The organism is Thalassoglobus sp. JC818 (genome assembly GCF_040717535.1).
In the GTDB taxonomy this organism is placed as follows: domain Bacteria; phylum Planctomycetota; class Planctomycetia; order Planctomycetales; family Planctomycetaceae; genus Thalassoglobus.
Window position 1 is genome coordinate 127,672 of the sequence record NZ_JBFEFI010000003.1, and the last position, 57,671, is coordinate 185,342.

Below are 57,671 nucleotides of genomic sequence, written 5' to 3' on the forward strand. Positions count from 1 at the left end.
TGATGCCGCTTTTGCCGGGGAAGGGATCGTTCAGGAGACGCTGAACCTCAGCGAATTGGCTGGCTATCGCACCGGCGGAACGATTCACATCATCGTCAACAATCAGGTCGGGTTCACCACAACTCCGCGTGAGGGGCGGTCGACGACTTATGCGACGGACGTCGCGAAGATGCTGCAAATCCCGATCTTCCATGTGAACGGTGAAGATCCGGAAGCTGTCGCGCAGGTTGTGAATCTTGCTCTCGATTTCCGCAAGAAGTTCAAACGCGACGTTGTGATCGATATGTATTGCTATCGACGACGAGGTCACAACGAGGGCGACGAGCCGTCATTCACTCAGCCTGTGATGTACAAAGAGATTCGCAAGCACCCGACAGTCTTTGAAGGGTACATGAACAGCTTGCTGAATTTGCGAGGAGTGACCCGCGAGGAAGCAGAGAAAATTGAAAAGGATCGTCGTGAACGACTCGAAGCAGAGTTGACCGAAGCTCGCCGCGACGACTTCATTCGATGTGTCGATCACTGGGGAGGAATCTGGGCTGGCTATCATGGCGGACCAGCGAAAGAAGCGGATTCTCCGATTACCGGGATGAATCGAGACAAGATGAGCCAGCTGATTCGTCGGCTCGTCGAACTTCCTGAAGGGTTCCGACCGCATCCGAAAGCTCAGCGAATTCTTGAAGCACGTCTGGCAATGGCCAATGGTGAACAGCCCCTCGACTGGGGATGTGCCGAGGTTCTTGCGATTGCTTCGATTCTCGATGAACATCGCCCGTTGCGCATGAGCGGTCAAGACGTTCGCCGAGGAACGTTCAGTCATCGACATGCCGTGCTCTATGATCTTGAGTCCGGCGAGGCGTTTGTCACGTTCAACAACATTATCAATGAACGTGGGTACGTGAATCTCCACAACAGTCCTCTCTCAGAAGCTGGCGTGCTCGGGTTTGAGTACGGTTACAGCCTCGACTGTCCGGAAGGTCTTGTCGTCTGGGAAGCGCAGTTCGGAGATTTCGTCAACGCTGCTCAGGTGATCATCGACCAGTTTATCGCCAGTGCAGAGGATAAGTGGGACCGTTTGAGCGGCCTCGTCATGCTTCTACCTCACGGCTTCGAAGGTCAGGGACCGGAGCACTCCAGTGCTCGACTGGAAAGATTCCTCAACCTCGCTGCCGAAGACAATATCCAAGTCTGCCAGCCAACAACGCCTGCACAGTTCTTCCACCTGCTTCGTCGACAGGTTCTCCGCAAGTGGAAGAAGCCGCTGATTGTGATGACGCCGAAGAGTCTGCTACGTCACAAAGATTGTGTTTCGTCGCTGGATGATCTTTCAGAAGGTCGATTCCGAAGCGTGCTGCCGGATCCTGAAGCTCCCAAGCCTGAGGATGTTAAACAGATTCTTCTCTGTAGCGGAAAGATCTACTACGACCTGATCGAGCGTCGGGCGGAGATCGGTGACAAGCATTCGATGATCGTTCGGATCGAGCAACTCTATCCGTTCCCGACGAAATGGATTCGCGAACTTCTCGCCCCGATCGCTGACGGAACTCCAGTCGCTTGGGTTCAGGAAGAACCATCGAATATGGGAGCGTGGGGGTTCCTTAGAATTCGGTTCGGCGAACGCTTCCTGAAGCGGTTCCCGTTCGAGCGAATCAGCCGACCAGCTTCGGCGAGCCCAGCGACCGGATCGTCACGGACTCACAAGTTCGAACAAGACTTGCTTCTCAAGGCAGCGTTTCAGATCGAAGACTAGCACGATGCTTCGAGTATAGAACTCGCTTGGACTGTCCGACTGCGTTTCGTTTGCGTGTGATCGCAACGGAAAAAGGGATGGTCTAAGCGGCGTTTGATCGGGCTTCCCGTTTGGGGAGCCGGAGGGTGAAAGTGGACCCTTGTCCCGGACCATCGCTGGCGACTTCGAGAGTTCCGTAATGGTCGGCGACGATTCGGTGCGTGATCGACAGGCCAAGCCCGGTTCCTTTGCCGATCTCTTTCGTCGTGAAGAACGGCTCAAAGATTTTTTGCCGTTGTTCCGGAGACATTCCACAGCCGTTGTCAGCGATGGTGATTTGGACATCGTCAACCAGTTCTTCGATGGAAATATCGACTTGTCCGCCAGAGGTGCAGGCATCCAGGCCGTTGGCCACGAGATTCAGAACTACCTGCTTGATTTCCGGTCCGTTGACCCAAGCGTGGAGCGGTTCCGTGCGATTCACGGTGACAGTTCGATCCTGGAATTTACTCAGGTGGCCGACCATCGAGGCGACTTCCTGAGCCACTGCGACGACGTCGTAGAGATTCCGTTCGTCGCCGTTTCCGTAAGAGAAGTCGAGTAGCTTTTTGGTGATCCGTTCACATCGCTCGGTCTCGGACTGAATCAACTGAAGATAATCGTGAACGCGTTTTCGGTCTTTCTCCGACATCGACTCGAGAACGTCATCGGTTAATCGACGTTCGAGTCCACTCGCGGCCGTCATAATGACTGTGAGCGGGTTGTTAATTTCGTGAGCTACACCCGAAGCAAGGAACCCAGCACCGGCGAGTCGTTCGGACTGCACCAGTTGCTTGCTTCGCTCGGCGATTTCGCGTTCTTTGTCTCGCTGGTCCTGTTCAATTTTCGCCGCCATTTTATTGAACGTTTGTCCCATTTGAGACAGTTCGCACGTTGTGTCTACCTTCAGGCGGAATCCGTAGTCTCCGCTCGAAATTTTGTCGACTCCGACAGTCAGTCGATGGATTGGGGCGAAAATCCATTTCCAGGTCCAGTAGCTGAGTAGAGAAAAGAGCGCCAGCGAAATGAGCCCCGTGGCCATCACCATCCGAAAGTGAAACTTATAGTCTTCGCTGGCTTCCTTGAGGCGTTCTCCGAGCCGGTTGGATGGGTCGGGGAGTTTTTCTGCAATTGACGTGAGTTCAGCGACGCATCGAATCACGTCCTGATGAAATTCCTGACGGAGTCTCGGGTCAAAAACGAAATCCTGTTCGGATCGCAGTTGGGCGAGTCGGTTATGAACCGTCAGAAACATTGAGTTGTAGGAACTCTCCTCGGGATAGCTCGGACGCAGGCTCTCCGGCAGGTTGTGACACTGTTGCTGAAACGTCGCCACGCGTTTCTCAACGTCGCTGAAAACCTGGCCAAAGTGACGGTATTGCGCTTTCGCAGCATCGATTTGAGAGGAAACCGGAGCGGTCGGACCGGGGATGGGTGCCTGAAGCGGTTTGACGAGCGATGTCAGCGTGGCAACCAGCTCGTCGCGTCGTGGGATATTGGTGATGCTCAATGCGAGATCACTCACCATCCGCCTGTAGGAGACAATTCCCAGGAGGCTGCTGACCGAGAAGAGGAGGAGCATCAGCACCACCAAAGCCAGGTTGATGCCCAGCTTGCGGCGCATCGAATTCGTCAACAGCACGATGGGGTCCTTCCTGTGTGCAGTTCGTAGATATCTTCCGGTGATCTGCTCGAGAAATTGTATCACGTTATTTTCGGATTCAATACCCCTTTTCCATTCTCGAGGGGGCAACCTGAGCCCAAAAATTCGGAGAGCGAGTTTTCGAACGCTGAACTCGCCTTGCTCGAACAAACCCGTACAATGCGGATCGATTATTGATTTGCCGAGAGTCGATCGCGAACGAGCGACACTCCTCGGAGGTTTCAATCAACGTGTTTTGATATCAGTTTTGTTCCCAACCGAGCAGTTCCCCCGGTCGATATGACATTGTTTCGCGGATTCGCTGATTCCCATGCTGCCTGTGATGGCTTCGTCTCGATCGGAAACTTCGATGGCGTTCATCTCGGCCATCAACAACTGCTGAAAGCATTGATCGAACAGGCGCGCGAAGCATCCGTTCCGAGTGTCGTGATGACGTTCGAACCGCATCCGATCCGACTTCTCCGACCGGAGCAAGCACCGCCTCGATTATCGACTCTCGAAGAAAAGTCACGGCTGATTCACAACTTCGGCGTCGATCACGTGATCGCGTATCCGACGGACATGGAACTGTTGAGTCTCGGCCCGGACGAGTTCTTTCGACGCGTGATTATCGAACAGTTGAATGCTCGCGGAATGGTCGAGGGGCCCAACTTCTTTTACGGAAAGATGCGAACCGGCTCGATTGATACGCTTCGGGCAGAGTGTCAGCAGCATTCGATAGACCTTCGCGTCATTCAGCCTGAGCAGCTGGGCGAAAAGATGGTCTCTTCCAGCTTGATTCGGAAGTCGCTGGCCAATGGGGATGTTCTTGACGCCAACTCCCAACTCGGCCGCCCGTATCAACTTCAGGGGAGAGTGACTCACGGTGAGCATCGAGGACGGCAGATTGGGTTTCCGACAGCCAATCTGACGGAGATCGAGACGATCATCCCGGCCGAGGGGGTTTACGCCTGCGTGGCGACCACGGACGATGGAGATTTCCCGGCCGCGGTGAGCGTTGGCCGAAACCCGACTTTCTCAGGGGATGAGAAGAAGGTGGAAGCGCATTTGATCGGCTTCCAGAAGGACTTGTACTCCACGTTGCTGACGTTGAAGTTTCTTGATCGACTGCGGGGGCAGGTGGCTTTCGAAGGGCGCGAACAACTCGAACAGCAGATTCGCAAAGATGTCGCTGCCACGAGTGAAGCGGTTCTCAAGTTCCTCGAAAACTGATCGGTCGCGGCTGAGTCGAGCGTCTTTCCATCGCGGGCATCAATCTGAGTTTGAAAATCCCATCTAACTTTCACCAGTGCAGTCGGTGAATGTCTGGCTGAGTAGCAGGATCATTTCGAACCATTGAATGCGCCGAGCAGCGAGTTCAAGAGGAGTTCCCTGCAAGCGAGCAGTCTGTTCGCACAGGTCAACGAATCCGTTCGGATTCCAGCCGGAACTCGTCAGTTTCACATTCCATTGGTCGGATTGCGAGTCGTCTGTGTTGTCGAAGACGTCGCAAGCGATCTCTGCGAGTTGTGGAAAACATGGGTGCTCCCCGACACGCCGAAACCAATATTTGGAGTTGTGATAATCGGGCTCTCGACGATGCATAATCCCATGCCAGTAATCACCTGCGACATGAACGCCGTCGCCCTGACAATGCTGTGATTCGACGTGACTCGGTTCGAGTTGATCATGGATCTGAAGCAATCCAGCCCGAATCGCATGTTCGTCCGGGGCAGAGATTACGCGCTCTGGTCGGAACGTTGAAATGCGACTTCGAAGCCAGGAAGGAAGTCGTCGGTGCGAGGGAGCCAGGTCCGGAAGTTCCGGAGCCAAAAACTGATTGGAGAGAATTGTATCGCGAACGGCCAGCGATGAGTTGTCCGTCGCTAGATCTTCCCAGAGGTTCTGGCTTTCAATCAGCTGAGCCGATTCTTGCGGGACCAGAACGAATGCGGTGTTTGTGACTGGTCCGATGAGTGGTGCAAGTACGCGGGGAAGGCGGTGCCACGTCCACTCGCCTTCGGCTCCGATCGGGACGAGTGTGATTTCTTGTCGCTGGGTTGCTGATTCGAGGACCTCTGTCGGAATCGCTTCCGTGAGTTTCTGATGTTGTGAATGTCCCAGTATCCAGAACGAAACTGCTTCGGAGTCGGAAGGAGCCGATGCTGGGGCTCCGGTGATAGGATCGCAGGAGAGGAATTGGGGACGAGCAGTTGTCATCAGTCAATTTCCGATGGGGAGCAAACAGGTTCGTGGCATCAACTTCGAGGAGATGTCGGGTGATGAGTTGAGACGCTGGTCGAACGTGTTGAACGCTCAGGTTGCTCCCGGTGACTGTGAATCGAGCGGTCTTCGAAACACTTACGGTTCAGAGTAAACGAGAACGCCGATTAGACCATTTTCAGAGTTTGGCTGCACCCACATGATCGCATTCTGTGCGATGAAAGCTGCGAATGCTGAGGCAAATTCGCCATGACCGCCTTAATACCGTCACTAAAGAGTGACTGAACCGGTCGAGTTCGAGATGGCATCCTCAATGGATTTGATCAACTGATCAACGATAAACGGCTTATAGAGCGTTTTTCGCATTCCCATTTCTCGGCATTTGACGAGTGTGTGCTCGCCGTCGTAGCCGAATCCGGTCATCAGCATGATTGGAAGATGTTCGTGAATCTCGCGCAGCGAGCGGAACATCTCGGAGCCCTTCATATCAGGCGGGCTTTTGTCAGCGATGACGACGTGATACGCGAAAGTTCGGACCATTCGGAGAGCTTCATCAGCAGTCCGAACCGCATCGACGGTCATGTCGTACTGCTCCATGATTTCGTGAGCACTCTTGCGGACTTCGACGTCCATGTCGACCACAAGAACTCGCTTGCCAATCAGGTGCGGATGAGCGTTTCCGAGCTTCGGTGAGCGAACGCTCTCGGCATTGCAGTTCACGCTGTTGTCGCGGATGAGTTTGCGAATGTCTTGTGTGTGATTCAATATTCGCCGAATTCTGTCGCTGGTTTCGGAGTCGCCAGCGCTAAAGCGTTCGAACATCCAACATGTGTCGGAAAGGATTTCGTCGACAGGATCTGCGACTTCGCAAAGCATCCGCTTCGTGCTGGCTGCGATCGACGTTTCTTTCTCGACTTCCAGCAACTCGAGTGTATTCAAAGCAATCGCAACTTCCCGACAAAACAGCTCGACAAAACGAAGGTCCGTCGCTGTGAAGGCTCCCGGTTGTGGGCTTTCCACGTTAAATGTTCCGAGAATCAAATCGTGCCGAATCAGAGGCACCGTCAGCGAGCTCTTGGCTCCAGCTGCTCCGGGAAGATAGAGCGGATCGTTTGTTGTGTCTTCGCACAGATAACTCTTGCCGGTCGAGGCGACGAAACCGGTAACTCCGTTACCTTGCGGGGAGGCCAGAAGTTCGCGAGTTGCTGCGGTCGGGTCCATTCCGAAATCAAGCAGCGGTTTCAGGTGACCGGTTTCCTGGTCGACGATCCGAATCTCGACGGTGTCGAACTCGAGGAGTTCCTGGGTGTAGTAGAGCAGTTTGGATTTGAGCAGCTCGACGCGTTCATGAGTCGACAGGTCGAGGACGTCTTCCCGATCAAGATCGCCGAGATCGAGCCCTGCCTGATGAACGGCGTCCAGCTTCTGCTGCTGAAGAACTTCGTCTGACGTTTCACGAAGAGTTGCCAGAAGCAGTTTCCCGCCCGAAGGGGAATTTCCCGGGATGGGGGTGACTGTGAATTCAAAGAATGATTTCTCGTCGAGCCGGACGGTTGTTTTCGCTTGTTTCCCCGTCGCCATGACTGAATTGACCGGACAGAAATCCGGTCCGACGATCTGTGCCTGACTCCACAAGTCGAATAACTTGGGGAGCGAGACTTCTCCGTTGACGGGGATGTTCAAGAGTCGATGGGCAGCCCGATTGGCCCAGACAATTTGCTCGTATTGATCGATCTTCAGGACGGCGTCGGGTAGTTGGGCCAGAAGCGAGGCGCAATCGATCGTCTCTGTGATGGAGTTCGAATGGCCTGGGACCAGACAATACTCGGGTGGATTCGGACCCGTCAGCCGACTGATTGCTTCAGCCACACTGTTTACCTCGGTCAGGCGGTAGTGCGAGAACAATCCCGGCGCTACCGAAGACATGGGGGACTCGCCATCGGAGAGAATCAGAAGTTCAGGTTGCTCGGACACGGATGCCCCAACTTCCATCGAAACAGTCCACCCAAACGGTAATGCGATACGACAGGGAGCGTCGATCTCGAGAGATACGTCAATCACTCTCCTATCGGTTGTATCGGTCGATTCTGTTTGAGTCTAGACTGGTGACCACCGGAATCACTCCGAGTTTCAAAATATTCTAGAAATCAAATGAAGTTCATGAGAAATTTGGATCACGTTTTCCGTTCGGGAACGCACTCGAAAATCACGCACAACGCGACTGATCAATAATTCGGCGTCGAGTACGTGTTGACAAGTCCTCACTTGCTCGTTGATCCCATGAAACCAGCTTCGAAATCGACTTGAGCAGACTCATGATCTCGGCTTTTGGAGAGTGAATGTCGCATACGCGATTGGGGACAATCATCTGGCAGGCAGCTCTCTCCAGCACTTCGCGAAGTTTGACCGACTCGCTGCTTTCAGCTGGATTGCGATCCTTGAGAAACTGCTCATAACGAGACGCATCGTGAATGAAATGTTCCGACCAGAATGTGTTCCCTCGAGCAGCCAGAAGTTGATCAGTCCAGGCGCTCAATCGTCGCTGGAGTTTGAGGATTTGAAGGTGGTCTGACTCGCTGAGATTCGTCCGAGCAGCGAGCATTGATTCTTCGACGACCTTCTTGAAAGCACCGAGCCAAAGCGGGTGGTCTCCATGTTCGATTCCCGGAAGCTCCAGCGAGTCAGCCGAGAGCATTTCAGAGCATGTCAGTCGAAGACAAAATTCCAAGACGAGCAGGTCTTCGCAGAGTCTTCGAGCTGTCTCGCTGTCAATCGCGGGAGAGCCGAGAGTCGCGTGGACGTTTTGATTCAGCTGCGTTGTCAACGAGTCAATCAAACTCGCCAGTTCGAGGCGGTCGACGAGATCGCTGGTCGACGGAGTGTTTGAAAGCTGCCGACCTCGGTGAGCGAGTAGAACTGTAAAATCTGCAATCGTTCGGAGATTCATTGACGGAACTTCATATCGCTGGGGCAAATTGATGGATCGCCGCTTCGAAACGTGTTCGATGCAATTTGCGGAAACGCAATCTTGATTCCGCTCGATGGAAAATGAGTTTTTCCTCCTCTGAGGAGGCTGGGAAGCTGATCGGGAATCTACGCTATCTCCTTACGGGAAAACCCTTAGGGCAATTCGTGTAGATGTGAGCGATGACCGAATCGAAGAGGCTACCGCGTTGCAAAAAAGCATCGTGATGCTGTCACGCAACAGGTCTTTCGACAGCAATCCGGCTGAAGGATGCCGTTCGGCAAGCTTGGCGGAAACAGGGATGAACGTTTCGGCAAAATCGACAGATCGGCGGTCAAAGCGTTCGGCGGCCCTGTTTTGGGGTTTAGAAGCCGATGGCTGAATTGTTATCTTTCCGCTCCCCCGGATTTCCAATTGTCAGCAGCGAGGGCGACTCCTCCTGCGACATCAATTCCCGGATCACCCCCGGTCCTTGCGATCAAGACGATCGTGATTTCGAATGAATTCCTTTTCATCGCAACCGCAGGAAGTGGAGATGAACAGAATCAAAACGATTGCTGCCGCGATCCTTATTGTGCTTCCCATGATCTCTTCGGGATGTCAGGCATTGCAGTCTGTTTCTATTTGGCCCGGGTCCACTGAGCTCCCTGCTCAGTCCGAATAGGGATCAAGCACTTGTTGAAACGGTCTTCGCGAATTCGCTCAAGCAAGGTCGACCAGGACCAGATCGATCAATCCAATCGAGAACTCAGGCAAGTGCAACTTACGAGAGAAAGAGTCATGAAGAGGTCGCTTTCAATTTGCCTGATCGCATGGGGAGCGATGTTCCTGTCTGGCTGTACCGTTGGGAACACGTGGTTTCAGATGAACAGCAATTCCCCGATGCCATTCTTTGGGTTCGATTTGCTTCCTCGTCGGTCAACCAGTGCCAAGTTTGATCCGTCTCAAGCCCATCTGGTCAAAGACTCTCAAAGCGACCGGGCTGCGACATCAACCGTTTCTCCGGGACTCGCTTCGAGCTCTCCGAATAAGGCGACGGGAGAGCTCCGATTGCGACGCATTTCGGATTTTCTCACTGGCAATCGCGAAGAAGAAATCGATCTGACTGGCCCGCAGTATCCGTTTGCTCCGTAGAGCAAGTTGCTCTTTCCTGTGCACTCGCTTGCACTGTTTCAGAAGTTAGAAGGCGATGCTTGCTCGTGCGAGATCGTGCACACAAAGTCAGAAAATGCTCCAGGTTTAGCTTTCTTCTCCTCAATGTTCAGTCATCAGTTCGCAGAATCAGCTTCCATCCATGGATCAGCAGCAGGGATGAGTGTGTGATCCGCTGAGATTGTGTGCGGAAGCCAGATGACTGCGACCGGCTCTGCAGAAATGTCGCTTTTGCGAGGTTTGATCAAATACTCTTCGATTTGGATTTCTTCATCTGAATACTCTTCGCGAATCTCGTCGAGTTGCTCGTTGAGTTCCGCTTCCAGGTCGTGAACATCCTGAAGCAGCTTGTCGACTTCAGCTTCAGCTCTTCGGATGTCTCCGCGTTGATTCGCAGCTCGCGATGCGGAGCGCATGCTTGTTCCAGCACGGGAGACGTTCGTGCTGCTGAATGTCTTTCGCCCGAACAATGCTCCCAGAATTGACGTTCCGATGGAGACCGCTGCAGAAACCGTCGCAGAATTGGCTTGCTCTTTTTCTTCTTCAACGCGGTGCTCGGCCTTTCGGACACGCTCTTGCAGCGTTTGCATCTTTGACTCGTATTTCTTGCGAAGCTTGGCGATTTCGAGGTCGCGTTTTTCTCGTGCAAGTTGGCGAATTTGAGCCCGAAAGTCACCTTCTCGGTCTTCTGGCCGGGAATACTTATCGAGATCGTCGCAGAAGAGAAGATGGAGACGTTGTTCTCGATACAGATACGTTTTGAAGGAAGCACTCCAGCTTCTGTAAGACGTTTTGCGACCACATGATTTCGGAGTACCGGTGTAACGCACTCCGTCAGCGACACGCGCGTCCTTTTCGAAGTCGTGACCTGAACTCAACGTGCCGCTCGACCATGGATCACGTGGGACGGAAACGGTTTCGCTCAACGGAACAATACAACTGATGTCTCGCCAGCAATCGACGTTCGACTTCGAGTCGACGTAGTGGACTGTTCCCTGCGCGAGCAAAGCGGGGGTGTAGACGATTTGTGCATCCCGAGAAACATCTCTTCGAACCGCAATGTGAAACTCTTTGATGTCAGGCGGAAGAATCGGCTTCAGTGTTTCGTACTTTGAGTCAACGACCTGCTCCGGGGTGATCTCTGTCTTCGCTGGCTCGGATTGATCTTCGGCTTGCTGTTCTTTGAACGGAGTCATCAGGTCGGAGATCTGTTTCCGGGTCATCGGACCACTCAGGTACGAAAGCACCCATCGAGTCTGCATCAGAACGGGATGGTCTTCGTGAACGTTGTTCAGCAGAAAGACGCGACTGCCGACGCCTGAGAGTGTCTGCTCGATTTTCTTTCTGTCGAAGAGAACGCCCGCAGAAGCGGAGGCTCCCTCGAGCCCGTCTAGAACGCGCTGCTGATCTCGTTGTGTTTGAAGTCGACCCAAGAACCACGTTCCCGCGTTGGAGAGGGCTTTGTAATCGAGGTCGACAGGATTCTGCGTCGAGAGGATCAATCCCAGCCCGAATGCTCGAGCTTGTTTCAGAAGCGTCAGCATCGGAATTTTGGACGGCGGATTCGCTGTTGGAGGGAGGTATCCGAAGACTTCGTCCATGTAGAGAATGGCGCGCAGGCTCGATGTTCCCGGTTGGGCCCGCATCCAGGAAACGAGTTCGTTCAACAGCAACGTAACGAAGAACATCCTTTCTTGATCGTTAAGGTGAGCGATCGACAAAATCGCGAGCCGAGGTTTGCCTTCGTCGTTGTACAAGAGATTCTGAATGTTCATCGGTTCGCCGTGTGTCCAGGCAGCGAATGATGGAGAGGCCAGAATGTTGTTGATTGTCATCGCCAGTTGCAGACGATCTTTCGCAGGGAAAATAGTCTCGAGATCCATGACCCCGATTTTGTCGAACGGAGGTTTTTGAATCTCACCGATCAGAGCCGGCAGATTGAGGTTTCGTCCCTGTCGCCACGCAGAGTCGAGAATGTTCGACAGCAGAATGTGTTCTCGGCTTTGAATTGGATCGGCATCGACACCCAGCAGTGTCAGCAGTCCAGAAACCGCATTTGAGACGCGCTCCCGCATAACGTCCTTACTGTCTCGGACTTGTTCTGGCGGAGCGTCGAAGGACTTGAGAACCGAGATGGGAATTCCAGCATCACTTCCGGGAGTAAAGATCGCGACCTCGGCCGCATCGCGCAGCTTCTGAATTCGCTCGGGTTGTTGATCCCAATCCGCGAGTCCAGATTTCCATTGCTCCGCTTTGTCGGCAGCATATTCTTCAGGTGTTCTTCCAGCTCGGCTGGCCGCATCCTTATCGATCCAGGGAAGAAAGTCTTCGGCGGCGAGTTTCGGAAAGTTGAGCAACAGATTCCCCATGTCTCCTTTCGGATCGATGATCAACGCGGGGATTCCATCAATGGCTGCCTCTTCGAGCAGCGTTACTCCGAGTCCGGTTTTTCCGCTTCCGGTCATTCCGACGATGACAGCATGCGTCGTGAGATCTTTGGCGTCGTACATGACGAAGTCGGGCTGTAACGACGATGATTCGAGGTCGTATTCCCGACCGAGATAAAACGCTCCAAGCTTCTCGTAGTCAAACATGTCAAATGTCTTTCGTCGCTGCGGAAACTAATCGGCGATCTGGGTTTGTCGCTCTACACTTGCGAAGTGACGCAAGGATGCAGATGAGATAACGGCCGACGGATTGTCTGTTAGGATCGGAATGAGGTGCCTGACTTGCGAAACCGTAGCGAAGTGCGCCACTTCGAGACAAGATTGCGATCATTGAGAACTGTTCGAAAGTCTGTTTCCCGAATGGCTTTGCTTCAGTTGAGCGGTGGGAGAACGACTGTTCGAAGGAACCGATGTGTCAGTCAGAACGGAATCGAATCGTGAAATGCTTCTAATCGGCAATGCACGCATTGTCCGCGCGCAATTGTCCGCACTTTCGGCGCACGATGACTTGATGAAACCGAACCCCGGCCAACTTCGTTAAATCGATGGGACGACGCTTCGTAAACTCTCGATAGACAAGACCATCAGGACACGGAGAAGGACCAGGGAAATACTCTTAGTGGGTCTCGAAATCGGCACGGTTGGAAAATGTTGATCGCTATCACGCATGGCGACAGCGGCCTGAGTTTGGCAGGAGATCCTGGGTTGAGTCGTTCTTATTTGGCAGTTCGGCATCTGTTGAGACAGTTGGAACTAAAGAAAAACTCGGAAAAGCGAAAAGCCATCGTTCCGCATTGGTTTGGAGGATTTGTCGATCAGGTATCGGAACTCTTTGAACCGTTCAGTGGTGTTGCTCGTGTTGGATACGAGTGCACTCAAGCTGAATCGGGGTGGGAAGTCTCCATGTTCTTAGGTCAGAACGAAACAGTTGGAGGAGCTGACGATGGACAACTTCAAGCTGTCAACTTTCGCTTCAACCTGAAGTGTCTCTCCGATTGTTTTGATTCTGTGGAAAGCATCCATTGGAATGCTTTTCCTCGACAAGATTTAATGACGGCTGATTCCGTCGATCTTTCGTTTTTGACCGTGATCGGCGAGGTTCAATCTTCGGTGGTTAAGCTGCAATTGCACGCCTCTCCACCGATGGCTGTCGGTCCAGCGATGAGGCATTATCCCGACGGACGTGTGGAACTCGTTTAGAGCACTTTCAGATTCGGACAACACTTTCTCGCACAAGCAAACTCAGCCTTTTTAGTTAGCGATGCAGCACAAGAAAGAGCAACATGCTCTAGCCGGTTGATCGAACACAATTCGAAACAGAGCGCGACCTTGTCTGGGTCACTCTAGATCACAAAGACCTGCATTTAGGCGACTGCAGGTCTTTGTGATTTTCTACAGCGAGTTCCGGCCTGATTCGTTCTCTTTCAGGCAGCAATCAGAGCGAATTCGGCATTGAGACCGGCTATTGCTCGCATTCGGAGCATCTCACCGGCTATCGTGTTCTGATTGAAGTCCGGTCAGGCAGTTCGGGCCCAGGCTGTCTCGAATGTTCGCTGTGAAAGATGGAGTGCTGCGAAGTGGCCAAAACGAAGAAGAAACGACGCGAAGATCTTAAGAAAGGGGAAGTCCTCTGTTCTTACTGCACTGCAAAGTGTTGCCGGTATTTCGCGTTTCCCATCGATGCTCCAAAGAAGCGACAGGACTACGATTACCTGCGCTGGTTCCTTTTGCACGGTCGAGTCGCCATTTTCGTCGAGGATGATACGTGGTATCTGATGGTGTATGCCGACTGTAAACATCTGCAGGAGGACCATCGCTGCGGGATCTACGAAGATCGTCCACAGATTTGTCGCGACTACACGACCGACAACTGTGAATACGAAGATGATGCTCTCTACGACAAATTCTTCGAAACTCCCGAGCAGATTTGGGAATATGCACAGGCGATCCTGCCGGCCAGTCAGGGGCGAACATTCTCGTCCGAACCGATGTCTGCGAGGGAAGTTGTCCTTCCGGTTCTCGGGTGACTTCTCAGTGACTTTTTCGAAAGTGTGTTCCGATCGCTTCGTAGCGACTTGCTTTCTGTCGAACCGATCCGATTAAAATTCCTGCTGGGAATGCCCAGCTTTATTCCTCAGTTTCCAACTTTGTAGCAAGACCGTGTCCGACTCGCTTATCAAACCCCAAACGCTCAAAGGCTTTCGTGATTCTCTCCCCGACACCATGCTGGCTCGGGAGCAGTTAATGGGAATCGCCAGACGAGTTTATCGCAGCTTCGGCTTCAGCCCGATTGATACTCCCGCATTGGAGTACAGCGAGATTCTTCTGGGGAAAGGGAGCGACGAAACAGACAAACAGATGTTTCGTTTTCAGGATCAGGGCGAACGCGATGTCGCCATGCGGTTTGACCTGACAATTCCGTTTGCTCGCTTCGCTGCTCAGCACATCGGCCAACTCGGAACACCGTTCAAGCGATACCACATCGGAACAGTCTGGCGTGCCGAGAAGCCGCAAAAGGGGCGGTATCGGGAATTCATTCAATGTGATTTCGACACGATTGGAACCGATTCCAACGCCAGTGATATCGAAACGCTGTTCGTGATTCACGATCTGATGGAGGCGATCGGCTTCACCGGGTTCACGATTCGTGTCAATCACCGGCAGCTGCTTAACGGACTTCTCGATCGGCTTTCAGTTGTCGACAAGTCGGTCGGAATTCTTCGGGCTCTCGACAAGCTGGCCAAAATTGGTGCTGACAAAGTCATCGCTGAGATGGTGGATGGTGTCGGAATCGAGAAGTCGACAGCGGAGCAGATTCTGGAATTCGCCCAGCTGAGCGGAACCCCTCAGTCGATTCTCTCAGATGCTGAGGGTCTGATCGGTGACAACGAGCGAGGCCAAGTCGGGCTGACCAATCTGAAAGAACTCTTTGAGACCTGTCGAAAAGTTGGAATCGAAGACGATCGAATCGCTTTGGACGTCTCAATTGCTCGCGGGCTGGATTACTACACCGGAACAATTTACGAGACCTTTCTGACGGATCTTCCCGGAATCGGCAGCGTTTGTTCAGGAGGTCGATACGACAATCTGGCGGGGCTGTTCACAAAAGAAAAGCTCCCCGGAGTGGGTGCCAGTCTCGGGTTGGATCGTCTCCTGGCAGCGATGGAAGAACTCGGGCTGGTGCAGACTGCTTCCACTCCCGCTCAGGTTCTCGTGGCGATGTTCGACGGCGAAAAGATGGCGGAATACCTCGCACTAGGTCGTCGATTGCGAAGTGCTGGAATCTCGGCAGAGGTCTATCCTCAAGATAGAAAGATTCAGAAGCAGTTTCAGTACGCGAATCGCAAAGGGTTCCGAGTTGTTGTCATCGCTGGCTCCCGCGAATTCGAACAACAGGTCTGGAACGTGAAGGATCTTGAACTTGGAACTCAAACAGAAGTCGCCGATGCAGACTTGGCAGCTTCACTTCACCGGATCTTGAGTCGATAGCCTTTGAGGTCTGGCACCTGCAGCTAGCAAAGGTGTGGTTTCGTCAGACTGCCGAGGCAATCTGTGCGATTGACTCGAGAGTGTAGTCAATCTCTTCAGCCGTGTTGAACGGTCCGAAGCTGAATCGCACGGTTCCTCCTCGCTCAAGGGTTCCCAAAGCTTGGTGAGCCTTCGGAGCACAGTGCAGGCCCGCGCGAGTTTCGATCCCAAAGTGTTCATCGAGAAGAGAGCAGAAGGTCTGCGGGTCGATGGATGTTAGGTTGCAGCTGACCACGCCGACTCGATTCTGGGTTTCCGTTTCGAGAGCTTGCTCGATTTGAGGGATTCCGCGGAGGCCGGAACAAAACTGCTCGGTCAGATCTTGTTCGTGTTTTCGAAGCGAGTCGATTCCTTTTTCTTCGATCCACTCAATCGCCGCATCAAGTCCAAACAGGCCCGGAGCATTGTGATTTCCCGGTTCATATTTCTCCGGCAATGTCTCAGGTTGTTGCGCCTCATTGCTCTTAGTTCCCGTGCCTCCTTGACGCACGGAGTCGATGAGTTGTTCCATGCCGGATCGAAACGCAAGAACGCCCGTTCCGAGCGGACCGAGTAAGCCTTTGTGTCCGGGGCAGGCAAGGATGTCGACACCGAGTTTCTCGAGAGCGACCGGAAGATGTCCAACAGATTGAGCGGCGTCCAAAAGGACAAGAGTCTGCGTTTGTTCCGCGAGCTCAGCAACTTGTTCGATCGGTTGAAGCACTCCGGTGACGTTCGAAGCATGTGTCATGCAAATGACGCGCGGGCTTTCCTGCAGCAACGATTTGAGGTGTGACAGGTCGATGCGTCCGGACTCGTCGCAGTCGACGAACTGGACCGAAATCTCAGTCTGTTTCTGAAGAAAGTTCAGCGGGCGGAGGACGGAATTGTGCTCCCAGTGAGTCGTGAGGACATGATCCCCCGGTTTCAAGAGTCCGTGCAGAGCCAGGTTCAGTGAGTCCGTTCCATTCAGTGTGAAAACGACACGATCCGGCGATCCGACATCCAGAAGTTTTGAGATGCGAGACCGGCAGCGGTCAACGGTTCGTTGAACTTCCTGACCCTTGCCCGTTGCTGACCGACCAACGGCGCAGCCCAAGTTCCGGGAATAACGGTCGCTCGCGAGATAGACCGGTTCAGGTTTAGGAAAACTCGTCGCAGCATTGTCGAGATAGAGGCGTTTTTTCGGCTCCATCATGACTCAAGGTCCTCGACGAAGAAGACAGACAGCGTACGTGCTCCGTGAGCCCCTTTGACCAGTGACTGCTCAATATCCGCCGTTTTCGATGGTCCTGAGATAAAGGTTCCAAACGCGCGACTGGACGGGTCGACCTTCTCGTAGGCTTCGTGCATGTTGTTGACGAGCTGCGAACGAGGAACAATCAGAACGAGGTACTGGGACAGAAAATAAAGCACGCGATGTGGGACGTTATTGTCCGTGACCCAGATGGCGGCGTTCTCTGCGACAGCCACTTCCCCAGGTAAAATTGCCCAATCGACATCCTGCAGATCGTGTGGATCGGAAACCGTGCTGAGATCGAAGCGATCTTCAAAAACACCGGGGACACAAGAAACGACCGTCAATTCTTCTGAGTTCAACTCCGAGAGTCGACCTGGGATTTCATCAACTGAACGGACGGTTTCGCAGATTCCGCCGACCCCTTCCAGCACAGATTTGAACTGCTCGTACGGATCGGGGTATTGCGTCCACTCCCCGTCGTGTTCGGGAAGATCCGTTGATTGCGGCAGGTGTTTTCGAATCTGTGAGAGGATCTGCTCTCGCGAACTCATGATTGTCGAGACCTCAAGGTTGCAAGGTTTTGAGCAAGTTTCGAACTGGAAGAATGAATTCGCAATGGCAGAAGAGGGTCGCTGTCGGTTGATCAGGCGATCAGCATCGGTTCTTCGACCTTCCAGTCCGCTCCGTTCCGGATGACTCGACGGTAAAGAGTGTCGCGTTCAACCGGTTCGCATCCTGCTTCACGAATCAAGCTGTGAAGCTTTGTGACTGACAGACCTTCGGGAGTCTTTGCTCCAGCATCGTGGTAAATCAGTTCGTGAACCACAGTCCCATCGAGGTCATCTGCACCGAATCCGAGAGCAACTTGAGCGGTCTGTTCTCCCAGCATGATCCAATAGGCTTTGATGTGATCGAAGTTGTCGAGCATTAATCGGGAGATCGCGATCGTCTTCAGATCCTGGTTCCCGGTTGGCTTCGGAATATCATCCATCCCGGTGTTTTCCGGATGGAAAGCCAATGGAATGAAAGTCTGGAAACCGTGGGTGTCGTCCTGCAGATCCCGCAGCTTGCACAAGTGGTCGATACGGTGACGAGCTTCCTCGACATGACCGTACAACATGGTGGCATTGGATCGAAGTCCCAATTCATGGGCAGCTCGATGAATGTCGAGCCAGCTTTGAGCGTCCGCTTTGTGTTCGCAGATTTGTGAACGAACTTGCTCGTCGAAGATCTCGGCGCCGCCACCCGGGAGGCTTCCCAAGCCGGCATCGATCATCTGCTGAAGAATCCAATCGTATGGCTTTTTAGTCAGATGCGCGAACCAGCTGATTTCGACGCCGGTCCAGGCTTTGATGTGAATTTCCGGCCACGTCTCATGAATCACGCGGACGACATCAACGTACCAGTCAAATTTCTTGAGGTGATGAAGACCACCGACAACATGGATTTCGGTCGCGCCCTGAGACTTCGCTTCGAGTACGCGTTCACGAATCATGTCGTCGCTGAAGACGTAAGCTTTGTCTGCTTTCAAGTCCGAGCGAAACGCACAGAACTTGCATCGGTACACACAAACATTCGTCGGATTCAAATGAATGTTGGTGTTGTAGTACGCGATGTTGCCATGGCGGGCAGTTCGTACTTGATGAGCCAGAGAGCCCAGAGTGAGCAGATCGACTTCTTCTTCCAGGAAGAGTCCGTCTTCGAATGTGAGCCGCTCGCCAGAGTTGACCTTCTGGCGGATGGTGTCAATTGTGATCGAATTATTCATGGATCTCCGGCCACATTTCACGCGGTTGCAATTGGATATGAAGCAAGGCACTCACGATTCACAACACTCGACTTGTGAGCGTGCCTGTCTCGAACTCAACCGTCTGATTCCGCAGCGCCTAACGAATGATTCCAAAATTAACGAATCTGGACCGAAGAATCTTCGTGCAGCGAAAACAATCTGAAAATTGAAACGGGAAGCACCGGGACGAATCCGGACACTTCCCGAGGAAATTCATCGACAATTAGTCGTTGCGGAGTTTGAGATTCATTTCCGAAAGCTTGTTTCGGATCTCGTTGAGTGAGGTCACTCCGAAGTTCTTGGCAGACAGCAGTTCGTCCGGAGTTCGCATCAACAACTCGCCGATTGTTGTGATTCCGAGGCGAGTCATACACTTGCGGCTTCGAACGGAGAGATTCAAATCGCCGATTGGAGTTTGAACGGCTGCTTGTTCTTCAGGCGACAGATCGCGTTGATCGAAAGCAGGCTCCCGTTGTTTTTCGTGGAGGTACTGTCCAATCGACAGAGAATGCTGAGCCATCAGTTCGCGAACTTCCATCAGGGAGGTTTCCCCAAAGTTCTTTCCGGAGAGCAGTTCCTGTTCGCTGATTTCGGTCAGTTGTCCCAGTGTTTCGATGCCCATTGTCGCCAGGCAGTTCCGGCTGCGGACAGAGAGTTCGAAATCGGTGACCGGGCGACCGAGGAGTTGCTCCAGCTTTTGCTGTTCCTTGAGCGATTCTTCGTCGTAGTACATGTTGCTCGTTGCCTCAATGTCTTTGAGGTACAAGACAGCACGTTCATTACCGGGATCGTATTTCAGAACTCGCTCAAAGCAGTATTGAGCAGCTGCGTAGTTTTCTTTGTCTTCGTAAAGCAGCCCCAGGTTGAGCAGGGCACTGCGGAGGTACGGAGGACGCGACAGGCAGCGTTCGTAAAGCTGAATCGCTTCTTCGTCGTCGCCGTGTCGGCTGTTTTGGACAGCGAGTGCGAAAAGTGCACGCTGGTGGTGGTGGTCCATGTCGACCGCACGTTCGAAATACTCGATCGCGCCGAAAGTGTCTCCACGATCTGCGAGAATACATCCCATCTGGTAGGAGTATTCTGCGAGTCGAGCACCTTCTGCACCTGTGCTGCGGATCATCTCTTCCGCTGCTTCCATCTTGCCCATGCGGCGAAGTGCACCGGCTCGACGCAGAGTCGATTCGACAGGGTGATATCCGAGTTTCGCTGCTTGTTCGAATTCGCTGGATGCTTCTTCGTATCGCGCCTGAGAGAGCAGTGCCTGGGCCAGGAAGTACCGACCAATGCCCTCGTCTGTTCCCGCGAGAATTTGTTCAGATTCTTTGGGGCTGCCAAGAAGAAATTGCCCAATTCCGGCGCGGACGCGAAGAGCTGGATTGTTTTGTGCTTCTTCAGTAACTTGTTCGATCGCCTTCCGGAAATCAGCTGCTCCCGATCCGACTGCGGCCGAGAGCATTTGATTCAAATGTTCTCGCGACAGAGGGGACGAATCGCGAAGCGTTCCGAGAAAGTCATAATTTTGGATCGTCGCGGTCAATGTTCGAGTCTCTTCTTCAAGCAGGGTGGAAAACGCGAGGAAATCTTACCGAACCGCTCAGTTTAGCAACGATTCTGCACAGTTCAATCTCTCTCGAGTTTGGCATCGAAGGTTGCTGATGGGATCGCTCGTCCGATTGTGCCCGATCATGTTCTCAGAACACTCAAATCCTCTTGGATACGCAATCCGTCAGCTTTCTTATACATCAACTGTTGCTTAGACTTTGCTGTTCACGTTTCCAGGGAATCGAGAATTTGCGATCTTGTGAACCGAAGTGGCCTGTGGAAACTCTGGAGAATAGCGACTTGCATATCGATTTCGGCTGATGTGGCGATGGAAATAGCATCACCGACTGTTGACTTGTGTTCGAGGGCAAGAGGTTCGGGGCCGCTGTAAGTTGTGATCAGAGAGGCTGAAAGCTGAAAGAGTCGGCAGGACTGGAGATGGCGTTGGGGCCGATTCGATTTGAGATATTGTGAAAACGTTGATGGATTTACTTTCGAGTGATTTGTCGAAGTGATCCTTTTGACGATCAGATGAGAGAGAGGATGGGGAATGATCTGTGTCAGCCTGGGACGTACGCGACATAAAATGATGATCGCGGAACACCGAGCGCTCGCGGAACGCGGTGCAGAGTTGGTTGAATTGCGTGTTGACTGGATTCCCCGCAACCTTCGCCTCGATCGCCTCATCAAAGATCGTCCCACTGAGGTCATCTTGACCTGTCGTCGTCCGCAGGATGGCGGTCGATTTGACGGCAGCGAAGACAAACGGTTGCAGATTCTGCGAGAGGGAATTGTCGCAGGCGTCGAATACGTTGACCTCGAAGTTGACATCGCGAAAAAAGTTCCTCGCTACGGAAAAACGAAGCGGATTGTCAGCTTTCACGATTTCGAGAAGACTCCGGAGAATCTGGAAGAGATTCATAAGCAGCTTTGCGAGTGCGATGCGGACATCGTCAAAATCGTGACGATGGCAGACAGCCCGGCCGACAATGTTCGCATGATGAAGCTCGTTGAGTCGGCCAAGGTTCCGACGGTCGGCTTTTGTATGGGAGAACAGGGGCTCATCAGCCGTGTTCTCTGCGGAAAATACGGGGCTCCATTCACCTATGCGACGTTCAACAAGGAACGCGTAATGGCGCCGGGGCAACTCTCTTTCGATGAGATGAAGAAGCTCTACCGCTACGATTCAATCGACAAAGAGACCAAAGTTTATGCCGTTTTGGGAGACCCGATTGCGCACAGCTGGAGCCCGTTGCTTCACAATCTGGCTTTCATTAAGAAGGGGTTGAACTCGGTCTACGTGCCCCTGCGTGTCTCTGCCGAAGACTTCGACGAGCTCGTCAAGGAATACGAATTCTTCGGGATCGAAGGCTACAGCGTCACAATTCCTCACAAGCATGCTGCTCTCGAATTTGCGACGGAAGTTGAGGAAGCTGCGGAAGAGATCGGGGCTGCGAATACTCTCATTCGCCAGTCAAAAGGTGAGTGGTTCGCCCGCAACACCGACTATGATGCTGCCCTCGAGTCGATTCATCTCGGGCTCGAAATGAAAGGCGAGAACAGCCTGAACGGACAGCGAGTTCTGATTCTCGGTGCAGGCGGCGTGGCTCGTGCAATTGGCCTCGGGGCGGTCCGTCAGGGGGCGGTGGTGACAATTACGAATCGATCGAAAGCACGAGCTGCCAAGCTGGCTGATGATCTGAGCTGTCAGTCGGTGACTTGGGAGAATCGCGGTTCAGTGGGTGTTGATGTCGTCGTGAATTGCACTCCGGTCGGAATGTTCCCGAATATGAACGAGTCGCCATACCATGAGCATTGGCTTCGCGAAGGTGTTGTCGTTTTTGATACGATCTATAACCCTGAGAACACGTTGTTGCTCAAGAATGCCAAAACGCGACTTTGCCACACAGTCAGTGGCATCGAGATGTTCGTTCGGCAGGCAGCAGCACAATTCACAGCTTTCACTGGCACCGACGCCCCGTTGGATCAAATGCGAACATCCCTCCGACGCAGCATTTCCCCGGTGAGAGTCAAAACGGAACAGGGCCATGCAGCTCCCTCGGAGCAATCGGCAAAGACTTCAACCAAGTCACCTCAGAAACCAGTAGACGACCATGAGCAATCCTGAATTGGATCAGAGAAGATTGTGTTTCGAGATCAGAGCATTTCGTGAAGGCTGTTGGAATCTTTCTCCGCCAGTGGCCCGGTATTTTGCTGTGTGTCTCGGGCTGATCTTCACGGCAGTCACGCTCTCGGGCTGTGGTCAGGGCCCCAGTGCCGGAGCTGGGCAGCAGGCTGGCGCACGCCCTGCTGCAAGAGTCTACATCGACGAAGTGGTCGAGACTTCCGTAGTGCCTCAGACGATTGCCGTCGGAACGGTCGTTGCGAAACGGACCAGTGAAGTCGCCTCCGGAGCAGATGGGAAGGTCGATCGTCTCTTGGTTCGCGAGGGAGACATCGTTCAGGAAGGGCAGGAACTGTCCATTCTGAACATGATGACGACCGACCTCGGAATCGAGGAAGCGGAGAAGGTCTCTGAAATCAGAAGGCAGGAGTGGGAAGAATCCAAAGGTCCACGCGCTGCAGAACTTCGACGAGTCGAGTCGATGATGAATGCTGCGAAAATCGAGTGGGACACAGCAGTCAAGAAATACGAGCGCTTGCAACAACTCTATCGCAACGGAGCAGCGAACGAAGACGACTTCGACAACGCTGCCGAGAAAGCTCGTCGAACTGCGGAGCTATATGCTGCTGCTGAAGCTGCTTACCGGCTGATTGCGGAAGGTGAACGCGACGAGAAGCAGAGTCAGCTCAAGGCCAGCTACGAAGCTCAAGTGAAACAGGTGGAGTATCTTCGAGCCGAAAAAGGCAAGCGGACGACGACAGCCCCTTTCGATGGCGTAGTTGTCGAGGAGCATACAGAGGATGGCCAGTGGCTCTCGAAAGGCGATCCGGTCGTCAAAATCGCCGAAATCCTCGAAGAGGTTTTTGTGATCGCGCAAGTCGATCAGCAACAAATTCGTAATGTGCAACTCGGAACAGAGGTCAATGTCGAAGTTCAGACTCCGGTGAAGAAAAACTGGGTCGGAACGGTTTCTTCCATCATCCCTCGCAGCGAATGGGAATCCGGATCGCGGACTTTTCCCGTGAAAGTCGTCATTCCCAACATGTTGGTCGAACATCATGGCCGCTCTCAACCGGTGCTGATCGAGGGAATGTACGCTCGCGTGACATTTCAGGGACCGGAGCGAAGTGCGGTTCTCGTACCTAAAAATGCCGTCATTCGGTCAGAAACCGGTTCACGCGTTGTTGTTGCGACTCCCGGAGAAGGTTCTGGAGCGGCTATTGCGAAACTCGTGATGATCCGTGAAGGCGAGCAGTTTGGCGACCAGATTGAGGTTCTGGATGGAGCACTGGCGGCCGGAACAACTGTTGTTGTCGAGGGAGCGGAACGATTGACTCCTTTTCAGGATCTTCAAATCGTGGATCGCGATGCCCCGGCCGAAGTGGCTGTCAGTCAGGAAGTCGACGCTTCCGATTCCAGTTCCGTGGAATGAGGCAGCCTGAACTTGAATTCAAGCCTCATGTTATCGAGAATCTGCCTGTCCTGTTCACTCGCCTTTTTGGCGTCTTTCATTTTGCTAAGAACCGTCTCAGATGATGATTGATCAAGCGGAAGCTCTCAAACGGCAACTAACTGACAAGTACGTTGTAGTCAATGAGGGAGTTGCCGAGTTACGTCGATTTGTCGGCCTGACTGGGCGAGTGAAAACCGTGAATATGAACTGCCGGGCCTTGGTTCAATTCGACGGACCGGTTGATATCAGCTGGTACGATATTGATCCCAGCTTCCTGAAAGTCGTGGACGCGCCTCAACCGAAGGCGAAGAAAGAGCCCGCCGAGGCCAAACCAAAGGCGGAATCAGCTCCGAAAAAGCCTGCCTCTGGTCAGAGCCCGCTCGAAATGGCGAGAAAGCAGGGAGCTGCTGGAGCCAAACCAGCTTCCGGAGAAGGCAAAAAGCTCTCGCCGCTGGAGATGGCACGACAACAAGGAGCAGCAGGGGCCGCAAAACCTGAAGCCAAAGAAAAGCCAGCAGCATCCGCTTCAGGTGCGAAACTCTCCCCACTCGAAATGGCTCGACAGCAGGGCGCTGCCAAAGCTGAGGCAGAAGCCGCAGCAGCAGCGAGTGAATCAGCCCCGGTTGAAGAGGCTCCCGTCGAACAGCCAGCTGCTGAGGAGAAGAGTGCACCGGCAGCGAGTTCCAGCCGCGAAACACCTTCCTCGACAGAAGAAATCATCGCGTTGGCGAAACAGCAAGGTCCTTTCAAGGGGTGATTCTTTGTGAGAGTTGCCTTGGGGGTCTCAACCCGAGGAGTTAGGACATGTTTGTTCGAATGTAAGTAACACTTCGTCACGAACTCGCGGTGCAGACAAGGACGAGCAACACGCTCGGAGGGATTCAAGGATGTCTGATTGGTTCGAGGTGGAGAACCGGGTTCGCTACTGTGAAACAGACGCTATGGGCGTGCTGCATCACATGAACTACATCCAGTACTACGAGATGGCTCGCACTGAGTACTTTCGAGCCAACGGCGGCAACTACCGTCTGATGGAAGAACGTGGTTTGTTTCTTGTCATTGTTGATGTTCAATGCAAGTACAAAAAGCCAGCGAAGTACGACGATCTTCTCACGCTTCGCGTGCGGGTGTCTCGAATGTCGGGAGCCAAGCTCGAGCACGAATACGAAGTTCTACGGGGAGAAGAATTGCTGGCGACCGGAAGCACAGTTCTCGCGTGTTTGAATCGTGACGGCGAAATCCAGAGGATGTCTAACGAACTCCTCTATGGAGATTCAAACGATGCTACCGCGATTGACTAATCGTTAGTTCTGGCGACTGACAAATTCGTTCGCGAGAATGGCGGATTTCATCTCAATAGACGAAGTCAGGTAAGCCCGGCATCATCTTTGGGCACTGTTGAGTTCGTGGTCACGCCCTAACTGTTCAAGAAGCTATCAGAGTGCACTCATGAAAGTTGCCTACCTGCAGTGTGGAACCGGAATCAGCGGAGATATGACGCTGGCTGCGTTGATTGACGCAGGGATCGATCAGGAGAAACTGCAATCGGCAATTCAGTCGCTGCGTCTTCCGGGTGTGAATCTCGTAGTGAGCGAAGTCATGAAGGGCTGTTTTCGAGCCCGGCACATTCGTGTTGAACATCCTGAACAGCATGCTCATCGTCACTACAGCGACATCGTGCAAATTTTGAATCAGGCAGACGGTCTTTCCGACAAACAACGAAGCCTCGCGCAGTCGATTTTTCTGCAAGTTGCAAAGGCAGAGGCACAAGTTCACGGTACTGACGTCGAGAGCATTCACTTCCATGAAGTGGGGGCCATCGATTCGATTGTCGACATCGTCGGCGCAGCTGTCGGTTTCGATCTCCTTGGGTGTGATCAGATTCATTGCAGCCCGATCCCGCCCGGACGAGGTCAGGTCAACATCGATCACGGGCTGTGTGATGTTCCCACTCCCGGAACGGCTGAGCTTCTCAAGGGCATTCCGTTGATCGACGTGCCGATCGAAGCTGAGCTGACGACTCCCACAGGGGCTGCGATTGTCAAAACACTCGTTGATCAATTTGGCCCATTGCCGTCGATGACAATTCAGTCGATCGGTTATGGGGCTGGGACGATGAATTTCGAGTCTCGCGCGAATCTGCTGCGACTATTTGTCGGAACGGTATCGGTTCCAGCAGGGACAGATGAAGTCTGTTTGCTGGAAACGAATCTCGATGACATTAGCGGCGAAGTGATCGCCCATACGATGCAGCGACTTCTCGAAGCAGGTGCGAAAGACGTCTATTCAATCCCGATTCAAATGAAGAAAGGGCGCCCAGCTACGATGCTTTGTGTGCTGGCAGACCCACTTCATCAGGAGAAGATGGAAGAGATCCTCTTCGCCGAAACCGGGACACTCGGAATTCGACAACAGCGAATCTTGCGATCAACTCTCGCGCGTCAGGCTCATACCGTGCTCACCGATCTTGGCCCGATCCTTGGAAAGGTTGCCTGGCACCGAACCGGAGTTCCGAGCTTCTCTCCGGAGTTCGAAGACTGCGCCCGAATCGCCAAAGAGCACTCGATCCCGATTCGCGAAGTCTATCGGTCGGCAATCACAGCCTTCGATGCACAAAGCATTGGATCAAGCCCAGAGCAAGTTTCACCAAAACACTCGCATTTGCCAGCCAAAGATCACACCACTCACGATCATGATCACCACGGTCATGACCATGATCACGACCACCATCGGCACGATCACGATCATCACGGCCATGATCATGGGTAAATTGAACCTGAGTCCTGCAGTAGCGTAAGTCGCTCGCTGTGCTCAGCTTTCGACTTGCGTGTTCGTTCAATGCAGTTCGGAAGAAGCATTACCCGCTGTTGCGTCGTTCTTCGTCCATCTGACGACGGAACTCGGCGATTCGGAATGGGTCGAGATGTTTCTCGGCGGACTCACGAATCCCTCGGCAGAGTCTTTTCACTCGACTTTCTGCGACGCGATCGCGTGCAGCCCGGGCTTCGTAGACGCCTCGAACTTCAAGACCTTCGATTCGGTTGCGGAAGTTTTCGAGAGTCGGGAGTTCCTGGAGTTGGACGAGGAACTTGCTGACGTTTTCCCAGTCTTGTTTTTTCGCGGCTCCACGAGTCCGGGCCATGAGGACTTCTCGCGTGGCAACGACATCGATGAGTTCGCTTTGCAGGAGAGTGACTTCGCCTTCCACGTTCAGGCGATGGGTGTCGTCCGGGACTTCGATTTCCAGAAACGGTTCATAACCCGGGATCAGTGGAACACGGGCCAAGAGTGCTTCTCCGCTATACACGAACAGGTACTGAACCGGGGTTTCGTGATCTGCCGGGATGGTCACGATTCCACGCCGATCTGTCTGCAGTTTCAGGCGGTCCTCGACTTTGTCTTCTTCGCTGGGAAGGCGATTCATCACTTCACAGCGATATCCGACCAGAGGATTCAGCCGGTCGCCTCGGGGGTAGATGAGAACTTCCGTCGCGGGCAGGTGAGGACGAATCCGCATCGCCATCACTTCGACGCGCCGTCGTGAGCCAGCGATCGGTGATCCAAACGCGGACGTCATGGAGACCTGCATTCGGCTGCGCGTGATGGACTCGACTTTTAGATACGTCCACGGGATCGGCTGAATCCGTTGGACCACGCGTTGACGATCCAGATAGCGGAAATACGGGACCAGGTAATCGCCCGGTTGAAACTGCATCATGTCGGGATTGCGAGCAAATAGTTCACCTGCCCGAATCAGGAACTCGATTTTCTCGTCCTCGATGGTTTCAAGTTCTGCAAGAGGCCGAAAGCTCTCCAGGACGAGGCGTGCTGCTTCCGCTTGAAGGTCTCGCTGATCAAGAATCGATGACGAGTGAAAGCTTCCGAGTGACTGAGAGTTCGCATCCCATTCTCGTGTCGCAATATCGTATCGACCGGTCATCGAAGAAATCGTGCAGAGAATCGTCTTGTCGAATTGTTCTTCAGTGGATGCTGTTTCTGCTTCGGTAGATTCCTCTGTTGGGTTTTCCGTTGATGACTTTTGTGTTTTGAATTCTTTGAGTGACTCGAGCTGTTCCTCAGTGATCCAGGTGGACTCATCGGCGAGGGTGACGTCGACCTCCCACATTTTGTGGACTTCTGACGAGATCAGACGTTCGACTCGATCAGCGAATGTCGGCTGATTGGCGAATCTCAAATTTGCGTGTGGCCCAACCGACAGAATCACGCGGATCTGGTAGGGACGCAGAATCCAGGGCTCAGGCTGAGGAGGGACCACGGGAGTGGCTTCCTTCGAATCATCCGAAGCTTGAGCTGCTTCTTCTTTATCCGAGGACTCGGCTTGTTGGGTTGTTGGTTGGTCTGCATCTTGAGCGGAAACACGCTGAACGTTGCCGAACAGCGAGAGAACAAGCAGTCCGCTGCAAAAGACAGCGAGCATTCGAGGATTCATCGCAGTCATTAATTGTTTCATGGCAACTCGGTTTCGTACCACGCATCGATTGTCCAGCGGTCAATGCGGTCGTAGCAGTGAAGGGGGCGTTGCGGGAATCCCTGCACGTTTTTCCGGATCACGACGAAACGATCCAACTCCCAAAGCGGAAAGACGGATGTGTCGTACCACAAATGTCGGTGGAGCGTTTGGAGTGCTGTGATGGCTCGGCTTTGATCGCTTGTGCGGTCGAGCTGAACAAGTTCCTGCTTCAGCCAGTCAGGGTAGTGATCCAAATCGCTCAATTTCGCTCGCGGCTGAAGTGACAGGAATGGCCACATTTGAACGAGTGGTTCAGGAATCTGTGTTCGGCGATAGAGGATATCCCAGGAAGCTGGTTTAGGTTCATGGGCGTAAACGAGGTTTACCTGCAAGCCGATCTTGTTCCAGACACGAGCGATATCACGTGCCACTTCCTCTTCGACCGGGCCAGGTGCGACGATCATGGTGAGAGGTGGGATTCCGTCTTTGAGCTGTTTCTTGGATGCCAACAACATTGCGACCGCTGCTGACAGGTCGTGTCGACGAGGTTCGACCAGCAAGTTTCTTCCAGGATTCGAAGCGAAGAACGGTGTGGTGGCGAGGCGACCGTGTGCCATTTTCGGGTCTTGAAGAACGACTTCACGCAGCAATCGTTCGCGGTTGACTGCGTAAGCGAGTGCGGTTCGAAGTTCGCGGTTGCGCAAGACTGTGCTCGCGGGATTGAATTGCAAGACATGAGTTTCGGGCATCATGTACTGCAAGACAAAGAACTTCTTCATGAAGGCTTCGTCGGCCTGCATGCGGCGAATGATTCGATCGGGAAGTTCTGGAAGCATCGAAACTTCACCGCGGACTAGCCCCTGTGCAGCCTTCTCGTAGGACTCGTATTTCTGTTCGAGGACCTCCGCGACGTGATATTTTTGAAGCCCTTCCGGTTCCGAGAGCTTGCGCAGGTAAACGGTCTGGTCGTCAGCTTCGTCGACCATTCGGAATCCACCGGGATCGGTGATTGGGCCGATTGCTTCGTCTTCGTTAAGGTTGCCGACGGTGATCTGGGCCAGAAGAGGTTCGATGCGAGGAGGAACCCGTTTGAACGCCAGCGAGAATTCCGTTGGTGAAATGACCTCGACGGAATTGACGTAGGCTGAGAGCCGTTCGTCAAAATTTGGATGATCAGGATTCAGGCGATTGATCAGATGCGTAACGATATCCGTCACCGAAACAATGGCCTGCATTTCGTATGGTTGCCGAAATTGCTTCAGCTTGAATCGCATCTCGCGGCCGAGATCGGTCGGTTCCCATTCATCGAAGAAGCGAGTCCAGTAATAAGCTGTGCCGTCGCGGAGTCGGTCGACTTCGAAGAGGTTCAGCTCGGTGAGTTCCGCCTTGCGACGGTCTGCGGGACCTTCGATGAAGTAGGCATCGCACTCGCCAGGGGCGTCGATGACTCCGACCTTCAACCGTTGGAATCGTTCTGAGTGGACACGATGTGGTCCGCGGAGTCCGGGTGTTCGTGGCCAAATCGAAACCGCTTCGTCAACGAGCTTAGCTGCTTCGCGGTGTTCTCCGGTCTGGCCAGCTTCGTCAGCTTTGGCGAGGATCGATTCAACTTTTTGCGAGAGTTGCCCGGAAAACTGGTCGTAAACTGAATGGTTTGGAAATCGATTCTCAAGCCAGCTCAGATAGAATTGTGCGGACAGATAGTCGTTGCGGTCGATCGCAGCTTGTGTCAGCCCGGAAATGGCTCGACCCGCCAGTTCAGGAATGCCACCGTAAGTTTTGTCTTTCTCCAGTAGCTCATCAATGAGCATCAGGCTGGATGAATAGTCTCCATTGTCGACTCGAATTCGGGTATCGACGAAAAGCAGGTCGATGTAAACCTCATTGAGGCCGGGCCAGTCGCTGCGTGTTCGCTGTAGCCGTGTGAGCAGTTCGAGAGCAGGGTTGATCTCATCGACTTTGAGAAGTTCTTTGATGCGGCGGATCATCAGGTCTTCGTGATGGATGATCTCCACAATTCGTCGCAGCGGAAACTTGAACTCCGGGTTTCCCTGCACATTTGGGAGAGAGACGAAAAACTGATTGAGGTCGTCGATTTCGCGTGACAACCGGTCTCTTTGTTCGACGGGGAGTCTTCGTCGCTCTTCTTCTTTGGCTTCGATTTCTGCCTGACGGAGAGCAAGTGTGTCCGGGCGCGGGTTGACCGATTCCACAGTCAAGACTCCGCCGGTGTTCAGAACGACCCAGTCTTTGGGAGGATCGTTGAGAAGTTGTTCGGCTGTGGGCAACGTCATCTCTTCCAGCGTCGGAAGAGCTTCCTCTTCCTCCGACTGAGCAATGCAGATCCCGGAGATGATCAGCAAGAACAAAAGAGTGAATGGGAGATGTTTCATTGTCCAACGAGTCATGAGGTCAAACTAAGAAAGTCCTGTTGCTGTGAACTCACGAAGGGTCGTGAAGTTTGTAAAGGGTCCCATCGATCGAGAAGACGAAAATGCTTCCGTCTGCGACGAATGGGGCATCGCTCAGCGTTGCGTCAAGGGTCTGTCGGGCTGTGACTTCATGGCTGTTCATGTCGACGTAAAGCACTTGTCCGTTCTGCAGTGTGATGACAACCTTTGAGTCTTTTTCGACAGCGCCGGTGGGTGGGACGCCGTTCGTTGGAATCGTAAAGACGTCGCTGAGATCGGTGGTCGACGCTGCCAGGAGCGACTTCCCTCCCTGTGGGACGAGAACGATATCACCGATAAACACAGGTGTTGTGGAAATGGGGTCAGAGAACTGGCGGGTCGCAACTGGATCAAGTCGATTCGTGTCGAGCAGTGACAACTTTCGAGAAGCATCAGCGACGGCGATCATCGAATCACTTGTCGCGACAGGAATTGAAACATCACTGCCGAGTTCGAGCTTGGCGACTTCTGCGAGATGAGGGCTTGGCGATGCCTGAATCTTCAGGAGTCGAACCGTCCCGTTGGTCGTCACAGCGACGATCGTTTCGTCGTTGATGGAAGCGACATTTTCCCATTCGGATTCATCTCCGGTTGGTAGCTGGAATCCACGAATCCGTGTCTGACCGGAAAATCGTGCGAAGTCGAGTGCTCCGGGAATCGGCAAGACCACACGATCACCCAGTGGGCACGGCGGTGCTTGCAGTGGCTTGCTGAGTTGAGGTGAACCTTCGATTTGCCCAGCTGCATTAATCATCCACAAGCGAGGCTCGGGGTCACCGCAGACGATTGCAATTCGATTGTTCGACATCTCTGCCCCCATCAGCGGGGTGACGAGGTCGGGATGCAGCGGCAAGCGGACGGATGCATTCGTTAGAAAGGGTCCGCCTGTCAGCTGGCGATCTCCGACACGAAACGCGTGGCCGGCTTCGTTGACCATGGCGAGGTTGAATGAACCATCGCCTCGAACAGTCGAAGCGAGCGGGCGTCCTCCGAGTACGATTTGCCAGTCGCTTGTCAGCGATTCCCGGTCGGTGCGAGTGAACGTTGCTGCCGAGGTGTAAGGTCGGCTGCGGCCATTCAAAAGGAATCCCGAGAGTGCTTTGAGAGGCTGAGTCGCCAGTCCCGGCGAAATGGGATCACCATCTGGTTGGAGTGAGTCCGTTGTCAGCTGCAATCGGTTGAGTGCATCTGTCGCCATCCAAACCTGGCCATTCGGACCGGTTAGCAGGCTCATGCTGACGTCACCCATACGAGCTCCTTCGAAGACGGGGCCCGCTGTCAACGGAGGTTGTCCGGGATCGTCAGAGACGTTGAACGCGTAGATTCTCTGTCCTGTTGCAGGGACGAACAGATCGCGTCCGCGAATCACGGGAGCGTCGATGACACGACCCGACACGCGAGCGGAGTCGACTTCAACGATCGGTTCGGTTCCGGACTCGGCGAGCAACAAGTGCAATGTGGCTGAATCAGTCCGGTTCTCAATGAGTAGGGTGTACGGTCCCATCGGAAGCAGAGGTGCTCCGACTGATCCGGGAGCTTGTCCCAGGTAAGAGACATTCGTGCATTCGAATGGACGTTGTGAGATGGTGTAGAGAACTTCTTCAAAGCCAGCGACAAGCAGGTGTTGTTCGTCGCGAAGCTGGACAGCTCCGGAAATCGGCTGGGAGAATTGAAGCTCTCCGACCATCTGGCCACTCTCGAGGTCGATCGCGATCAATCGGCCGGAATCTGTCGACAGGTAGATGGTGTTGTCGACCATGAGCGGAGGGCTGCTGACGTAATCGTCGATTCGCTGCCGCCAAATGAGTTGTCCGGTTGTTTGATGAAGCCGGACCAGCTCGAGGTGGTTGGTGTCGAAGAAAATAACGCTGGGAAGGTTGTCGTCTTCGATCGGGAAGAACGGGGTGTTCAAGCCGATGACGCGTCTCCAAACCGGTTCCCCGGTGACGAAGTCGACTCCGTACAGGCAGTCTTTCGCGAGGGCGACTACCGATTTTCCGACCGAGATTTCGTCGATCTTCGTGCGCCCCTGAAATGCAAGGGTAAGCAAATCAGCTTCGGGAGTTCGATCTTCGACGATCGCTTCCTGCTCGACATCGATTGGGATGACTTTGTCTTTTTCGGCAGTCAGTGCTCGATTGAAGAGTGAGACAACCTGTTTGTCGTTCTCGAATCCATTTCGATCCGTCGGGCTTGATTTGGGATAGCGAACAATGAGGTCGCGTCGGATTTTGAGGGCATCTAGCGGCGACGGTTCCCCGCCTTCGGTGCTGAGGGCGGCTTCCATTCGGTCGACATGATCTTTGAAGACGTTGTTTCGCAGAATCGCTGCTTCCGAAACCCGGAGTGCCGACTCGATTTGATTCAGTGTTTCCGTCGGCGGAGCATCTTTGGGAGAGTACGTGTTCAGAATTGTCCGAGCTTCGCGCGAGATGCGAAGGAAGTCTTCGTTGAACTGTCTTCCGGCTGCGACCGCAGATTCGAGCGAAATCTTTCGAGCGTGGTTGACGATTTCCGGATGAAGTGCTTCGAAGTCGGCTTCTCGATCGGAGTTCTCACGAATGAACAATCGCAGTTCATCGAGGCCCTCCGGAAATTTTGGAGTTGCGCTTTCGATCTGCTGTCGAACACGCGCCAGCCCGAGCAACTCCTTCGCTTTCACGCTGAGTTCGTCACGAGGGTGCAGGAGGATGAATTCGTTGAATGCGGCGATCGCGTTTTGGAACTTGCCTTCATCGTAGACCGCTTTGGCCTGATCGAATTCCTGTTGAGTCGTCTGGCGAAACGCGATGAAGTAGAAAATTGCACCGGTCAGCATCAGGGCGACTGCACCGCCAGCGAGTCCGAGCACAAGCGGAGATCGCAGGGGATCTTCCTCACCCGGGCGACGTTGTCGGGAAGAACGCATCGCTTCCCGCAAGCGCGGACTCATTTCATCATCACGACTGACGACGGGTTGAGGTTCGGGAGCTTTCGGTTCTGGAGGCGGAGCGGAGCTTGCCTCAGCTTTGGCAGGTTCTGTTTTCTCTGTGCTTGCGGGCTTCGAACTGCTTCGGCTTTTTGTTTTTGAGGATGAGCGAGAAGACTTTGAGGATTTGGATTTGCGTTTTGGCTTGGACGAGATTTCTCCGCTGCGACTTTCAGCAGCGAGGGCTTCCAGTCCGGCGGCCAAGCTTCCTTCGTTTGATCCATCGAAATCGTCGTCGTCGACGAATTCATCGACATCGTCAATGACGTCTTCGGAGGGCTTGGATGGTCGAGAACGTTCTTCTCTTTCTCGTCTCACTTCGACTTCTTCCGTCAACGGTTTCAGTGAGGATGCACTGTCGACACCAACGCCAGCGACGTCTGCTTTTTCACCGGAATGAAAGCGAAGATCGACGGAACCGAATCTCAATACATCGCCGTCCTTTAAGACAGCTTTGTTTACTGGGGTTCCGTTGACGTCGATCGAACCTGTTCCGAGGGAAACTGCTTCGAAAGCTGACTTTCCCCAACTAATACGACAGTGCAGAATTTCGACGTCCGGTTCGTCGATCGTAATGTCGGCAGAGGCGTGGCTTCCGATGGTGACAGGAATCTGTTTTGACAGTTCCCGTCGCTCGGAGTCGCCAGTCATGTGAATGATTTCAAGAAACGGCATCAATCAACCTGCTTGCTCAGAAGAGCCGAATTCGGTGAGGAATTCGGGTTCGATTATCATTTTTGATCGTTGAATTCGGACGTCTTTTATTGCTTTTGATTCAGTTTTGATTTGAACTTTGGAATCGAAGGGAAGGCTTAAAACGAGCGGACTGAACTGTCCGACTGTCAGTCTTCCCCTTTTTTTGAGGCTCGGCGGATTCGCTGCATCTCGACCTCAATTCCGGCATCTGTGACGGCGACGACAATCCCGTGAGTGGCGTTGGCGTGAGCTTCGATCAGCATTTCAGTTTTTCCTTCGTTGCTGATTTTGGCTCCGAGAAGGTCCGTCAGTTCTCCGATTCCGGAGACAGGGACATCGTCGACCCTGATGTTGTTTTGTTCGTCGATCTCGACCACGACTGATTCCTCTTCGAGGTCTTCCATGGTGATCGATTGGGCGGCGCCTTCCTGATCTGGTTCAGGTGGTGCGGTCTCAAGTGATCTCTGCATGCTGAACGAAGCTGTGATCATGAAGAAGATCAGGAGCAGGAATGTCACGTCGACCATCGGTGTCATGTCGAGCCCCGATTCTTCGAGTTCGACGGCACCCAGGCTGAAGTCGTCATCTTCTTCGTCTTCATCCTGAAGCCAAGGATTGGCACGCTCTGTCCACTCGTTTCGAATCTCTTCTTGAGAGAGGCTTGCCTGTTCGCTTCGAACGATCTGAAGTTTCTCGGCCTGTTCGTCTTCTTCGATCGGGCTGGCAGCCGTTTCGAGTGCATCCGGGACAGGAACCTTCACGCGATGCACGCACTCCGGGCAAGTAATCACCTTGCCCGCTTTTTTGCGAGTAATGCTGAGTTTCTGCCCACAGTGGGAGCATCGAAACAGGATCGGCATAAGTGCTCTTTGAGTATCCGGGTTAGTTATCTTTGTCCATCACGCCCACGTAAAACTTCAGCTCCGCCTCGTTCTCTGTATTATTCGCAGCCCGGGCAACTTCTTCGACATATCCCGACGGAAGTTCCGAGTCGGCTTTGATGATCACATTCAACTTGCCCTCAGGAATTCCGGCGTTGACGTAGGCTGTGACTTCTTCGGGTGTCACAGGTCCGTTCTCTTTGGTTCCGTCGGAGAGGTAAATCTCCGGCTCACCGTCCGTGTTGAAAATCGTCAGGACGGTGGATTTCGAAAGGGCAATCCCTTGTCCGTGTCTCGCTGGGGGGATATGGACAGTGGCTGCCTTCTTCATGTTGGAGGTGACCATGAAGAAGATCAAAAGCAGGAACGTCACGTCGATCATGGGAGTGATGTCCAGATCGTCGTCGTCGCTGTCGACTCGCTTACTCTTGGAGAAATTTGCCGGCACCTTGCCATCCTTCTCGACACTTCAGAGCCATCATCGTGTCCGTTGAACGGTTCTGCTTCACTGCTTGACTCGACAACGTCAATTGTCGAACGACCATCAATTGGGGATTAACCTTCTGCCATGACCTTTTCGAGGTCATGCAGGAACTCGCTCAGGTCTTCCTGAACAGCATCGGTCATTTTGCCTTTGCGAACCTGCACCAGGGACGCCAACATTGTCAACGGAATGGCGATCATCAGACCGCAAGCGGTTGTGAACAGTGCGAAACTGATGTCTTCCGCGAGGTCAGCCGGGTTCACGCCGGTTTCCGATGCACCCGCGATTTTCGCGAACGCCAGAATCATCCCCGAAACCGTACCGAGCAGCCCCAACATTGGAGCCGTTTTGACAATGGTTCCGATCCATGAAAAGCGGTATTCAAGGTCGGCCAGAACGTCACGTTCATATTTTTCGGCGAGGAGAATTCGCAGCTTGGACAACCCTCGGTCGCGGTGAGCCAAAGCGACCAGAATCATTTGAGCCAGTGCTTTGCTCCAGTACGGAGGAGAATCACACAGCTCAGCGATTCCGTCAAAATCTCGTCGATACAGACGATCGCGGACTTCCTCGAGAAACTCTGCCGAGCGTGCCGGGCTGGAGAATCTCTTTTGGCTGATCTTGCGGATCAGCAATACAACGCAGAACAACCCATACAGCGCAGCCAATGCCATGGCGACATAAATCACCGGCCCTGACCATCTCAGAATCAGTTCCATAATCCTGCTTTCAACTCAGTGTTTGCGATCGTCACGATTTGGAAACGCTACCGCAAATAGGTCTGTCGTGTGACAACAAAATTGTACCCGGAACCTTTTCGAGTCACGACGAAGTACGTTCGCCGGATCTCTTTCGCGTTCCGTTTTGCATATTCGAATTCTGTCTGCAGCAAAAGCTGTTCAGTCTTCTTGGGATAAAAGTGGAAGAGAATGGCATCAGAAACGTCCACTCCCGCCCGTTTAAACAACTCTGCGTCGGCAGCTTTACGATTTCCTGCCTGCCAGGTCATATAGAGTCGCGTTTCCCCCTTACCGGAAGACTTCGTGACTTTTTTCGGAGTGGAACTCATTCCGGAGAGCAAAACGAGTTGTCCACTCGGGAGCAGCGCTCCCATTTCAATTCCGAAGAAGTCGAGCTGTTTTGCGTATTCGGAGATCGAAGCTTCGTCGGAGTAGCGAATAAACCATCGCTGCTCGTTCGGAATCCCGCCTTCCCCCGGACCACTTCCCAGTCCACGTCGGCCTGTTCCATCGGCACTTCCCGGAGTTCCGGATGCGTCGGTTGAGACAGCATTGACCTGCTGAGCTTGTTGAGTCGCCTGATCAGCCAGTTCGACGACATTGTCGACCACTTCGGTCAATTCCTGCTCGTCGAGGACTTCTTCATTCGGGGACGGGTTCTCTGCGGGATCTTCGGGGGATTCGACTTTCAGCGTCTCGTCGGGAGCCCCATCTTCAGCACCGCCAGAGATTTCGACCATCTCCATGGGAACGAGAAAAGTCTGTTTTGGCGGTCTGGTTGTCGCCCACCAGATGACAATTGCGATCACCACTAAAATGAGCCCGAGCACAAACGCAATCATCCCGGCACTGAGTCGATCGAAGAAGGTTAACTTCATGACCGGTTCAGGGACGTTGGAAGCAACGGGTGACGAAATTGTGGAAGTGAGAGGTGAAAATCGCATGAGATAAGGCGATACTTTCGGAGCTGATGTAGCCGAAGAAGACGTTCGATCGTCTCACTTGTTGCAAAGATAGTATGCAATCTTTCCGATGGTTGCCATCATCTGGCAGTTGTTCGTGGTCTCAATTCCTTCACTTTCGAGAACAACCGGATTTCTCGTTCTGAATATCCGAACCGTCAAAATTGAAGCATCGCGGAGGAGCACTCGTTGAATCGGATTCCCAGGGAGGTGAGTATTGTTGTTGTCGCTGGAGGCGAATCCCCTGAACGCGAGATCAGTCTTGAATCCGGGGCATGTGTAGCACAAGCTTTGCGATCAAAGGGACACACGGTTTGTGAGGTCGACCCGGCGGAAGTTTCGCTCGATGAGTTTCAATGGCCGGAAACTCCTGTCGTCCTCAACATGCTGCATGGGGAGTACGGGGAAGACGGGACTCTGCAGCGAGAACTGGATCGATTGAATGTTCCGTACACTGGCAGCGATGCCGTCTGTTCGAAGATCACGTTTCATAAAAATCAGGCGAAAAGTTTCCTGCTCGAGCATGGACTTTCCACTCCTCCATTTCGATTGATTGATCATCAGGAGAAGTTGCCGAATGTGCTTCAAGTCGCTGCTGAAGTTGGATTTCCTCTGTTTGTGAAGCCGAACGCTCAAGGTTCCAGCTTAGGTGTGGCTGTCGCGTACTCGCCTGAAAACTTGTACGAAGCCTGGGGCATCGCTTGTGAATACGAGTCTCCTGTGCTTTTGGAAAAGGCGATCGTCGGAGAAGAGTGGACTGTTCCGATGCTGGATCACGTTCCGCTTCCGCCGATCAGGATTGCGTCCAGTCATCCGTTCTTTGACTACTCTGCCAAATACGAGGATGAAGCGACTCGTTACAGTGTGATCAATGTTGACGAGAATCCTGTCGCGAGACATGTCTCGGAGATCAGCCAACGGGCGTGTGAGATGTTCGGGACCCGGGGGATTTGTCGAGTCGACTTGATGGTGGACGAGAACGGTCAGGGCTGGATTCTGGAAGTCAACACTTCACCGGGGATGACTTCTCACAGCCTCGTTCCCAAGTCCGCAGCTTCTTTGGGTTGGAATTTGGGAGAGTTGTGCGAACGGAATATTCTCTCTGCCTTCACTCGCTTCGCGAATCGGGAAAGTGAGCCTAAGAATCATGACTGATGCGATTCTGGCTGTGCCGACCGCATTTCGGTGAACATTCTTCATGTTTTTCTGCGTCAGTCATTCCAGCGTGTAGAGTCAAATAAGATTCATTTGCAATCAATTTTGACTCAAGTAGCTGGGAACCATCGTGGCGACTGCAGCCAAGACATCCAAGAAGAAAGCTCCTGCGAAGCGGAAAGCAGCCAAAGAAGCTGCGCCGCCGAAGCCGTCTTTCATCGGGATTGTCTTGCGAAAGTTCGTCTTTCGACCAGTGACGCTGCTGGTTCTGGCGATTGGTCTTGTGTCGGCAGTGTTGGCGCCGCGAGTGCCGGCCATGCTGCCGGATCTGTCGCAACTCGATGAGTATCAATTCCCGCTCGATGAGATGCGCGTCAACGCGCCCAATGAGTGGGTTCCTACGACATTGATTGACGATGTTCTCGCGCAGAGTTCTCTCTCTGAGAACGTGTCACTTCTCGATTCGAATCTCTGTCGGGAAGTTTCTGAAGCTCTGGCAGCGCATCCGTGGATTCGCAAGGCAAAGCTTGTTCGACTGACGAATGAACCCGCGATTCAGGCACTGATCGACTATCGAGAGCCGGTGGCGTTTGTGCGAACTCCGACAGACATTTTTGCGATTGATGTCGATGGAATTATTCTGCCCAGAGAAGATTTCACAGAAGAAGATTACGCACGGCTGCCGTGGATTTTGAATGCAGTCGATCCTGAGTCTGCTGAAGCTGGCGATGTCTGGCCTGGCTCCGCAATGGTTGCAGCAGCGACGATTGCCGAGATTCTGACTCCCAAGCACAACATGGAGTTGTACTGGAATCACTTCCAGCTGCGGGGGATTATCCTGCCTCAGAATTCGCGAGAACTTCAACCCGATGAAATGATTTTCGAACTGCTCACTGTCGGAGGGAGCCGAGTCGTGTGGGGAAAACCTCCCGGCTACGATGACCTCGAACCGACCGCCGAACAGAAGCTTGGACGAATGGAGCAGTACATCGAGCGGTTCGGAGACTTTGATTCTCCCAACGGTCCGTATCGAATCGACATTCGTCTCTTCGATGCCATTTCGCTCGAACCACTCGGTGAGCTTCGCTATCGCTGAGTGAGTTTTTGAGTCGGGCTCAATCAGCGATAGGAACGGCTCTGTTGGGCGCTATTCAGCGGCTCCGGGGGCAGGCTTCGAGAGTGACCATTTCAGCAGTGGGGGCGTCACCATGGTTGTGATGATCACCATTACTATGATCGCGGAGTAGGTGTCGTCGCTGACAACTTTCTCGCCCTTCACCATGAGGCCAGCACCGACGCTGGCGAAGATCAATCCGACTTCGCCACGAGGAATCATCCCGAGGCCGATAGCGACCTTGTTGAGTCCCTTTTCGATCACACCCAGTGAGCACACTTGCTTACCGATGACGGCCGCGACGGTAATCGCTCCAGCGAGCATCCAGACGCTGGAATTTCCAAAGCTCGACAGGTCGACCATGATTCCCATCTGAACAAAGAAAATTGGCACCAGCAACGCGGTGAGCGGGGCGAGTGCTTCTTCGAGTTCAGCGTGTTCTTTCTTGCCCAGATTCTGGTAGTGGGCTTTCTCAAGAATTAAGCCTGCCGCAAATGCTCCAACGATCGGAGCGAGGCCGACGAGGTTTGCGAGAAACGCGAGGCCGAAGCAAATCACGAGTGCGGTCGAGACGAGCAGGCCATGACCGCGAAGGAAGCTGGCAGCTTTGAACAGGGGCTTCACAAGCAAGTGGCTTCCCAGCAGGATCGCAGCAGCGAGAAATCCAACAGACTTCACGACGATCTCGATGAGGCTGGAAATGCTGAAGGCATCGCCCTGCTCAATGATTCCCGATACGACTGTCAAAATAATCAGTCCAAGGACGTCGTCGATAACGGCGGCGCCAAGGATGATCTGAGACTCACGTTGCTGGGACTTGCCGAGATCCTTCAGAACGCGAGCCGTAATACCGACGCTGGTCGCGCAGAGAGTGGCTCCGAGGAAAAGAGAGACCTGCCACGGTTCATGCTGCAGGAGGAACCAGCCGACTCCGACGCCCAAGATCATTGGAGCGACGACTCCGAGGATGGCGACGAACAGAGACGAGACACCAACTTTCATCATCTCTTTGACGTTCGATTCGAGACCGACCTCGAAGAGCAGCAGCACGACACCGATTTCCGCGAGCATCTTCAGAGCGGCACCGGTGTTGTAAACGTCGCCGATCGAGTGCTCTTCCGGAGCTTGCAGGAAGTCCAGTCCGTGCCAGCCATCGACTCCAATCCATGATGTCGTGATCAGTGCGATATTGCCGAGAAGAATTCCGACTGAAAGCTCACCGAGAACGGCGGGCATCCCGACTCTTTCGAACAAGTCTCCGACAACTTTGGCCAGCAGAAGAATGAGAACGATGGCTGCGAAGAGTGGGGCAGCGACATTTGAGTGACCGCCACCATGTTCCCCTTCGTGGTGCTCATCACCGTGAGACTCTCCTTCGGTTCCGTGGCCTTCAGAATGTCCTTCTTCGTCGGAGGACTGTTCTTCGACAGTCGCTTCAGTGGACTCTTCGACAGCTTCATCAGAGGCTGTCTCTGGAGTTGCCGATTCAGGTTCTGCAACTGAACTCGGAGCTTGACCCAGCGCGCTCGGAGTGCTGATCAGCTGAAAAAGTCCCGGCACCGCCGCCAGGATGACTGCCATCAGCAACCAGTTTTTTCGGAGAGACGATTTTGGCGGTGCAAGAGGATCCGAACTCAGAGTGACCTGAGAACGTTGACGCAGTCGGGATCGAGTTCGGCGGAACAAAGTGGTGCTCCTGAGTGTGCTGTGATAACAATGGAACGAGAGGTCGACGAAGAAGGAACCCCTTCTCAACGGTCGCAACTCTCTGTTTGTGCAAATTGTGTATTCTGCCGGGGCGGCGTGTGCAACGAGCCCGCATTGCGGCAAAATCCAAACTCCCGATAAGATCGGAACATTAGCAGGAATCTGAACTAAGGCAACGGCCTCTCCTTGGCAATTGAGATTTCAAGGAACAGAATGCCTTGTCAAAGCTGGTACTGCTCCCCTTCAACTAATTCCAATCCGAGAGTTCTGATGGATCGAAGCGGTTACTTTCGAACGACGTTGAGCAAATGTGTGTTTCTGTGTGGAGTAGGGCTCTTCGCGACACAGTTACATCTCTCAATTTCGAGTGCCGACGAGTCGCTCGGAGTGCGAGTTCCTGAAGGTTTTGAAGTCACGTTATTCGCTGACGACGATCTCGCTCACGACATCTATTCGATGGCTGTCGATTCGTTCGGACGGGTTGTAGTGTCAGGCGCGGGATACATCAAAATTCTCCACGATACCGATGGCGACGGTCGTGCTGACGACGCATCGCTGTATGTTGATGGTCCTAAAGGTGGAGTGCAGGGAATGTACTTTGCCGGACGCGATTTGATTTGTTCCGGCGAAGGCGGACTGATTCGCTATCGCGATCGCGATGGCGACGACCGTGCCGATGGTCCTCCCGATCTCTTCTGGCGGATCAAAACTGGCGGCGAACATGACCTGCACGCGATTCGTAAAGGTCCCGACGGATGGTGGTATGTCATTGCCGGGAACAATGCTGGCATCGATCGGCGGTATATCAAACTCGACACGACTCCAGTTCAGAATCCGCAGGCCGGGGCTGTGCTTCGTTTTCAGCCTGATCTCTCAGCGGGTGAAGTGTATGCCGATGGATTTCGAAACGCTTACGACTTCGACTTCGGAGCGGCCGGGGACGTCTTTACTTTTGACAGCGACGGCGAGAGGGACATCAGTCTTCCGTGGTATCGGCCAACGAGAGTCTTTCATGTACTGCCGGGATCAAACGCTGGCTGGCTGACACGCAGCTGGAAACGTCCCGATTGGTTTTTCGACATGCCACCTGCAGTCGGTGAGTTTGGACGCGGTTCGCCGACAGGAGTCGAATGTTATCGCCATCCACATTTTCCTGAGGAGTATCAGGGAGCGCTCTTCGTGCTGGACTGGACGTATGGCCGTGTCTTCGCGTTGCCACTCGAACCTTCGGGAGCGACGTGGTCGAGTGAGCCAATTGACTTCATGAGTGCCATCGGGCAGCACGGGTTTGCTCCCACGGATGCAGCAGTTGGACCGGATGGTTCCTTGTACATCAGCGTTGGAGGTCGCGGAACACGTGGTGGGGTCTATCGAATTCGTGCAACTGGACGTTCTGATAAAGCGGGCCTCCGATATGTATCGGAGATCCCGAAAACGGCAGCGGAACGCGTTGAGCATTGCCTTCGGGCACCGCAACCGTTGAGCAGTTGGTCACGCCGGATTTGGGAGCCGATTGTTGCTGAACTTCCGAGCGAACCGTTCATCGAAGTTGCGCTCAACCGACAGCGTCCGCAATCCGAGCGGATTCGAGCGATCGAGATCCTCACCGAGAAGTTTCGGGGGCTGGATGGCGACATGCTTTACAGCCTCGCGTCAGATCCCGATCCCGTGGTTCGTGCACGGGCTGTTTGGTCCGTTGGCCGTTCCGAAACGGCGTCTCCCAGCGTGCGAGACCTTGTCTGGTATCTCGGGGATGCCAATCCGCAGGTTGTGCGAACCGCGATGGAAGCACTGATTGGGGCAGGTGAGAATGTTTTCGATTCGTATGTTGATGCACTCGGCGAACAGCTCGCCCATCCCGACCGATATGTTCGCCAGACAGCGATGCGATTATTGGTCAAGTGCCGACCGGAAACATCTCGTTCGATGGCTGCCAAAGGATTCGCAAAAGGATGGAGCGCTGCCATTCCTGTCGCGGCGGCCTTCGCTTTGAAGAATGAAGGTGTTCAGGATTATCCGATTGATATTGCCCTGCAGGTTCTTCAGTCGACGCGGCCGAACGAACTGAAACTCGAAGCGGTTCGAGTTCTTCAGTTGGGGCTTGGTGATCTTGTGCCTGATTCCCCGGAAGTCGCTCCAGTCTTCGATGGATACGCCTCACCTCAGGATTTGTCATCATCGACAGAGCAAATGGCGAAAGTTGTCACGGCTCTCGAAAAGGTTTACCCAACCGGAAGCCCTCTTCTCGACCGTGAACTTGAACGAACGATGTCGATTGTTTCTGCAAACAGCGAGTCACTTTTTGCTGACGTGCTCAGTCGACTGACTGACGAGTCCGATCCAGTTGAAGACTTGCATCGGCTCATCGTTCTTTCACGGATGCCTGTGCCAAGGACGAGTGATCAACGTCTTCAAATTGCAAAGACACTGGTCAACGTCGATCACAAAATTGATCGGCTGCAATTGCGACAAGATACCAACTGGGCAGACCGCACACTCGAGGTTTACACCCGTCTGGTTCAACAGGATCAGCAACTGCCGGAAGCGATTCTCGCGACTCCAGGATTTGGCCATCCGGGACATGTTCAGTTCTTGAGTCAGTTTCCACCGCAGTTATTTGGTGAGACGATTCAAGTCTTCTCGCAAACGATTCGAAACGATCCCGACTACCCCTGGAACAGCGACGTTCTGTTTCTCTTGTCGGAGTCGCCCAACAAGGAAGATCATGAACTCATCCGCGAAATGTATGCTGATTATGCGTTGCGTTCCGCGGTGATCTCGTGCTTGTCGATTAATCCAACGGAGGCCGATCGGAAATACTTCTACGAGAGTCTCGATTCTGCGAGTGAAGAGACTTTGCAGGAGTGCGTTTCGTCGCTGGGATTGTTGTCTCCAACTCAGGACCCGGCTGAAAACGTTGCGCTGGTTCGTTCTCTTCGACAACTCGGAGACAGCGGAATCGAACGACAGATTCGCGACCAGATTGTCGAACTGCTACGAAGAAATCACGGAGAGAATTTCAACTACGTGATGGGACGCGATGGAGATTCGCAGTCAGCAGAAATCGCAGCCTGGACCGACTTTGTTTCCAAGAAGTTTCCGGAAGAGTTCGCGTCCCGTTCTGGATCGGAAGAGCTTGGCTTGGATCAGTTAAAAGATCGATTAGCGTCGATTGACTGGTCTTCCGGAAGCCCATTGGCCGGCGAAAAACTCTTCCGGGGCAGAGGGTGTATTCAATGTCATGGTGGACGAAGCGCACTCGGGCCGGATCTCAGCGGAGTCGCTGGCCGTTTCTCGCGTGAGGACCTGTTTACGGCGATCGCGTTTCCACATCTCGATGTTTCTCCGCGATATCAGACGACGCAAATCGCGACGGTCAACGGAAAGATTCACACCGGTTTGATCGTGTACGAATCGGTGGACGGATTAGTCCTTCGGGATTCGAATAACCGAACGTATCGCATTGAGACCGAGGACATCGAAGTGCGAAGGCGATTAAGTCAGTCGCTGATGCCGGAAGGTCTGTTGAAAGATCTCTCCGATGATGACCTTTCACATCTTTACACCTATCTGCAAAGCCTGGGTGGACGAAGAACCGTTTCGGCAAACGGAAGTGAGTCTGAGTAGATTCAGGCTCATTGGATCATCCGCAATTTAGTCGATTACATCGTCGAGGTAGGCAGATGCATACGAGTGAAGAGTGATCTTGTGATCGGTTTTGCCGCAGACAACTAATTTTCAGACAGGTCATTCAGAATGCCTCTCTCAAGTTTTCAGGATCTCTTCACAGCTGCTGATTCTCTGTCAGCCCCTGTCGGAGTTGTCGCAGCTGGTGGTGCAGATGCGACAGTCATTCAAGCACTGGAAATTGCTCGCCGACGCGGATGGGTGAACCCAATTCTGACGGGAGATCGCCTACAGATTCAGGAACGAGCGGATGCAATTGAAGTCGACCTTGAGCCGTTCGTTGTTCTCGATGACGCTGCCGACTCTGCTGTAGTCGCTGTCAACGAAGTCACATCTGGACGGGCTGCGTTTCTGATGAAAGGGCAGATTTCGACTCCGTACCTGATGAAAGCAGTCCTCGATAAAGAGCATGGACTCCGAACCGGACGCACGATCGGTCAGGTTGTACTCATGGAAATTGTCCGGGACAGTCGGTGCTTCTTGATGACAGATACCGGGATTTCGATCGCTCCGAATTCAGAACAGCTTGAAGATTTGATCCGCAGCGTTGTCGAGATCTCTCGCCGACTGGGAGAACCGAAAGCCAAGGTGGCTCTGATGGCTGCCTCGGAAAAGGTTGTTACGTCGATGCCCGAGACGGTGGTCGCTCAGGAACTCGTCGAGAAAGCTGCTCAGGGGGCTTTCGGTGATTGTGTGGTGCAAGGGCCGTTGTCGTTCGATCTGGCTTATTCGAGAGACGCGAGCAGCAAGAAGGGGATCGACGGAGAAGTGACCGGATGTGTCGACGCGATGGTCTTTCCGAATCTCTTGAGTGCCAACCTCACCGTGAAGGGTATGATGTACACGTCGGATTGCCAGTTTGGTGGAATCCTTACTGGGACGTCTCATCCAGTCGTCTTTATGTCGCGAGCGGATACTGTCGAGACACGCTTAAACTCGATTGCATATGCTCTGCATGTTTGTGACGCGGGTGTACGGTCTCTCCGATAGCTCAATCTCGGAGCTGTTTTCTCGCGGTTGTCTTTATCGTTTTTAAGCTATCAAGTTTTCATTCCGGCGGAGAAGAGATGCGCGCGGTCGTTCAGCGAGTCAGTTCAGCACAGGTCACGGTCATTGACGAAGAGAAGGATACGTCATTTGTGTCTGGCCAAATTGGAAGCGGCTTTGTTGTGCTCGTCGGAATCTCATCAGGAGATACAAGCGAAGATCTTGATTACATCGTCAACAAACTCGTCGGACTGCGAGTCTTTGAAGACGATGACGGGAAGATGAATCGCTCGATCGAGGAAGCAGGTGGCGAGATGCTGGTGATCAGCCAGTTCACACTTTACGGAGATTGCCGAAAAGGCCGTCGCCCGAGCTTTATCGCTGCAGCCTCCCCGGAGACTGCTAAGCCGATTTACGAGACACTTCTAAAGCGGCTTGAAAGCACCGGAATTCGAGTGGCATCCGGACAGTTTCAAGCACAAATGCAAGTTGAACTTGTGAACGATGGACCTGTGACGCTCTTGCTGGACAGCTCGAAAGGGTTTTGAACTGTTCAAAACCCTCTGAGAGAGTCCGAGTCGCTTCAAGCGTCCTGAGGAAGGCTCTTGTGTGTGCCGTCACAACGTGGCGTGTTGCCTGTTTTCTTGCACATACACATCATCATCGAACAGTCTTCTTCAGCGGTGAACTTGTGTGGGGCGAATCCAGTTCCCTTATGAGCTCCGTCACAGAAAGGTTGATTCGATGAGAGGCCACACGTGCAGTACGCGTAGTTCTTCCCCGCTTCGAGGCTGACTTTCGCCGGAGCCAGGCCAGCTGGTTTGGGAAGCTCAGAAGGTTCGAATTGATCAGACATGCAGTTGATTCATCCTTGGAGTTTGCAAGACATGCTGGAACGTGCTCAGTGATTGACGACTCAAGTCATTCGCAAGTTTACTGGAAGACTTCGTGACAGGAGTCACAACTTTGATTCGCAGAGTCGAACCACTTTCGAGCTTCTTTTGCGTCTTTGTTGCGGATGGCCTCGGCCAGCTTCAATGATGCTTCACGAAATTCGTTGCTGAACTTGTTCCATTCTGGAAGCATGGCATCGTCTTTGACTTCGTGAGTGTCGGCCTGCATCGCGAGTGCGAGGATCGCCCAGGTCGTCGCGTGAACAGGCTCTTCTGCCTTGCCGCGTGGGCGTCGAATCACTTTCAACAGCGCGCTGTTCCGAGAGTTCATTTCTTCCATCATCGGGTGCATGTTGATCAGTTTGTTCCATGGGTGGTCAACGCTGTGATCTCCGGTCGCTTCCCCATTGGCGGCAAGCTTGACTTGTTCGAAAGCGGCTTTCGCTTCTTCCAATGAACTCTTTCTCTGGAACTTGAGAGCGGCATCGCGGAGGGCTGGTCCCTGAATTTTCGTTTCGGAAGCTCCGTCGTGTTCGGCCAGTGCCTGGCCCAGGCAAGCGAGCAGCCCGAACGACTGGCGAATTTGTCCCTCGCGAGCGTCTTCGTATCCGTCCTGGTCGTCGAGTGCTTTCTGCAAAGTCTCGAGTTGGGACTGAACTTCGATTTCGATTTCAGGAACAGGGGCGACTGATTCGACTGGAACGGGTGCTTCGGCGAACGTTGTGGCCACAAAACATGTTGAGAGCACGGTCGCTCCCAGGAATTGAAAACGTTTGAGCAGGGATGGCATGAACGCATTCTCCGAGTGTCAGAAAACGATTTGTTGGGGGGAGTTCGCACACAATCACAGTGGATCGATCTTCAAGATCGCAGAATCCCTGTGAGGACAACAATGCACACCAAAAGTGCGACAGCTCCATTCACGAGGATAGAAACCAGCGTCATGGTTTTGGAGTCTCTCGACGATGAAAGATCAACAACACCGGCCAGCAGGCCGATAATCGCCACGACCGTTCCCGCGATCAGAACTGCCCCCATGAGTGGAGCGATCACTGGTTGATCGCCCAAATCAGGGCGAAAGATCAGCAGGCAGGCTGCAACGATTCCGAAAATCAACACGGTTGCGATCGTGATCGTCATGGACGCAAATGCGACCAGACGTAACGTGTTCGACTCGGGGACCTCGTAAGTCGACTGGCGATGATCTTGTTTGGAAGCGTCCATCGGGAGTTGTCCATGTTTGCGGTCAAGGGCTCATGCTCTCATACGCATAATCGGTCCAGACGCGCTGGCAGCGAAGTTTGGAGAGATTGAAAAATGACAGCGAAGCCGATGCTCTTGACATTGCGATTAACAAGCATGATGATCAAAATTGAGTGCCTTGAGAAGTGAAGGTCAAAGTGCTTCTGTCTCGTTACCGTTCTTTCGGTGAACGCTTCGCTAGGTCTGTCGTCAGGATTTATCAGGAAGTTATTCATGTCTGCCGGACAACGCCGTATCGATATCGAAGAAATTGGGGATGTCACTGTCGCGAAATTTGTCGACAAGAAGATCCTTGATGAGAACAATATACAATTGATCGGCAATCAGTTGTTTGGGTTGGTGGAAGAAGATGGACGCAAGAAAATCGTCCTCGATTTTACCACCGTGGAGTATCTCTCCAGCGCGGCACTTGGAAAACTGATCACGATGGACAAGAAGGTCAAAGCAGTTGGCGGTCAGCTTCGTCTCTGCTCGATTCGTCCAGACATCTACGAAGTGTTCGCAATCACACGTTTGAACAAGCTGTTTGATATCCGCGACGATCAGGAAGCTGCACTCGCAGGATTCTAATTGAAACCGTTGATTCAGCCCGAACTGAACTCAATTTATCCGAGCAACCTTCTCGACAGCAGGCCAGTCTCGCATGGCTGACTCGTTCGAATTCGAAGTCACGATTCCCAGTGATACCGCCAAGGGGCATGAAGTCCAGGAAGAGATCCTGCAACGGCTTCAGCACGGGGGCTTTCCGGAGCATGACTTATTCGGAGTGAAGCTCGCGCTGGAAGAAGGGATCGTTAACGCGATCAAACACGGAAACGGGCTCGATCCGAGCAAGAATGTTTCCGTCCATTGCTCTTACGATGGCGAGCGAGTCATCGTCGAAATTGAAGATGAAGGCCCGGGCTTCGATCCGGGCGACGTTCCCGATCCAACCGCCGATGAAAACTTGCAAAAGCCAAGCGGTCGGGGATTGATGCTGATGAAGGCGTTCATGACTCGAGTCGAATTCAACGACAAGGGCAACCGGGTCATTCTCGAAAAAGAGCGCAGCGCTGAGTAGTTCTCTCTGCTTTGGTTAATCGGTCACTTGAAGGTCCAGTCGCTTTGCCCGATTCGACTTCGGATGAGTCTGCGACGAAGCTCGGTAGTCGTTTTACGAGAGCTTCGGAAAGTTCAGACTCAAGTTTGAATCACACGCGATCACTTACATGTGAATTGTGCGACCATCGACAGCCAGTGCGGCTTCTTTGATGACTTCGCTCAGCGTCGGATGAGCGTGTGAGCTGCGAGCAATGTCTTCCGCGCTGGCTCCGAATTCGATGGCCACAACGCACTCAGCGATCAGTTCGCCAGCGTGTGGGCCGATGATGTGGGCTCCGAGAATTCTGTCGGTTTCCTTGTGAGCCAGGATTTTGACTTTTCCATCGACAGTGCCACTCGCCTTGGCACGACCGTTCGCGATGAATGGGAACATGCCCTTGTTGTATGCAATTCCCGCTTCTTTCAGTTCCTCTTCGGTCTTTCCGACGGAAGCGATTTCCGGATCGGTGTAAACGACCCCGGGAATGGCGTTGTAATTGACGTGTCCGTATCCGGAGTAAAGCTGTTCGACGCAGGCCAATCCTTCTTCTTCAGCTTTGTGTGCGAGCATCGCTCCACCGATCAGGTCGCCAATCGCGTAAATATTCCCAGCCGAAGTTTTGTAGTGTTGGTCAACAACGACAAAGCCGCGTTTGTCGACTTCAACCTTCGCAGTTTCGAGGCCGAGATTCTCGGTGTTTGCTCTGCGGCCGACAGCCATCAAGACCTTGTCGCACGTGATTGGATCTTGTCCGTCGATAGTAACTGTCGCTTGTTTGCCGTCGTTGGAGACGCCTGTAACTCGTGCTCCGAGGTGAAACTCAAGTCCTTGTTTCTTAAAGATGCGGAGAGCATCTTTGGCGAGTTCATTGTCCATGCCCGGAAGAATTCGATCCAGGTATTCAAGCACGGTGACTTGAGACCCAAGTCGTCGCCAGACCGTCCCCAGTTCGAGTCCAATGACTCCGCCGCCGATGACGACAAGATGTTTTGGAACTTCTTCGTAAGCGATGGCATCGGTGCTGGAGCCGACGAACTGGCTATCGAAATCGATTCCGGGAAGTGATGCTGGTGTGCTACCCGTCGCGAGGAGGATTGCTTCGCCGGTGATTTCTTCGGTCTTCTCGTCGGAGGCGATTTGGACAGTTGAGCCACCGGTGAGCGTCGCGTGTCCGAAGAATCGTTCGATCTTGTTCTTCTTCATCAAGCCGTCGATTCCGCCTGCGAGCGTATCGACAACCCCTTGCTTCTGGTTCATCATCGCATCGAGGTCGATCTCAAGACCGGAGACTTTGATGCCGCGAGAAGCGAAGCCGTGCCCGGCGTGTTCGTAGAGATGTGAACTTTCAAGAAGGGCTTTGCTGGGAATGCAGCCGACTCGCAGGCAGGTGCCGCCCAGTTGCCGTTCTTTCTCGACGATCGCGACCGATTTGCCCAGTTGTGCGGCTCGAATTGCTGCGACGTAGCCTCCGGGGCCTGCTCCAATAACGACGAGATCAAATTTTGACATGAGTCCAGTTCATTCAATTCTGGGCGAAACGCGAGCGATCGGGCGATGAGTTCGTGTGCATTGCGTTCGACAATACTTACAGCCCCGATATGTAAGTCAATCGTGAGCGACGTTCAAGAAACAGGGAGGCACTCTCGGGGATCGCTGTGCAAATTGCCACTCCGGTTGAGTGCATCAGTCGCGTGTGTCGTCGGTTTTTGCACATGAGTGTCAATATGACGACACGGTAGTGTGTTTGGAATGATGCAGGCTCTCTGATCTAAGTGCTTACAGGATTAGAACTTAACAGGCTCTCGGCAAGAATTGCCGGTGGGTGGCTCGCTTTTCGCAAATTCAATCAGGGAAAAGACAAGACGCCATTTAAAGCGGGATGCGAAGGAAAGGGAGCAATCATGAACACATCAGTGAAAACATCGCTTGTCGGTCCGAGTGTCACCAACAGTTTTGGAATGCGAAATGTATTCTCCGCTCGAACCTGCTGCCTGGCGGTTCTTCTCTGTGGAGTCCTTACAGCGGGAGCGAAAGAGCTTCGTGCTGGAAGTCGGCACAACGAACACTACCGTCATCTCGATGATCTCGCCTTCTCGGCATTCGTGGAAGCGCGCGAGTTGCGCTGGGAGATACATGACGACTTCGTCGAGTCACGCGACTACGACCATCTACTGGAAGATGCGGATCGCATTTTGAAAGGCGTGCATCGCGTCCAAGCTGCGATTCTGGCAGAAGAGTCTGATAAAGATATTCGAGAGGAACTGCTGCGGGTGCGAAACAAGATTGACATTTTGAAAGAGCACTTGGGAGCCTGCGACTTCGCCGCTCATCAGCCGGGTCGTCGACAACCCGCATTCGGCGGCAACGGATACCACTTCACTCCCGAAACCAGACACGTCGGAGCTGTCCATGTTCGAAAGGCATTGGAGCATCTCGACAGAGTCGAAGCAGCGATGATTCATCTCCATGATGACATCGCTCAGCGTCGACGTTTCGGAAGTCAGGGCGGACCGGACTTGAGAAGTGCACCTCCGCTCATGGTTCCGCAAAGTTTCACTCCTCCTGCGTCGTCGTCGCGGGATCAACGATCCGAAGCATTGGCGCAGTGGCTGTTTCGCATCGGGTTCTGATCATTGGTAACGACTCGACCATTGAGGTCCGAAACACAAGTGTGTGTCACGCTTGTGTTCGACCGGTGATCAGCCGGTAGGCATCTCCTTCATTCTGGGTCGGCCGTTCAGGTCGGCCCTTGTGAAGGTATGTCAGAGCCATATGGTCAATGCCCATCAGGTACAGGATCGTGGCGTGGAGGTCATGAACGTGCAGGCGATTTTCGACCGCGTGAAATCCGAGGTCATCAGTCGCTCCGATCGTTTGACCGCCCGCTACTCCGCCGCCCGCCATGAACATTGTGAAGCCCGTTGGATTGTGGTCACGGCCATCACCTTTTTCGCTCATCGGAGTTCTTCCGAATTCACCACCCCACAGCACGAGAGTCTCGTCCAGCAATCCCCGTCGCTTTAAATCGTGAATGAGACCTGCGACCGGTTTGTCCATTTGCCGACACATACGAGTGTGATTGTTTTCAATCGCTGAATGGGCGTCCCACTTGCTGCCAGCTCCGTGATAAAGCTGGATGAATCGGACTCCTTGCTCGACTAGTCGCCGTGCGAGCAGGCAGTTGCGACCGAAGGCTTCGGTCTGTTTTTCATCGATTCCGTAGAGCTTCTGCGTCTCGTTAGTTTCTGATTCGAGATCGATTGCTTCCGGGGCATTGGCTTGCATTCGAAACGCCAGCTCATAGCTCTGAATTCGAGCTTCGAGTTCGGTCTGAGATTCCCGACGAGCAGCATGCTGCGTATTCATGTCGTTCAGCAGATCGAGTTTCATCCTCTGACGTCGATCACTGATTCCTTTGGGATTGTTGAGATTCGCAATCGGTTCCATTCCGGAATCGAGTTTGGTTCCCTGATAGCTGGCAGGCATGAAGCCAGCGCTCCAGTTGCGAGGCCCGTTCGTAACCTGGGATGGATTGTCGGTCATCACGACGAATCCCGGAAGATTCTGGTTTTCTGTGCCAAGTCCGTATGAGACCCAGGACCCGAGAGATGGTCGTCCTGGAAGAGGCGTGCCGGTATTCATCTGGCAGACTCCACCGGAGTGATTAATGCCATTTGTCCAGCACGATCGGATGACAGCGATGTCGTCGACACATGATGAGATATGAGGAATCCAATCGGAGGTCCAGATTCCCGATTCGCCGTGTTGTTTCCATTTCCGCTGCGAACCCAGCAGGGGCGAGTTCGCTTCTCCCATCGCTGTGATAACCTTTTTGTATCCAGCTGGCAATTGAGACCCGGCCAGCTTGTTCAATTGCGGTTTTGGATCGAACAGGTCGAGATGGCTTGGTCCCCCTTCCATGAAGAGGAAGATAATGCTCTTGGCTCGCGGTTGGATGTGAGAGGTTAGGGCTGGACCAGCTTTCAGCGATGACGTTGGCAACATCGACGCCAGTGCCAGTGCTCCAAACCCGGTCCCCGAGCGGAGAAGTGCCTCGCGTCGGCTGAAGAATGGCTCCGGAGTTGGCAAGTAGCTGGGATGCATGACGGGGATTCCTTCGGAATTAAATTCGTTCACAGTGAGATTCGGAACGCTGAGAGTCGAATCAATTTCCAATGTGCCCTGAGGCGCAGTCGTGGAGTTTCACGATGTTTGATTGAGAGAAATGGATTATAGGAGAAGTCTGTGTCTCCGTGGACTCAAGTCAGTCAATTGACTTCGAAAACGGGACGAACTTCACACTTTTCAAATGTCTTGACTGTCGAGTAGTGGGTATTTTCGATAAGTGTTGTGGCGACTCTCACGATGGCAGCTGCGACTCGACGCATTGCTGAGAAGGCCGGTTGCCTGACGTTAGGACCGACAGCCCAGCTGATTTGTCCGCATCGTCTTTCGACTCAAGCGGTCGAGAGATTTCTGAAACACAAAGCATCGTATCGGTCCGATTGGGCCACTCCGATCGGAGTCTTTCTGGGCTCCAAAGTTGCTCCGATCCTGACAGCTGCAATGGCCAGAAACGTGGTTTCGTCGAAGCGGATTTTCCGTCAGAAAGCTCGTGGCAAGAACTGGACGATCGAAGAAATCGAGACGTTTCCCGAGGAGTATGATGAATTCTGGAATCGCGTGCAGCCCGAGTTCTCAGCATTGTTCGACAGGTCCAGAACGTTCGTGAACTGGCGTTTCTGTGAAGCTCCGGTTCTGAAATATCGACGGTTTCTGCTTCGAGACGGTGATCAGATTCAAGGCTATCTTGTCACAAGAGTGGCTGAGCCGGAGGAACTTCCGGAGGGGGTGATCGTTGATCTTTTCACTGCTCCGTCGGATGAAAATGCGATGGCGATGTTGCTGCAGCACGGGTTTGAACAACTCGGCCCACATTGTGATTACATTGAAGCAGCAGCTTCTGATCCTCGCTTTCTGAAGGCGTTTCGGTCAGCTGGTTTCTTTCCGACGAGGACGATGCGTCCAACGATCGTCTGTGCTCATTTAGAAGACCGTGAACGCCTGGAACCGCTGTTGAACTCATGGCACTTCTCCAAAGCCGATCACGACTGGGATCAGGTTCATCCGCTGTAGTCGGCTGCCATCGGACCATGGGCTTCGAAGCGATCTGGAATGAAGGGAATTGCGTTTCCGATTTCGCGCTGCGAGAATATGTCGAAGAAGAGTTTTGAGGGTCGATAGCCAGGAGGGATGACTCATGAACAATCCACTCGACGGCAGCAAGTTTTTTCACGTCTACAAGACGGGTCGACTGACAATCATTGGTTTCGATGGTCGTCATCTCCAGCAGTTTGGAAGTTCACAAGAGATCTGCGGAGAGCTTCTTCACCTGGTCGAACATCATGACTGCGAAGTTCTGGTTGTGGATATGATGGAAGTTCCCATTGTGTCGAGCTGGGTTCTCGGCATCCTGGCAGCGGTCCAGCGAAACGGGATCGACATCGAATTGTATCATCCCTCGGACGAGCTGCGGGAAGTCCTCCGTGTGACAAATCTGGCCCAGTGTCTCCACGTTCGAGAGGGATTTGGCCCCGCTTAAGAAGCGATCGACGGATCGATGACCAGTCGATCATGCGGACGCTCAGCCTTGCGACAGCAGCCGTGTTCGTCCGCAGCTGAAACTGCGACGTGTCATTCAAATGAAATAGCCCGCTCCAAGAATTTGAACTCCATGGTCAATATTCGTTCTGAAAATCAAGACGCGGAATGTCTGCGTGTTCTCGGTGAAGCACTACATCACTTGAAAGTCGGATTCAGTGATCTTCCCGTAACTTCGGAGAAGCAAGACCCAGAATCACTTTCAGGAATCTTGAATGAAGTTGCCGAGCGAATGAGGGATAACTTCCCGTATCAACATCCGTTCTATCTGGGACAAATGTTAAAGCCGCCGCATCCCGTAGCGAGCATGGCCTATGCTCTGGCGATGGCGATCAATCCCAACAACCATGCGATGGACGGAGGGCGTGCCAGTTCCCAGATGGAGAAAGAAGCCGTTCGCCAAATTGCCCGAATGGTGGGTTGGGAATCGGCGCTGGGCCATCTCTGTGGAGGCGGGACTGTTGCCAATCTTGAAGCGTTGTGGGTCTCTCGCGAAGTAAATCACCATGCTCCGGTCTTTGCATCGAGCCAGGCTCACTACACACATGGGAGATGCTGTCAGCTTCTCGGAGTTCCGTTTCACTCCGTTCCCTGTGATCGATCCGGTCGAATGGACTTTCGCCAGTTGGAACAAATGCTGGAGGGAACTCCTCACTCAACAGTTGTCGTGACGCTCGGGACGACAGGGTTGGGAGTCGTCGATCCGCTTGATCAAGTACTCAAGCTGCGGGATCGGTTTGGCTGCCGGATTCATGTAGACGCTGCGTATGGTGGATACTTTCGCTTAGCGAAGAACCTTCATCCGACAACGCAGCGCCAATTCAGTTTGATCGAGGAAGCAGACTCGATTGTCATCGATCCTCACAAGCACGGACTCCAACCCTACGGGTGCGGGTGCGTGCTGTTTCGTGATCCTGCAGTTGCACGAGTTTACAAGCACGACTCACCGTACACGTATTTCACGTCTGATGATCTTCACCTCGGTGAGATCTCGTTTGAGTGCTCACGTCCGGGAGCTTCCGCAGTCGCTTTATGGGCGACGCTCCAAAGGTTTCCGCTCGATATTGATGGGGAATTCGCGAAGGGATTGGAAGCGAGTCGAACAGCAGCTCGATCACTCTCCGACTGGATTGATCAATCCCCCGAATTCGTCCGTGTCGTTGATCCCGATCTCGACATCGTCGTTTGGTCTGTGTCCGCAAAGTCAGCTTCGGAATCGTCTGAACTTGCCGAGCGATTCTTCCATGAAGCAGCGAAGCGAGACCTCCACCTCGCAATGTTGCAAGTTCCGCAGTCTCTCGCTGCTGAAGCTCAGCCTGACCTCGAATGGGATCGCGAGACACTCGTCTGTCTCCGAGCCTGCCTCATGAAGCCTGAACACCTGGACTGGATGCCGCGCATTCTTGAGGTCATGGAATCATGCACGCGAGACCTCTTGCGAAGTCGCATTCAGTGATCTCGCGTGGCTCATTTGCATTCAAAACGAAGGAATTCTTGCAGCGAATTTCCTCCTCACGACTAGCGAAGCACTTTTCCAATCTTGCCAACTGTGGCTGATGCCGCGGTCGAATTCCCGAGGTCTTCGAAGTCGCGAAATGTCCAGACGACTTCTTTGTCTCGATTGACTTCGATCAGCTGCGGATTCTCTGGGCCAGCATGACAATTTCCAATGATGATGTTTCCGTTTGGAAGGACTTCCAGAGAAGTCACCCAGGCGAGAGTAATGCCCGGCAGATCGTTCTGGTGAATCTCCCAGACAATTTCTTTCTCAGGAGTCACTTCCAGCACACTGTGTCCATTCCCCGTTGCGATGAGAGTGTTCCCGTTCGGAAGTCGCAATGCGTTGAACACCTGATTTCCGAAGGCTTCGGGACCGTGACCGTTCGCTGGCTCTTTTCCAAAGAGCGGAACATCGTAATTCCAGACGATCTTTCCATCGGCGTTGTACTCTGTGACTCGCCCGTCAGCTTCATGGCAGACGAGATAGTTTCCATTGCTCAGTTTGTGAGCTTGTCGAACATCGCGATGAGGGTGAAGTTCTTTCACCTTGTAATTGAATTGATGAACAATCTTTCCGCTCGGATCAATTTCGATCACTCGCCCAATCCCGTTTTCCACGATCATCGTGTTGCCATTCTCGAGACGTTGGAACGCGTGAACTTCCAGCTTCTTGCCTTCGTTTCCATTGCTGTTGGCAGCATCGTATTCCCAGACAACTTCGCCTGATGGATCAATCTCAACGATCTTTCCCCATCCTTGCTGGACGATCAGGTTTCCATTTTCGAGTTGCTGAATGCGATGAACGGATCGAACCTTGTCGCACTTCCAAACTGCTTTGCCACCTTTATTGAAGCGGACAATCTGCCCCTTGTCGGCAGCGACGACTTGATGTCGTTTTGAGGAAACCTCTGCGCCCTCAGCCAATACAGGGACGAGGCAAGTCAGAGTTAATGCGAGCAGCGTGAATGATTTCATTGCATAAACCGAGTTGAAACGAGTGAGCACAAATCAGCGAAGGATTCGAGATCCGGATTGTTTTTTCTAGCGAGTTGGTTCGACAGATCAGTCAACTCGCATTGAAAATTGAACCGAATTGCCGAGCGAATGTCGAGGCAGGG

The 57,671-nt window shown here is 53.3% G+C and carries 45 protein-coding genes (1 of these 45 running past the window's edge); 22 read left to right on the plus strand and 23 right to left on the minus strand.

The window, feature by feature from the left end; translation table 11 throughout:
- Positions 1–1,750, plus strand: the 3' portion of a protein-coding gene (locus AB1L42_RS08415) for a 2-oxoglutarate dehydrogenase E1 component (protein WP_367053277.1). The gene continues 1,070 nt to the left of window position 1, outside the view; only the last 1,750 of its 2,820 coding nucleotides appear in the window; its start codon lies off the left edge, out of view; it ends in the stop codon at positions 1,748–1,750.
- Between the two features lie 82 nt (positions 1,751–1,832).
- Here AB1L42_RS08415 and AB1L42_RS08420 read toward each other — a convergent pair whose 3' ends face one another.
- Positions 1,833–3,410, minus strand: a complete 1,578-nt coding sequence (locus AB1L42_RS08420; RefSeq protein WP_367053280.1) for a HAMP domain-containing sensor histidine kinase — start codon at positions 3,408–3,410, stop codon at positions 1,833–1,835.
- A 300-nt stretch (positions 3,411–3,710) separates the two neighbouring features.
- On the opposite strand from AB1L42_RS08420, the gene AB1L42_RS08425 reads away from it, so the two are divergent.
- Positions 3,711–4,643 (plus strand): bifunctional riboflavin kinase/FAD synthetase, encoded by a 933-nt coding sequence (locus tag AB1L42_RS08425; protein ID WP_367053282.1) that lies wholly within the window; start codon positions 3,711–3,713, stop codon positions 4,641–4,643.
- 63 nt (positions 4,644–4,706) lie between these two features.
- On the opposite strand, the gene AB1L42_RS08430 is transcribed toward AB1L42_RS08425, so the two are convergent.
- The 3 genes from AB1L42_RS08430 to AB1L42_RS08440 form a co-directional block, all read right to left on the minus strand.
- On the minus strand, positions 4,707–5,630 hold the full coding sequence (locus AB1L42_RS08430) for a hypothetical protein (RefSeq protein ID WP_367053284.1): 924 nt from the start codon (positions 5,628–5,630) through the stop codon (positions 4,707–4,709).
- Between the two features lie 273 nt (positions 5,631–5,903).
- The gene (locus AB1L42_RS08435) at positions 5,904–7,607 is read right to left on the minus strand and encodes a response regulator (protein WP_367053287.1); all 1,704 of its coding nucleotides are present in this window, start codon (positions 7,605–7,607) and stop codon (positions 5,904–5,906) included.
- Between the two features lie 232 nt (positions 7,608–7,839).
- Positions 7,840–8,580, minus strand: coding sequence for a hypothetical protein (locus tag AB1L42_RS08440; protein ID WP_367053289.1), 741 nt, complete (start codon positions 8,578–8,580; stop codon positions 7,840–7,842).
- A gap of 798 nt (positions 8,581–9,378) precedes the next feature.
- On the opposite strand from AB1L42_RS08440, the gene AB1L42_RS08445 reads away from it, so the two are divergent.
- On the plus strand, positions 9,379–9,732 hold the full coding sequence (locus AB1L42_RS08445; protein ID WP_367053291.1) for a hypothetical protein: 354 nt from the start codon (positions 9,379–9,381) through the stop codon (positions 9,730–9,732).
- Positions 9,733–9,866: 134 nt separating this feature from the next.
- On the opposite strand, the gene AB1L42_RS08450 is transcribed toward AB1L42_RS08445, so the two are convergent.
- Positions 9,867–12,344: a DUF87 domain-containing protein gene (locus AB1L42_RS08450; RefSeq protein ID WP_367053293.1), complete on the minus strand. Its 2,478-nt coding sequence runs from the start codon at positions 12,342–12,344 to the stop codon at positions 9,867–9,869.
- A gap of 501 nt (positions 12,345–12,845) precedes the next feature.
- Between AB1L42_RS08450 and AB1L42_RS08455 the strand changes: the two genes are divergently transcribed.
- The 3 genes from AB1L42_RS08455 to hisS all read left to right on the plus strand — a co-directional run bounded on the left by AB1L42_RS08455 (position 12,846) and on the right by hisS (position 15,686).
- Positions 12,846–13,397, plus strand: coding sequence for a hypothetical protein (locus tag AB1L42_RS08455; RefSeq protein ID WP_367053295.1), 552 nt, complete (start codon positions 12,846–12,848; stop codon positions 13,395–13,397).
- 377 nt (positions 13,398–13,774) lie between these two features.
- Positions 13,775–14,224, plus strand: coding sequence for a YkgJ family cysteine cluster protein (locus AB1L42_RS08460; RefSeq protein ID WP_367053297.1), 450 nt, complete (start codon positions 13,775–13,777; stop codon positions 14,222–14,224).
- Between the two features lie 133 nt (positions 14,225–14,357).
- A complete protein-coding gene (gene hisS / locus AB1L42_RS08465; RefSeq protein WP_367053299.1) occupies positions 14,358–15,686 on the plus strand; it encodes a histidine--tRNA ligase in 1,329 nt (442 codons plus the stop codon).
- A gap of 43 nt (positions 15,687–15,729) precedes the next feature.
- On the opposite strand, the gene AB1L42_RS08470 is transcribed toward hisS, so the two are convergent.
- The 4 genes from AB1L42_RS08470 to AB1L42_RS08485 form a co-directional block, all read right to left on the minus strand.
- Positions 15,730–16,902, minus strand: a complete 1,173-nt coding sequence (locus AB1L42_RS08470; protein WP_367053301.1) for an aminotransferase class V-fold PLP-dependent enzyme — start codon at positions 16,900–16,902, stop codon at positions 15,730–15,732.
- The gene (locus AB1L42_RS08475; RefSeq protein ID WP_367053303.1) at positions 16,899–17,495 is read right to left on the minus strand and encodes an LUD domain-containing protein; all 597 of its coding nucleotides are present in this window, start codon (positions 17,493–17,495) and stop codon (positions 16,899–16,901) included. Before AB1L42_RS08475 ends, AB1L42_RS08470 begins: the two co-directional genes overlap by 4 nt.
- Before the next feature lie 92 nt (positions 17,496–17,587).
- Positions 17,588–18,712: an aminofutalosine synthase MqnE gene (mqnE, locus tag AB1L42_RS08480; RefSeq protein ID WP_367053305.1), complete on the minus strand. Its 1,125-nt coding sequence runs from the start codon at positions 18,710–18,712 to the stop codon at positions 17,588–17,590.
- A gap of 244 nt (positions 18,713–18,956) precedes the next feature.
- Positions 18,957–20,270, minus strand: coding sequence for a DNA-directed RNA polymerase subunit alpha C-terminal domain-containing protein (locus AB1L42_RS08485; RefSeq protein ID WP_367053307.1), 1,314 nt, complete (start codon positions 20,268–20,270; stop codon positions 18,957–18,959).
- 555 nt (positions 20,271–20,825) lie between these two features.
- Here AB1L42_RS08485 and aroE point away from each other — a divergent pair.
- From aroE to larC, 5 genes are all read left to right on the plus strand, one after another.
- Entirely contained in the window at positions 20,826–22,403 is a 1,578-nt protein-coding gene (gene aroE, locus AB1L42_RS08490; protein WP_367053309.1) for a shikimate dehydrogenase, read from the plus strand.
- Complete coding sequence (locus tag AB1L42_RS08495; RefSeq protein WP_367053311.1) at positions 22,390–23,832, plus strand: efflux RND transporter periplasmic adaptor subunit; 1,443 nt, start codon at positions 22,390–22,392, stop codon at positions 23,830–23,832. Before aroE ends, AB1L42_RS08495 begins: the two co-directional genes overlap by 14 nt.
- Positions 23,833–23,932: 100 nt before the next feature.
- Positions 23,933–24,610 (plus strand): hypothetical protein, encoded by a 678-nt coding sequence (locus AB1L42_RS08500; RefSeq protein WP_367053313.1) that lies wholly within the window; start codon positions 23,933–23,935, stop codon positions 24,608–24,610.
- Positions 24,611–24,740: 130 nt separating this feature from the next.
- Positions 24,741–25,154, plus strand: coding sequence for a thioesterase family protein (locus AB1L42_RS08505; RefSeq protein WP_367053315.1), 414 nt, complete (start codon positions 24,741–24,743; stop codon positions 25,152–25,154).
- 148 nt (positions 25,155–25,302) lie between these two features.
- The gene (larC, locus tag AB1L42_RS08510) at positions 25,303–26,622 is read left to right on the plus strand and encodes a nickel pincer cofactor biosynthesis protein LarC (protein ID WP_367053317.1); all 1,320 of its coding nucleotides are present in this window, start codon (positions 25,303–25,305) and stop codon (positions 26,620–26,622) included.
- 88 nt (positions 26,623–26,710) lie between these two features.
- Here the strand turns inward: larC and AB1L42_RS08515 are convergent, their stop codons facing one another.
- The 7 genes from AB1L42_RS08515 to AB1L42_RS08545 all read right to left on the minus strand — a co-directional run bounded on the left by AB1L42_RS08515 (position 26,711) and on the right by AB1L42_RS08545 (position 37,487).
- Positions 26,711–28,324: a hypothetical protein gene (locus AB1L42_RS08515; RefSeq protein WP_367053319.1), complete on the minus strand. Its 1,614-nt coding sequence runs from the start codon at positions 28,322–28,324 to the stop codon at positions 26,711–26,713.
- The gene (locus tag AB1L42_RS08520) at positions 28,321–30,732 is read right to left on the minus strand and encodes an ABC transporter substrate-binding protein (protein WP_367053321.1); all 2,412 of its coding nucleotides are present in this window, start codon (positions 30,730–30,732) and stop codon (positions 28,321–28,323) included. Before AB1L42_RS08520 ends, AB1L42_RS08515 begins: the two co-directional genes overlap by 4 nt.
- 34 nt (positions 30,733–30,766) lie before the next feature.
- Positions 30,767–34,417, minus strand: coding sequence for a PQQ-binding-like beta-propeller repeat protein (locus AB1L42_RS08525; RefSeq protein ID WP_367053323.1), 3,651 nt, complete (start codon positions 34,415–34,417; stop codon positions 30,767–30,769).
- Positions 34,418–34,584: 167 nt separating this feature from the next.
- Positions 34,585–35,298, minus strand: a complete 714-nt coding sequence (locus tag AB1L42_RS08530; protein ID WP_367053325.1) for a biopolymer transporter ExbD — start codon at positions 35,296–35,298, stop codon at positions 34,585–34,587.
- Between the two features lie 22 nt (positions 35,299–35,320).
- Positions 35,321–35,767 carry a biopolymer transporter ExbD gene (locus AB1L42_RS08535; RefSeq protein WP_367053327.1) on the minus strand — a complete coding sequence of 149 codons (447 nt, stop codon included), beginning with the start codon at positions 35,765–35,767 and terminating at the stop codon, positions 35,321–35,323.
- A gap of 107 nt (positions 35,768–35,874) precedes the next feature.
- A complete protein-coding gene (locus AB1L42_RS08540) occupies positions 35,875–36,522 on the minus strand; it encodes a MotA/TolQ/ExbB proton channel family protein (RefSeq protein ID WP_367053329.1) in 648 nt (215 codons plus the stop codon).
- A gap of 47 nt (positions 36,523–36,569) precedes the next feature.
- Positions 36,570–37,487 (minus strand): hypothetical protein, encoded by a 918-nt coding sequence (locus AB1L42_RS08545; RefSeq protein ID WP_367053331.1) that lies wholly within the window; start codon positions 37,485–37,487, stop codon positions 36,570–36,572.
- Positions 37,488–37,694: 207 nt separating this feature from the next.
- Here AB1L42_RS08545 and AB1L42_RS08550 point away from each other — a divergent pair, with 207 nt between their 5' ends.
- Positions 37,695–38,660, plus strand: a complete 966-nt coding sequence (locus tag AB1L42_RS08550; protein ID WP_367053333.1) for a D-alanine--D-alanine ligase — start codon at positions 37,695–37,697, stop codon at positions 38,658–38,660.
- A gap of 130 nt (positions 38,661–38,790) precedes the next feature.
- Positions 38,791–39,756: a hypothetical protein gene (locus tag AB1L42_RS08555; RefSeq protein WP_367053335.1), complete on the plus strand. Its 966-nt coding sequence runs from the start codon at positions 38,791–38,793 to the stop codon at positions 39,754–39,756.
- 51 nt (positions 39,757–39,807) lie between these two features.
- Here AB1L42_RS08555 and AB1L42_RS08560 read toward each other — a convergent pair whose 3' ends face one another.
- Positions 39,808–41,355 carry a cation:proton antiporter gene (locus AB1L42_RS08560; RefSeq protein ID WP_367053337.1) on the minus strand — a complete coding sequence of 516 codons (1,548 nt, stop codon included), beginning with the start codon at positions 41,353–41,355 and terminating at the stop codon, positions 39,808–39,810.
- Positions 41,356–41,868: 513 nt separating this feature from the next.
- On the opposite strand from AB1L42_RS08560, the gene AB1L42_RS08565 reads away from it, so the two are divergent.
- The 3 genes from AB1L42_RS08565 (at position 41,869) to dtd (ending at position 46,703) form a co-directional block, all read left to right on the plus strand.
- The gene (locus AB1L42_RS08565; protein ID WP_367053339.1) at positions 41,869–45,108 is read left to right on the plus strand and encodes a PVC-type heme-binding CxxCH protein; all 3,240 of its coding nucleotides are present in this window, start codon (positions 41,869–41,871) and stop codon (positions 45,106–45,108) included.
- A gap of 129 nt (positions 45,109–45,237) precedes the next feature.
- Positions 45,238–46,158 carry a phosphate acyltransferase gene (locus AB1L42_RS08570; RefSeq protein ID WP_367053341.1) on the plus strand — a complete coding sequence of 307 codons (921 nt, stop codon included), beginning with the start codon at positions 45,238–45,240 and terminating at the stop codon, positions 46,156–46,158.
- Positions 46,159–46,235: 77 nt separating this feature from the next.
- Positions 46,236–46,703 carry a D-aminoacyl-tRNA deacylase gene (gene dtd, locus AB1L42_RS08575; protein WP_367053343.1) on the plus strand — a complete coding sequence of 156 codons (468 nt, stop codon included), beginning with the start codon at positions 46,236–46,238 and terminating at the stop codon, positions 46,701–46,703.
- A 35-nt stretch (positions 46,704–46,738) separates the two neighbouring features.
- On the opposite strand, the gene AB1L42_RS08580 is transcribed toward dtd, so the two are convergent.
- The 3 genes from AB1L42_RS08580 to AB1L42_RS08590 all read right to left on the minus strand — a co-directional run bounded on the left by AB1L42_RS08580 (position 46,739) and on the right by AB1L42_RS08590 (position 48,272).
- Positions 46,739–47,011, minus strand: a complete 273-nt coding sequence (locus tag AB1L42_RS08580) for a CDGSH iron-sulfur domain-containing protein (RefSeq protein ID WP_367053345.1) — start codon at positions 47,009–47,011, stop codon at positions 46,739–46,741.
- Positions 47,012–47,088: 77 nt separating this feature from the next.
- Positions 47,089–47,838: a hypothetical protein gene (locus tag AB1L42_RS08585; protein ID WP_367053347.1), complete on the minus strand. Its 750-nt coding sequence runs from the start codon at positions 47,836–47,838 to the stop codon at positions 47,089–47,091.
- A 71-nt stretch (positions 47,839–47,909) separates the two neighbouring features.
- The gene (locus AB1L42_RS08590; RefSeq protein WP_367053350.1) at positions 47,910–48,272 is read right to left on the minus strand and encodes a hypothetical protein; all 363 of its coding nucleotides are present in this window, start codon (positions 48,270–48,272) and stop codon (positions 47,910–47,912) included.
- 252 nt (positions 48,273–48,524) lie between these two features.
- Between AB1L42_RS08590 and AB1L42_RS08595 the strand changes: the two genes are divergently transcribed.
- Both AB1L42_RS08595 and AB1L42_RS08600 read left to right on the plus strand, forming a co-directional pair.
- Complete coding sequence (locus tag AB1L42_RS08595) at positions 48,525–48,881, plus strand: STAS domain-containing protein (RefSeq protein ID WP_146509142.1); 357 nt, start codon at positions 48,525–48,527, stop codon at positions 48,879–48,881.
- 73 nt (positions 48,882–48,954) lie between these two features.
- Positions 48,955–49,371 carry an ATP-binding protein gene (locus tag AB1L42_RS08600; protein WP_367053353.1) on the plus strand — a complete coding sequence of 139 codons (417 nt, stop codon included), beginning with the start codon at positions 48,955–48,957 and terminating at the stop codon, positions 49,369–49,371.
- A 144-nt stretch (positions 49,372–49,515) separates the two neighbouring features.
- Here the strand turns inward: AB1L42_RS08600 and lpdA are convergent, their stop codons facing one another.
- Positions 49,516–50,901: a dihydrolipoyl dehydrogenase gene (lpdA, locus tag AB1L42_RS08605; protein ID WP_367053355.1), complete on the minus strand. Its 1,386-nt coding sequence runs from the start codon at positions 50,899–50,901 to the stop codon at positions 49,516–49,518.
- Positions 50,902–51,293: 392 nt separating this feature from the next.
- Here lpdA and AB1L42_RS08610 point away from each other — a divergent pair, with 392 nt between their 5' ends.
- Positions 51,294–52,022 carry a hypothetical protein gene (locus tag AB1L42_RS08610; RefSeq protein ID WP_367053357.1) on the plus strand — a complete coding sequence of 243 codons (729 nt, stop codon included), beginning with the start codon at positions 51,294–51,296 and terminating at the stop codon, positions 52,020–52,022.
- A gap of 46 nt (positions 52,023–52,068) precedes the next feature.
- Here the strand turns inward: AB1L42_RS08610 and AB1L42_RS08615 are convergent, their stop codons facing one another.
- A complete protein-coding gene (locus tag AB1L42_RS08615; protein WP_367053359.1) occupies positions 52,069–53,496 on the minus strand; it encodes a DUF1501 domain-containing protein in 1,428 nt (475 codons plus the stop codon).
- A gap of 246 nt (positions 53,497–53,742) precedes the next feature.
- On the opposite strand from AB1L42_RS08615, the gene AB1L42_RS08620 reads away from it, so the two are divergent.
- The 3 genes from AB1L42_RS08620 (at position 53,743) to AB1L42_RS08630 (ending at position 56,509) form a co-directional block, all read left to right on the plus strand.
- Entirely contained in the window at positions 53,743–54,528 is a 786-nt protein-coding gene (locus tag AB1L42_RS08620; RefSeq protein ID WP_367053361.1) for a hypothetical protein, read from the plus strand.
- Positions 54,529–54,652: 124 nt separating this feature from the next.
- Complete coding sequence (locus tag AB1L42_RS08625; RefSeq protein WP_367053363.1) at positions 54,653–54,994, plus strand: STAS domain-containing protein; 342 nt, start codon at positions 54,653–54,655, stop codon at positions 54,992–54,994.
- A gap of 132 nt (positions 54,995–55,126) precedes the next feature.
- Entirely contained in the window at positions 55,127–56,509 is a 1,383-nt protein-coding gene (locus tag AB1L42_RS08630) for an aminotransferase class I/II-fold pyridoxal phosphate-dependent enzyme (protein WP_367053366.1), read from the plus strand.
- A 62-nt stretch (positions 56,510–56,571) separates the two neighbouring features.
- On the opposite strand, the gene AB1L42_RS08635 is transcribed toward AB1L42_RS08630, so the two are convergent.
- Positions 56,572–57,528 carry a PQQ-binding-like beta-propeller repeat protein gene (locus tag AB1L42_RS08635; protein WP_367053368.1) on the minus strand — a complete coding sequence of 319 codons (957 nt, stop codon included), beginning with the start codon at positions 57,526–57,528 and terminating at the stop codon, positions 56,572–56,574.
- Positions 57,529–57,671: the final 143 nt, after the last annotated feature.

Coding starts and splice junctions, on each gene's coding strand:
- AB1L42_RS08570 (WP_367053341.1), top strand. CDS start 45,238: ATGCCTCTCTCAAGTTTTCAGGATCTCTTCACAGCTGCTGATTCTCTG.
- AB1L42_RS08635 (WP_367053368.1), bottom strand. CDS start 57,528: ATGAAATCATTCACGCTGCTCGCATTAACTCTGACTTGCCTCGTCCCT.
- AB1L42_RS08495 (WP_367053311.1), top strand. CDS start 22,390: ATGAGCAATCCTGAATTGGATCAGAGAAGATTGTGTTTCGAGATCAGA.
- AB1L42_RS08430 (WP_367053284.1), bottom strand. CDS start 5,630: ATGACAACTGCTCGTCCCCAATTCCTCTCCTGCGATCCTATCACCGGA.
- AB1L42_RS08585 (WP_367053347.1), bottom strand. CDS start 47,838: ATGCCATCCCTGCTCAAACGTTTTCAATTCCTGGGAGCGACCGTGCTC.
- dtd (WP_367053343.1), top strand. CDS start 46,236: ATGCGCGCGGTCGTTCAGCGAGTCAGTTCAGCACAGGTCACGGTCATT.
- AB1L42_RS08525 (WP_367053323.1), bottom strand. CDS start 34,417: ATGCCGTTTCTTGAAATCATTCACATGACTGGCGACTCCGAGCGACGG.
- AB1L42_RS08530 (WP_367053325.1), bottom strand. CDS start 35,298: ATGCCGATCCTGTTTCGATGCTCCCACTGTGGGCAGAAACTCAGCATT.
- AB1L42_RS08580 (WP_367053345.1), bottom strand. CDS start 47,011: ATGTCTGATCAATTCGAACCTTCTGAGCTTCCCAAACCAGCTGGCCTG.
- AB1L42_RS08470 (WP_367053301.1), bottom strand. CDS start 16,902: ATGATGGAGCCGAAAAAACGCCTCTATCTCGACAATGCTGCGACGAGT.
- AB1L42_RS08445 (WP_367053291.1), top strand. CDS start 9,379: ATGAAGAGGTCGCTTTCAATTTGCCTGATCGCATGGGGAGCGATGTTC.
- AB1L42_RS08455 (WP_367053295.1), top strand. CDS start 12,846: ATGTTGATCGCTATCACGCATGGCGACAGCGGCCTGAGTTTGGCAGGA.
- AB1L42_RS08600 (WP_367053353.1), top strand. CDS start 48,955: ATGGCTGACTCGTTCGAATTCGAAGTCACGATTCCCAGTGATACCGCC.
- AB1L42_RS08425 (WP_367053282.1), top strand. CDS start 3,711: ATGACATTGTTTCGCGGATTCGCTGATTCCCATGCTGCCTGTGATGGC.
- AB1L42_RS08590 (WP_367053350.1), bottom strand. CDS start 48,272: ATGGACGCTTCCAAACAAGATCATCGCCAGTCGACTTACGAGGTCCCC.
- mqnE (WP_367053305.1), bottom strand. CDS start 18,712: ATGAATAATTCGATCACAATTGACACCATCCGCCAGAAGGTCAACTCT.
- AB1L42_RS08545 (WP_367053331.1), bottom strand. CDS start 37,487: ATGCGATTTTCACCTCTCACTTCCACAATTTCGTCACCCGTTGCTTCC.
- AB1L42_RS08630 (WP_367053366.1), top strand. CDS start 55,127: ATGGTCAATATTCGTTCTGAAAATCAAGACGCGGAATGTCTGCGTGTT.
- lpdA (WP_367053355.1), bottom strand. CDS start 50,901: ATGTCAAAATTTGATCTCGTCGTTATTGGAGCAGGCCCCGGAGGCTAC.
- AB1L42_RS08505 (WP_367053315.1), top strand. CDS start 24,741: ATGTCTGATTGGTTCGAGGTGGAGAACCGGGTTCGCTACTGTGAAACA.
- AB1L42_RS08595 (WP_146509142.1), top strand. CDS start 48,525: ATGTCTGCCGGACAACGCCGTATCGATATCGAAGAAATTGGGGATGTC.
- AB1L42_RS08475 (WP_367053303.1), bottom strand. CDS start 17,495: ATGAGTTCGCGAGAGCAGATCCTCTCACAGATTCGAAAACACCTGCCG.
- AB1L42_RS08610 (WP_367053357.1), top strand. CDS start 51,294: ATGAACACATCAGTGAAAACATCGCTTGTCGGTCCGAGTGTCACCAAC.
- AB1L42_RS08440 (WP_367053289.1), bottom strand. CDS start 8,580: ATGAATCTCCGAACGATTGCAGATTTTACAGTTCTACTCGCTCACCGA.
- AB1L42_RS08450 (WP_367053293.1), bottom strand. CDS start 12,344: ATGTTTGACTACGAGAAGCTTGGAGCGTTTTATCTCGGTCGGGAATAC.
- AB1L42_RS08560 (WP_367053337.1), bottom strand. CDS start 41,355: ATGGCAGTCATCCTGGCGGCGGTGCCGGGACTTTTTCAGCTGATCAGC.
- AB1L42_RS08520 (WP_367053321.1), bottom strand. CDS start 30,732: ATGACTCGTTGGACAATGAAACATCTCCCATTCACTCTTTTGTTCTTG.
- larC (WP_367053317.1), top strand. CDS start 25,303: ATGAAAGTTGCCTACCTGCAGTGTGGAACCGGAATCAGCGGAGATATG.
- AB1L42_RS08615 (WP_367053359.1), bottom strand. CDS start 53,496: ATGCATCCCAGCTACTTGCCAACTCCGGAGCCATTCTTCAGCCGACGC.
- AB1L42_RS08500 (WP_367053313.1), top strand. CDS start 23,933: ATGATGATTGATCAAGCGGAAGCTCTCAAACGGCAACTAACTGACAAG.
- aroE (WP_367053309.1), top strand. CDS start 20,826: ATGATCTGTGTCAGCCTGGGACGTACGCGACATAAAATGATGATCGCG.
- AB1L42_RS08625 (WP_367053363.1), top strand. CDS start 54,653: ATGAACAATCCACTCGACGGCAGCAAGTTTTTTCACGTCTACAAGACG.
- AB1L42_RS08540 (WP_367053329.1), bottom strand. CDS start 36,522: ATGGAACTGATTCTGAGATGGTCAGGGCCGGTGATTTATGTCGCCATG.
- AB1L42_RS08515 (WP_367053319.1), bottom strand. CDS start 28,324: ATGAAACAATTAATGACTGCGATGAATCCTCGAATGCTCGCTGTCTTT.